Consider the following 54,610-nt stretch of genomic DNA (forward strand, 5'->3'; position numbering starts at 1 on the left):
TGAGTGACGACGGCCTTGGGCAGACTGATCAGGATGCGGGTGCCCTTTCCATCCTGAAGGGGGCTGGCGGCGGCGATGCGCCCGTTCATGGCCTCGACGAAGCCCTTGGCGATGGCCAGCCCCAGACCCGCGCCCTTGGTCCGGTCTGACGGCTCCTCCATGCGGCGAAACTTGTCGAAGACGCGCTCCAGTTCAGCGGTCGGGATGCCCTTGCCCTCGTCCTCGATGGAGATCACGACTGCGCCCCGGTCCTCATAGGCGGCCAGTTCGACCGTCGAACCGTCGGGGCTGTAGGCGATGGCGTTTTCCAGGATGTTCACGAGCGCCTGTTCCAGCAAGCCCTGATCGACCATGACCAGACTGAGCTGGGCCGGGAAGTCGCGGGTCATCCTGCGCTGCCCCAGACGCCGCGCCACCCGCTTGCTCGCCGCGTTCAGCACGTCGCGCACATCGATCCAGTCGGCGCGGATGTTCAGGCCTCCGCCTTCCAGTCGGGTCATGTCCAAGAGGTCGCCGACATAGCGGCTGAGACGCTCGGCCTCCTCGCGGATCGACAACAACAAATCGGCGCGCACGGCGGGCGTCAGCTTGTCGCCGAGGTCGATCAAGGTGGTCGAGGCGCCCAGGACCGTCGATAGCGGCGTCCGCAAGTCATGGCTGACCGAGTTCATCAGCGCGCCCCGGAAACGGTCGGTACGGCGCAGGGTCTCGGTCTCGACCGCCTGGCCGGCCAGGTCGGCGCGCTCGACCGCCACCGCGCCCTGATCCAGCAGGGCCAGGGCCAGCTTCTCTTCGTCAGAACCCGGCGACAGGGCGGCGGCCTCGATCCCCGCCACGCCCGCCCGGTCGCGCACGCCTTGCAGAAGCCGGAAGGTCCAGCGCGCCTGAGGCAGGGTGCCGGTGCCGTGGCCGGCGGGTTCGCCTTTTTCCCAGGCCCAGCGCGCGGCGGCCATGGCTTCGGCGTCCAGTTCGGGCTTGCCGGGCGCTCCGGCGGTCAGGATCAGTTCGCCGTCAACGGGCAGCAGGACGACCGCCCCGGTCCCTGCTGCGGTCGCCGTCTGTTCGGCCAAGATGCGCGCAGCCTCGCTCCGATCACCGATCCCGGTCAGACGCTGGCTGGCGGCCAGAAGAGCGGACACCGCCGAGGCGCGGCGTTGAGCCGCCCTAGCCTGCTCTCGCACCCGCCCCGCCAACGCGCCAGTCGTCAGCGCAACGCCCCAGAAGACGATCAGGGTCAGCACGTCCGTCGGCGACCCGATGGCGAAACTGAACTTCGGCTGCAGGAACAGGAAGTTGTAGGTCAGGAAGGCGACGGTCGCCGCCGCCAGGGCGGGCCGCAATCCATAAAGAGCGCCCGCCGCCAGAACCGCCGTCAGATAGATGACGCCCAGGTCCACCCGTTCAAACGTCCGGTCCAGCAAGAGGGCCAGAGCCGTGGCGGCGACCACGCAAGCCGCGCCGACGGCGTAACCACGCCACCCTCCAGCCAGGTTCAGGCGCGCCTCTTTCGGCGGCTTGGGCGGCGGCTCGACCTCGTCGGTGACGACGTGGATGGCGACGCCGCGCGCCTGGCGCAACAGTTCGCCGGCCAGCGACCGGCCCAGCCACTCCGAAAGGCGGCTGTCTCGACCCTTGGCCAGGACGATCTGGGTGACGTGATTGTTGTGCGCGTGATCCATCACCGCGCGCACCACGTCGTCGCCGCTGAGAACCACGGTGCGCCCGCCCAGTTGCTCGGCCAGTTTCAGCGCATCCGACAGCTTGCCCGCCGAGCCGACGCCGTGGCGCGCGCCAGACGGCCGATCGACATGAGCCACGGTCCAGGGCGCGTCCATCATCATGTCGGACATGCGTCGCCCCGCCCGAACCAAGGGGCCGGCCATGGCGTCGCCGGCCACCAGGACCAGGATGCGCTCGCCCGCCGCCCACGGCCCGGCCGCCCCCTGTTCGCGCAGACGGGCGGTCAGCTGATCGTCCACCGTCTGGGCTGCGCGGCGCAGCGCCAGTTCGCGCAGGGCCGTCAGGTTCTCGACCTTGAAGAAGTTGTCCGAGGCCAGCCGCGCCGTCTCGGGCACATAGACCTTGCCCTCGGCCAGACGCTTGCGCAGCTCCTCGGGGGTGATGTCCACCAGTTCGATGTCGTCGGCGCGCGACAGGGCGCTATCGGGCACGCTCTCGCGTTGGCGCACGCCCGTGATGCGCAGCACCACGTCCGACAGGCTTTCCAGATGCTGGACGTTCAACGTGGTCCAGACGTCGATCCCGGCCTCCAGAATCTCCTCCACGTCCTGCCACCGCTTCGGATGGCGCGAACCGGGCGCGTTGGAGTGGGCGTATTCGTCGACCAGCAGCAGGTCCGGGCGGCGCGCCATCGCCGCGTCGATGTCGAACTCCAGCAGGGTCCGTTCGCGGTAGGCGATGGGCCTGCGGGCCATGACTTCCAGCCCGCGAAGCAGGCTCATCGTCTCCTTGCGGCCGTGGGTCTCGACCACGCCGACGACGACGTCCTCGCCCTCGGCCTTTCGTCTCCGAGCGGCGCGCAGCATCTCATAGGTCTTGCCGACGCCTGGCGACATGCCCAGAAAGACCTTCAGCCGCCCACGCTTGCGCGGGGCGGCCGGGGTCTGGTCCGTCGTGGGAACGGAAGGCGTCATCCGCCCGCGGTCGTGAGAAGGCCGAAGCGGGCGTCCAGCGCGCGATTGGTCAGCAGAACATTGACCCGCGGCTGACCCAGCACGCCGAACGTGCGGCCCTCGACATGCTGTCGGATCACTTCGCGCACCTGCGCCTCCCCTACGCCGCGCGCCTTGGCGATGCGGGCGGCCTGAAGCTCAGCGTAGGCCGGAGAGATATGCGGGTCGAGACCCGATGCGGAGGCTGTCACGGCGTCGGCCGGAATGGCCTTTGCGCCCGTCTCGCTTCGCAAGGCGTCGGCGTTCGTCTTCACCCGCGCGATCAGATCGGGGTTCAACGGGCCGAGGTTGGAGCCGGACGAGGCGGCGGCGTCATAACCGTCACCCGCCGCCGACGGCCGGGGATGCAGATACCCCGGCGCGGCGAACGTCTGGCCGACCAGGGCCGAGCCGACCACCTGCCCCGCCTTGTCGCGAACCAGGCTGCCGTTCGCCTGATCTGAAAAGGCCGCCTGGGCAACCCCCGTCACGGCCAACGGATAGCCGACGCCCAGAACGCCGGTGAACAGGGCGATCATGACGATCGCCGGGCGAATATGGTTCAGCATCAGAAGTTCGCCTTAAGGCTGGCGACGACGCGGCTGTCATAGGCGGTGCCGAAGCCATGCTCGTCAGTGTCGAAATAGCGGACGTCCAGGCCCAGCCGCTGCGTCAGCTGATAGGCCGCGCCCAGGTTCCAGGTCGTGTAGTCGAAGTCCGACGACACCCACTGACGCCCCAACGCCGCCGAGAGCATCCACTTGTCGGCCGGGCTGATCGCCGCATTGACCTCGGCATAGGTCGCCTCGTCCTCGGACGCGCCGAAGAAGTCCGGCGAATAGTAGATCGCCGCGCCCAGCGTCGCCGGGCCGACCGCGCGCGAAGCGGCGGCCTTCAGCTCGACATAGTCATAGTCTGCGCCGTTCGGCTGGCCGGCGTAGAAGTAGCTGACCACGCCGAAGTCCCAGTCGAAGCCGCCGAATGCGGGCCGGACGCCTGCGTAGAGGTCGATCTCGGCGTCGGTGTCGGCGTCTCCGGCGAAGGAGACGTTTCCGGCCCAGGCCCCGGCGTAGAAGACGCCTTGCGTCACATCCACCCCGGCCGAGATCGCCGGATCGCCTTCATTCTGGCTGACGCCCCGGAAGACGTAGTCAGATCCAATGGCGGCGTTGAAGGCGACCTCGGGGCGGGCGCCCTTCGCAACGTCCTGGGCCTTGGCGTCCGTGGGCGCCGTGCACAGGCCAAGGGTGATGACGGCGACCAGACAGGCCCCGCCCAGCAGGGCGTTGTTGAGGTCCGAGCCGTCGAGTTTCTTGCGCTTACGCATGCTGTTTTTTCCTTAGTCCTCAGGCCAGGCCGAGGGCGGAGATGACGATGTCGATGAGCTTGATGCCGGCGAAGGGCGCGATCAGGCCGCCCAGTCCGTAGATCAGCAGGTTGCGGCCCAGCAGCTTGCCCGCCCCCACGGCGCGGTATTTCACCCCGCGCAGCGCCAGCGGGATCAGGGCGACGATGACCAGGGCGTTGAAGATGACCGCCGACAGGATGGCGCTTTCCGGGCTGGACAGCTTCATCACGTTCAGCGCCGCCAGCGACGGCAGGCCGACCACGAACATCGCCGGAATGATGGCGAAATACTTGGCCACGTCGTTGGCGATCGAGAAGGTCGTCAGGGCGCCGCGCGTGATCAGCAGTTGCTTGCCGACCTCGACGATCTCGATGACCTTGGTCGGATCGCTGTCGAGATCGACCATGTTGCCGGCCTCGCGCGCGGCCTGGGCGCCGGTCTGCATGGCCACGCCGACGTCGGCCTGAGCCAAGGCGGGCGCGTCGTTGGCCCCGTCGCCGCACATGGCGACCAGACGGCCCTTGGCCTGCTCCGCCTTGATCAGGCGCATCTTGTCCTCGGGCGTAGCCTCGGACAGGAAGTCGTCGACCCCGGCTTCAGAGGCGATAGCCGCCGCCGTCACCGGGTTGTCGCCGGTGATCATGACAGTGCGCAGGCCCATGCGGCGCAGATCGGCGAAACGCGCCTTGACCCCCGGCTTGACCACGTCTTTCAGGTGGATGACGCCGACCAGGACGTCGTTCTCGACCACGGCCAGGGGCGTGCCGCCCGAGCGGGCGATGCGGTCCACGGCGGCGCGGAACTCGGCGGGGGCCTCAGCCTCGGCCAGACCCAGGGCTTTGAGCACGGCGTCCACCGCCCCCTTGCGCCACGAGCGGCCGTCCGCTTCGAGGCCCGACTGGCGGGTCACGGCGGTGAACGGAATGGTCTTGGCCCCGGCGGGCATATCGCCCGTCACCCCAGCGTTGCGGCCCAGCTCGACGATGGATCGGCCCTCAGGCGTCTCATCGGCCAATGAGGCCATGACCGCCGCGCGCATCGCCGCTTCGGGACGGACGCCCGGCGCGGGGATGACCTCGGTCGCCATGCGGTTGCCGAAGGTGATGGTGCCGGTCTTGTCGAGCAGCAGGGTGTCGACGTCGCCTGCCGCCTCCACCGCGCGGCCCGAAGTGGCCAGAACGTTCACCTTCAGCAACCGGTCCATGCCGGCGATGCCGACGGCGGACAGCAGCCCCCCGATGGTCGTGGGGATCAGAGTGATGAAGAGCGCGCCCAGGACGATGGGGTCCAGCTTGATGCCCGAATAGGCGCCCAGACCCAGCAGGGCCGCGACCGCGATCAGGAAGATCAGGCTCAGACCGGCCAGCAGGACCGACAGGGCCAGTTCGTTCGGCGTCTTGCGACGGTCCGCGCCCTCGACCATGGCGATCATGCGGTCGAGGAAGGTCGCGCCGGGGGCCGAGGTGATGCGCACCTTGATCCAGTCGGAGACGACCGTGGTGCCGCCCGTGACGGCCGAGCGGTCGCCGCCGCTTTCGCGGATGACGGGCGCGCTTTCGCCGGTGATGGCGGCCTCGTTGACCGAGGCGACGCCCTCGATGATTTCGCCGTCCGAGGGGATGACGTCCCCGGCCTCGACCAGGACGATCGCGCCGATCTCCAGCTCATGCGCCGGGGTCGGGACGACCGTGCCCGTCGTGGGGTCGACGATCAGCTTGGCCTTGGTGGTGACGCGAGAGGCGCGAAGGCTGTCGGCCGCCGCCTTGCCGCGCCCCTCGGCGATGCTTTCGGCGACATTGGCGAACAGCACCGTGGCCCACAGCCACAGGGCCAGTTGGACGGCGAAGCTCGCCGCCTGTCCCGTCGCCACGGCGGCGACCGCCGAAACGGTGGCCAGGGCCGCGACGATCCAGGTGGCGAAGATCACCGGGTTGTTGAGAAGCTTGGTCGGGTTCAGCTTGACGACGGCGTCGCCGAGCGCCCGGCCGAGCATGGCCCCGGTCAGCCCGCCCGCGATGGGCGCAGCAGACACTCTTTGGTTGGATGGGGAGCTCGACGGATCGAGCGTGACTTGGGTCATGACGGATATCCGATCAGAACCGGGCCGTGACCTGGAGCATGTCGAAATGCTCCACGATCGGTCCCAGGGAGAGTGCGGGGAAGAACTGCAGGCCGCCGAGGATCAGGATCACCCCGATCAACAGGCCGATGAACAGCGGACCGTGCGTGGGAAGGGTGCCGACCGAGGGCGCCAGGCGGGGCTTGGCGACCAGCGCCCCGGCTACGGCCAGAACCGCGACGGCGGGCACGAACCGGCCTAGCAGCATGGCCAGACCCAGGGTGGTGTTCCACCAGGGCGCGTTGGCGGTCAGGCCCGCGAAGGCCGAGCCGTTGTTCCCCGTCGCCGAGGTATAGGCATAGAGAATCTCGGACAGGCCGTGCGGCCCCTTGTTCAGCAGACCGGCCAGGGCTTCGGGCAGGACGGCGGCGACGGCCGAGAAGCCCAGCACCGACAGGGGCACGACCAGCACCGCCAGCATGGCGAATTGGATCTCACGCGCCTCGATCTTCTTGCCCAGATATTCCGGCGTGCGACCAACCATCAGGCCCGCCACGAAGACCGCCAGCATGGCCATCAGAACCATGACTGCGATCCCCGACCCGATCCCGCCGGGCAGGATCTCGCCCAGCTGCATCAGGAACATCGTCACCGCCCCGCCCAGCGGCATGTAGCTGGCGTGCATGGAGTTGACCGAGCCGTTCGAGGCGCCGGTCGTCTGGGCCGCCCAGGCGACGGACGACGGCACGCCGAAGCGGACCTCCTTGCCCTCCATGTTTCCGGCGGACGTATCGACACCGGCCGCGACCAGAGCAGGCGCCGGCTGGCTTTCAATGACGTAGAGGGCCGAACCCGCCGCGCCCAGCAACAGGACCGCCGCGACCACCAGGGCGCGCACGTCCTTCTTGGCTAGGACGCTGCGGCCGAAGGCGAAGAAGGCCGCCCAACCCATGACGTTGATGCAGATCGCCGTGATCAGAGTGGTCAGCGGCGTGGGGTTCTCCAGTGGATGGGCCGAGTTGACGTTGAACACGCCGCCGCCGTTGATGCCCAACTGCTTGATCGCCAGCTGGCTGGCGGTCGGGAACAGGCTGATCGTCTGCTGACCGCCCTCCAGCGTCGTCGCCTGGGCCGAAGCCGCCAGCGACTGCACCACGCCCAGCCCGGCCAGAACCACGGCCACGATGAAGGCGATGGGCAGCAGGACATAAAGGCTGGTGCGCGTCAGGTCGGCCCAGAAATTGCCCAGCCCCTCGCCGCGATTGGCGATGAAGGCGCGGGCCAGCGCCGCCGCGATCGTCGCGCCCGTGGCCGCCGAGACGAAGTTCTGCACCGTCAGGCCGACCATCTGGGTGAAGGTCGAGACGGTCGTTTCGCCGCCATAGCTCTGCCAGTTGGTGTTGGTGACGAAGCTGACGGCGGTGTTGAAGGCCAGGTGCGGGCTGAGGCCGTCAAACCCCTGCGGATTCATCGGAAGAACGCCCTGCAGTCGCAGCAGGCCGTAGAGCAGCAGGAAGCCCGCCAGGTTGAAGGCCAGCAGAGCGCCGACATAGCCCAGCCAACCCTGGCTGCGCGTGGGGTCAACCCCGGCAGCGCGATAAAACAGGCCCTCGACCGGCATCAGCACCGGGTCCAGCCAGGTCCGCTCGCCGTTCCAGACGCGCGACATATAGACCCCGATCGGCCAGCCGAGCATGATGGCGAGGCCGAGGGTCAGGGCGATCTCCGCCCATCCTTGAATGTTCATGAGAAGGCGGCTCCGTTCAGAACCGCTCGGGCCGCAGCAGGGCCGCGACCATATAGCCGGCGATGACCAGGGCGCCGACGCCCCAAAGGACGTTCAGCCACACAGTCACAACCTCCTCAATACAATGGCGAGGGCGGCGAAGGCCACGAAGGCTCCAACGCCGATCACCACAAAAATCACATCGGCCATGCCGAACACCTCCAGCTCAACTAAAAACCGGAGAAGACCTCTGACGGGCGTAAAGGGGCCATGCGGAAAGCCGGTCGCCGCATAAGGCGCGCATAAGGCCGCGCTTAGGTCGGGATTAGGCAGGAGGACGCACAGGCCACGCCTTTCACGCCTCTCAGTCAGGCCGAACACATCGCCCGCCGCCTACAGAAGCAGGTCGATCGACTGCGAGCCTGGATCATGCGTACAGGTTGGAACCTCAGCCCTGGGCAGCCATCCGCAGTTGACTTGAGCTTTTCCGCCTCTATGGCATGAGCCATGGGGTCGAGGAACGTTGGGATGCAGGGGGAGGCTTCGGCTTCTGGCGAAAAGGTCGCCCAGGCCCATGCGACGTTGCTGAAGGATTCATCGCTTCAGTTCGATCGCGCCAATTTCGACCCTCCGCCCACGCCCGGCTGGCTACGCTGGATCGGTGAAGCCCTGGAGTTCCTGGCGCCTGTTCTGAAGTGGGTGTTCTGGATCGGGCTGGCTCTGCTGGCGGGGCTGATCCTTTACGCCATCGTACGCGAGATCCTGCGGCTGCGGAGACCCGCCGCCAAGCCCGTCAAGCCGGTTGTCCCGATTGAGACTGACTGGCGGCCCGACGCTCAGGCGGCGCGCGACCTGCTGTCCGAGGCCGACGCCCTGGCCGCGCGCGGGCAATACGCCGACGCGGCGCACCTGCTGCTGCTGCGCAGCGTTCAGGACATCGAGAAGCACCAGCCGCGCGCCCTGCGCGTGTCGCTGACCTCGCGCGAGATCGCTCGGTTGAAGGCCCTGCCCGAGGCGGCGCGACCTGCTTTCGAGCGGATCGGCAAGGTGGTGGAGCGCAGCCTGTTCGGCGGGGCCGCCGTGGGCGCCCAGGACTTCGCCGACTGTCGTCAGGCTTATGAGGCCTTCGCCCTGCCCGAAGGCTGGCGCGCATGAGCCGGTCCGCCAGGGCGGTCGGGAACGCCTTCTCGCCCGTGGTCATCATCAGCGTGCTGTTGGTCAGCGTCGTCGCCCTGGCCGGGCTGGGCGTGCTGTCGGCCTATGCGCCTGAACTGAAATCCGGCGATGACGGCGGCGGCCACGCCCTGTCTCGCAGCTCGACCGGCTTCGGCGCCATGCCGGCCCTGCTGCGAAACCTCGGCGTGCCGGTGACGATGAGCCGAGGCCGCCTGACGCCGTCCTCGGACGAAAGCTTGCTGGTCCTGACGCCAACACCGAGCACCCAACCCGAGCAGATCGACGACATCAACCATGCCGGCGCGACTCTGATCGTCCTGCCCAAGTGGAACGCGACGCCCGACCCCAAGCACCCTGGATGGGTTCGCACAATGGGCTTGCTGCCTGCCCAGACCTCACTTGCGCCGCTGAGCGAACACTTGCGTCAGGGCGCCCGTTTGCAATCGCGCGACGGCCGCGTGACCGTTGCTTTGAAACGCCCTGACGGCACGCCCCTCGGCGCGCCAGTGGATGTCGATGCGCTGAAGACCCTGTCCGGCCCTGACTGGGTTCCTGTCGTGACGGACGATCAGGATCGCCCCGTTCTGGCCAGACACGCGACCACGCGAGTCTATGTGCTGGCCGACGCCGACCTGCTCAGCACCCACGGGCTGAAGACGCTGAACGGCGCGCGCACGGCCATCGCCCTGCTAGACGTCGTGCGGGCGAAGGACGCGCCGGTCATCTTCGATCTGACGCTGCACGGGATGCAGCGCACGCGCAGCCTGTTGCGGTTGATGCTGGAGCCGCCGCTGCTGGGTATGACGCTGGTGCTGGCGGCGCTGGCGGCCTTCGCAGGCTATCAGGCCGTGGTGCGTTTCGGCCCGGCGCGCGAGAGCGGCCGCGCCATCGCCCTGGGCAAGCGCGGGCTGGCCGACAATACGGCGGGGCTGGTGCGGCTGGCCCGGCGCGAGCATCACATGGCCGCGCCCTACGCCCTGCTGACCCGCGCCGCCGTCGCTCGCGCCATCGGCGCCCCGCGTCGCCTGAGCGAGGCCGAACTGGACGCCTTCCTCGACCGCGTCAGCCGGACCACCGGCGCGCACTCGACCTATTCCGCCCTGGCCGATCAGGCTCGGGCGGCCAAGACCCCAGGCGACCTGATGCGGGTCGCCGCCGCCCTCTATCGCTGGAACCAGGAGCTGACCCGTGCACGTCAATGAGGTGAAGACGATCGCCGAGCGCATCCGCGCCGAGATCGCCAAGGCCATGGTGGGCCAGGACGGCGCCGTTGATCTGCTGCTGACCGCCCTGTTTGCAGGCGGCCACGTCCTGCTGGAAGGACCGCCCGGCACAGCCAAGACCCTGCTGGCGCAAAGCTTCGCCCGCTCGGTCGGGCTGGACTACGGCCGCATCCAGTTCACGCCGGACCTGATGCCGGGCGACATCTTGGGATCGAACTTGTTCAACTTCCAGACGTCCAGCTTCACCCTGACGCGCGGGCCGATCTTCTGCGAGCTGCTGCTGGCGGACGAGATCAACCGCACTCCCCCCAAGACCCAGGCCGCCCTGCTGGAAGCCATGCAGGAACGCCGCATCACCATCGACGGCCAGACTCATGCGCTGAGCCCGCGTTTCACCGTGGTCGCCACCCAGAACCCGATCGAGCAGCAGGGCACCTATCCGCTGCCCGAGGCGCAGCTGGATCGCTTCCTGTTCAAGCACGTCCTCGACTATCCCGATCTGGAGCAGGAGCGCGCCATCATCGCCGCCCACGGGTCGCGCACAGGCCAGATGGACCCCGTCGCCCTGGGCGTCGAAACCGTGGCCGAAAGCGCCGCCATCGCCGCCGCCGTGGACGCCGTGGCTCAGGTGCGGCTGACGGACGAGGTCGTCGGCTATATCGCCGCCCTGGTGCGGGCCACGCGCGATTCCGCCGATGTGGAGACGGGCGCCTCGCCGCGCGCCGGGGCCATGCTGGCCGTCGCCGCCCGCGCCCGCGCCGCCCTGGACGGTCGCGACTACGTCATTCCCGATGACGTGAAGGAACTGGCGATCCCGGCCCTGCGCCACCGTCTGGTGCTGTCGCCTGCGGCCGAGATCGAAGGCCGTCGCGTCGAGCAGGTGCTGGCCGGCCTGGTGGACCAGGTGGCGGCGCCCCGGTGATCTATCCGACCCGACGTGCGGTGACGGTCCTGGCGGCGGGAGCGCCCGTCGCCCTGCTGGCGGGCGTGCTGACGCCCGTCGGCTGGCTGGCCGGTCCGGTCTGGATCGCCGGCGTGCTGCTGCTGTTCGCGCTGGACGCCCTGCTGAGCGGCTCGCGCTCTAGCCTGACGCTGGACCCGCCCGAGCCGGTGCGCGCCGCCGTCGGACGACCGGGCCTGGTCGGACTGACGGCGCGCTTCGCCGCGCAGGGCCGCGCGCCGCATCAGGTCGAAGCCGCCCTGTCGGGCGAGGCCAAACTGGGCGTGGACAACGCCCCGCGCCAGGCCGGGGTGCGTAGCCATGTCGCCTCCCTCGCCTTCACCTTCACGCCCGAACGACGCGGCGACGCGGCGCTGCATAAGCTTTGGGTGCGCTGGCGCGGACCGATGGGTCTGGCCTGGAAGCAGAAGACGTTCCGCCTGGATCTGTCGGCGCCGGTGCTGACCGACCTGCAGTGGGTGCGTGATCAGGCGGTGCGCCTGTTCGCCCGCGACGCCCTGTTCGGGGCCAAGGCCCAGCTGGACATCGGCGAAGGCGCCGAATTCCAAGCCCTGCGCGACTATCAACCCGGCATGGATCGGCGCGCCATCGACTGGAAGCAGTCGGCCCGCCACGCGGCCCTGCTGGCCAAGGAGTTCCGCACCGAGCGCAACCACAACGTCATCATGGCCCTGGACTGCGGACGCGCCGCCTGCGAGCCGGTCGACGGCATGCCGCGTGTCGACCGTTTCATTCACGCGGCCCTGCTGCTGTCCTACGCCTGCCTACGTTCGGGCGATCGAGCGGGCCTGTTCGCCTTCGATTCCCGCCCGCGCCTATCGACCGGCGCCGTCGGCGGCATGAACGCCTTCCGAACCCTGCAGACGGTCGCCGGTCGCGTCGATTATTCGACCCACGAGACCAACTACACCCTGGCCCTGGCCACGCTGTCAGGACAGCTCCAGCGCCGATCCCTGATCGTGGTTTTCACCGACTTCACCGATTCCACCGCCGCCGAGCTGATGATCGAGTCTCTGGGCCGGTTGCTGAAACGCCATCTGGTGCTGTTCGTCGTCCTGCGCGACGAAGAGTTGGAGGCCCTGGCCGCCGCCGCGCCGGAAACGGCCGAGGACGTGTCGCGCGCTGTCGTCGCCGCCAGCCTGCTGCGCGAGCGCGAAACGGTCATCAGCCGCCTGCGCCGCATGGGCGCCCACATCGTCGACGCCCCCGCCGATCAGGTCGGGCCCGAGGCGGTCAACGCCTATCTGGACCTGAAGCGGAGGGATCTGCTGTGACTGACGCCCCCCTGCTGAAAAGCCAACGCTTCCGCCAGGCCCGTGAAGAGGACTGGCGCCGCCTGGAGCGGTTGATGGACAAGGCCGAAAAGGGTTCGGCGTCCAAACTGACTGATGAAGAGATCCTGGCCGTGCCGGTGCTGTACCGCTCGACCCTGTCGGCCCTGTCGGTGGCGCGCGAGACCTCGCTGGATCAGGGGCTGATCGACTATCTAGAGACGCTGTCGGCGCGGGCCTACTTCTTCGTCTATGGGTCGCGAGCGACGTTGCGAGACCGCACGACCGCCTTCTTCCGCCATGATTGGCCCGCCTCGGTGAAGGGCTTGTGGCGCGAGACCCTGGTGTCCGCCGCCCTGATGCTGCTGGGCGCCGTCGTCGGCGGCTGGTTGGTCATGCACGATCCCGAATGGTTCTACGCCTTCGTGCCGGGCGATCTGGCCGGCGGGCGCGATCCGGGCGCATCGACCGCCACCTTGCGCGCCACCCTGGACGGGACGGACAACGCCGACGGCCTGTCGGTGTTTGCGGCCTTCCTGTTCACCCACAACGCCCAGGTCGCCTTGCTGGCCTTCGCTCTGGGATTCGCCCTGTGCCTGCCGACCGGATTGCTGATCCTCTACAACGGAGCGACGCTGGGCGCCTTCTTCGCCCTGTTCGCCAGCCGAGGCCTGGGCTTCGAACTGGGCGGCTGGTTGCTGATCCACGGCGTGACGGAGCTGTTCGCCGTCATCCTGGCCGGCGCCGCGGGTCTGAGGATCGGCTGGGCCGTCGCCTTCCCCGGACGGGCCCATCGCCTGGACGCCGCCGTCCAGGCCGGGCGGACCGCCGGCGTCGTCATGGGCGGGGTCGTCGTCATGCTGCTGCTGGCTGGGCTTCTGGAGGGTTTCGGGCGGCAGCTGATCGCCGACACCGGTCTGCGCTACGCCGTGGCGGGCCTAACAGCATTGATCTGGGGGCTCTACTTCTATGGCCCAAGACGGGAGATCCCCCGTGTCCGCTGAGGTCGTAAAAGTCGACAAGACCGAACGCCCCTTCGTCACGCCCGAGGGCGTGGACCTGAGGCTGAACATCGGCGACGCCGGACAGCGAGCGGCGGCCTTCCTGCTGGACGCCGGGATCATCATGGGGGTGCTGATCGCCTTCACCTTGGCCCTGATCTTCACCGGCGTAGGCGCCATAGGCGCCGCCGGACGAGCGGGCGCAGAACTGATCGCCGTGCTATGGCTGGTGGTCTTCTTCCTGCTCAGAAACTTCTACTTCACCGCCTTCGAACTGTCGGCCGCAGCCGCCACGCCCGGCAAGCGGGTGATGGGGCTGCGCGTCGCCTCACGCGACGGCGGACGTCTGCGGGCGGAATCGGTGTTCGCGCGCAACGCCATGCGCGAGCTGGAGGTCTTCCTGCCGCTGTCCTTGCTGGTGACCCAGGCGGGCCAGGGCGGGGTCGATAGCTGGATGTATCTTCTGGCCTTCGTCTGGGCGGCGATCTTCGTCTTCTTCCCCCTGTTCAACCGGGATCGGCTGCGCCTGGGCGACCTGGTCGGCGGCACCTGGGTGGTGCGTACGCCGCGCCGCAAACTGACCCGCGACATGGCTGACGACAGATCCGAGCGGATGGCGGGCCACGACTTCACCCTGGCTCAACTGGATGCATATGGAGCCAAGGAGTTGCACGTCCTGGAGTCCGTCCTTCGCACCGGAGAGCGCAAGACCATGCGCGCCGTAGCCGACCGCATCATGACCAAGATCGGATGGGCTCGCGATCAGCATCAGACGGATCGCGACTTCCTCAGCGCCTACTACGCCGCCCTGCGAGGCCGACTGGAACAGAAGCTGCTGATGGGCGTGCGACGCAGGGACAAGCACGACGTCTGACCCCGCCTGATCCGTCCTGGTCAGTCGAAGACGGCGGCCAGAGCCTCAGGCCCGGCTCCTTCCTTGACGGTCCGCAGTTCGTAATAGAGCGCCGCCACGCCGGCCGAAGCGACCACGGACGACAGGATATTGACCAGCACGCCCGAGACTACGTTGACCCAAAGGTTCGGGCTGCCGTCCAGGAAGCTGCCTCCGGTGGCCAGTCCGAGCGCGCCGATCGCCGCCCCGATGATCCACGAAAGAATTACATAGATGACCATCAGACCGAACACGTTCCAGCGATAGCCGCGCGTCAGATCCCGGCTGCGCTGCAAACTCTCGAGCACGCCTCTCTTCTCGACCACCACTGCGGACGATGCGACCGACCACATCACGGAAATGATCACGCCCGGCACGATCAGGGCCAGATAGCCCAACCCAGCGCCCAGAGCGGCGATAATGGCCACGCCTAGCAGGGGCAGGAACATCTTCACGCCCACGTCGAACGCCTGGCCGAAGGATGTCGCCTTGCCGTTGAAACTGTTGACCGCCGCCTTCACCACCATGCCCTGAAGCATGAACATGCCCACCAGATAGAACACCCAGCCCGCGCCCATGGCCAATAGGCCGGTCGGAGAATAGCCGGTCACGAACGACGTCTGGCCAATTCCCATGAGAGTGCTGGGAATACCCACCATAATCGCCGCCGCGCCGAAGAAGATCGCGGCGTTATCACGGATGGTCGAGAAGGTGCGTTGGATCACGCGCCCCAGGTCGAACTGACCGCCCCGATTGACGACCTGCGATGTCCAGGCCGCCGGCGTGGAGGACTGCAAGGCGAAAATCTCGGCCGCCTGCGAATCCGGCATGGGAACGAAATCGACCTTCTGACCGCGCGTCAGCGGCAAGGGCGTCCGAACCTGAGTGACGTTGAACAGGTAACGCGTCGTATCGTCGCCCAGGATGGCCCCCATCCCAGTCGTCTGATCGAATGTCAGAACTTCGCCACGCACGATCACGCCCCCTCTTGCTTCACCTCCGGCCTAACGTTGCAACGCCAGATTGACCAGTCCCTTTTGACGGAACTTCAAGCGTTCACGGTCAGCGCCGATCAGACCATGAGGTTCTCATCAGCGGTTTCGGCGCCTGAAACGCAACCCCGCCCCCAGGGCCGCGGCGGCCAACCCTGCCAACACCAATCCAATCGCCCCATAGGCAAGAAAGCCCGAAGACGACGGATCATGCGAAACTTCAGACGCGGGATTGGCCTTCGGGCTGTCGCCCTGCCCCTTTCAAGAGGCGGCTGTAAACCCGCTGCCGCCCAACCGCAATTGGCGCAGATCCACGTTCATCTCATTACGGAACCGCGTCGTCGCCGCATTCTGCAGACGACGCTGCATCGCCACATCATTGTCCCGCATAGCGTCCTCATAAGCGACGCTCTGGGCAATGAAGTTCAAGATCAATACCTCAGCCATTTCCTGCTTCTGGGCGTTGTTGAGTCCGCTGAACGCAGGATTGCTGCCCATAATGTTTCGAACCTGAGCCTGCACGCCCTGAACCTGAGTCCTGCTCACAGTTCGCACGTCGTTGGCGATCTGCCAGTTCAGCATCCAGTAGGCGGTCATAGCGTCCGCGACGTCGCCGCGACGCAGGCCGTATTGTGCGACGTGTCGCCCCCAACGGGCGAAGAAATCCTGCTGGTCCATCGCCGCCGCAATCCCCGGGCCGTCCCCGCCTGTCGAACGCACGAAGTCCGCGAACTGGCGCTTGACGCGCTGCGTGACCGCCGGCGACGACTGATAGGTGGTGCGGCCCGTCGCGGCCGGGCGACGTTCCGATGCCGCCGCACCCGCAGCGACCCCGCCTCGCGACGGAGAGCGAGCATCAGACGACGACTCCATCATGTTGTCGCGCATGGCGGCGTGCATCTGGTTCATCGCTTCCGCCGTCGCGAAGCCCTGGAAGGCGTAGTCCTGGGCCTGTGTCTGAGACGCGCAGAGCAGCGCCGCTGCGACCGCTCCCGCCAGAAACACCTGCTTGCCGCTCATCTCCGCCTCTCCACTGCAAAAACGCTCATTCCTCAAAAGCACAACGGCGGGCGATGGTTTCGCCCGCCGTTCCACAAATCAGCCCGTTCAGTCCTAGCCTTGCTTGCGAGCCAGGGTCGAAGCGGATTCGCCGATCGACTTCAGCGCGTTGTTCAGCGCCTGGGACACGAAGTCCAACTCCTTGCCGACAGCCGTCATTTCGGCGGACAGGCTGCCCATCTTGGGCTTCTTCTTCTGGCTTTCGGCATCGATCTTCTCGCCGATCTCGGCCATGCGCTCCATCTTGGCGTCCAGGACGCTGCCCAGCGCCAAGGCCAGACGCAGCATGAAGCTCTTGCCGTTCAGGCCGCCGGGGATGGCGTTGCCTTCTTCATCGCGGCCGCCGGTGCGGGCCTTCTCCAGGGTCTTGTCGACCAGATCCTGAACGATGTCGTTCATTTGGCGCTCGATGCCGCCGGCTTCGAAGGCGCCGCCGCCTGTGGCCTGAGCCAGACCCGCGGCGGATTCACCGATGCTCTGGAAGGCGCCTGCCGTATTGCCCGTCGCCGCCGCGAAAGCGCCGATCGACAGATCAATCACCGACTGCGGAAGGCCCAGAGCCTGACCGACCTGCTGCAGAACCTGCTGGCCGATGGACGACACGACCTGGGTCAGAGCCGCCTGAACCAGCGCCGATGTGCCGCCCGTCGCGACCGCCAGGGCCGCCTGGCTGATGAGGCTGCCGATGTTGAAGCCGCCGCCGCCGATGCCGAACATGATCTTTCTCCGAATAAGTGTGCGTTTCCGGTTCGCCGGCCAGGCGCCTCGCCCGGAAACCCCGACGACCTCACGAAAGCACCCGTCCCCTATCCTCGGTAGTCAGGCCGTTCCCCAGCTAGGGACTTCCCTAGCCAACGGCGCAGGCGCGGCGGAACGCGGGCGGAGACGGCCGCCGCCTGAGCCCGCGCAGCCTCGGCGCGGGCCGCGTCCTCGGCGATTTCTTCCGCCGTGCGAGCGCGCCGGTCCAGGACGGTGATCCCCCCCGCCGTGACGCCCAGCAGCAGCACTTCGTCGCGCCAGACCACCACCGTCGCCCGCTCGCGTGTTCCCAGCGGCAGCGAACGGATGAAGCGGATCTCGTCGTCGCTGGGCGCGCCGCTCTGGACCTTCTTCAACATGCGGATCGAGAAGAAGGCTAGGCCCAGCACCAGGGCCAGGGCGACCAGAACGGTCAGGAAGTCCATCAGCAGGGCGAAGGGCGTCATTGCGTCTCCGAGGGGGAAGCCACGCCGTCGTCCGGCATGGCGGGAAAGAGCGGGGCTCGGCGCGCGGCTGCGGCTTCGGGCACGGCGGCGTCGCCTCGGCCTTCGCCTTCAGCTGTCAGATCAACCGGTTCAAGCGTTTCGCCTCGCGCAACCTCGTCGCGCAGGCGGCGCGCCGTCAGGATCACTTCGGCGACGGCGGCGAACATGTCCTCGGGCACCACGGCTTCGACCGGCACCTGTTCATGCAGGGCGCGGGCCAGAGGGACGTTGCGGATGATCGGCACCCCTTCGCGCTCGGCCATGCCGCGCATGGCGCGGGCGATGAGGCCGTCGCCCTTGCCCGCCACCACCGGCACCACGTGCTCGCCGGGATCATAGGCCAGGGACACGGCGATGTGGGTCGGATTGACCACCAGGGCGGCGGCCCCGCGCACGGACCCGACGGCGCTGGACTGCGCCCACTCCTGAGCCAGTTCGCGGCGCCGCGCCTTGACCGTGGGATCGCCCTCCATGTCCTTGGCTTCTTGACGGATGTCGCGACGACTCATCCGCAGCCGCTTCATGAAGCTGAAGCGCTGATAGGCCGAATCCAGGATGGCGACGAAGACGAAGACCACCAGGGTCCAGCCCAGCAGGTGAAAGCCCGCCGCGCCGAACGCGCCCAGCACCTCGCCCGGCTGGGCGGCGGGCAGACGCAGGATGCGGTCGAACTGGCCGAACAGGATCAGCGCCGCCAGCCCCAGTAGCAGGACTGTCTTCACCAGCGATTTCGCCACCTCGAACAGGTTGTCGGTGTTGAACATCCGCTTCAGCCCCTCGCCGGGGTTCAGGTGGTCCAGCTTGGGCGTCATCTTCTCCAGCGTGAAGACCGGCCCGGTCTGCAGGAACTCCATCAGCGACGCGAACAGGGCCACCGGCAACAGCAGCAGCGCCGTCAGATAGACGAACCGCCGCGCCGCCGACCAGGCGACCTGTTCGAAGGCGTCGCCGAACGGCTGGTCCATCACGCGGAACACATCGTCGAACAGGGCGGCGAAATTCGCGAACACCGCCCCCGCCAGCATCAGGCCGACCAGCAGCCAGGCCAGCAGCACGGCGGTGGAGCCGACGTCCTTGCTCTTAGCGACGTCGCCCTTCTTGCGCGCGTCCTGAAGCCGTTTCGGTGTCGGCCGCTCTGTCTTGTCGCCGCCGTCGTTCTTCTCCGCCACGCGCGCTCCGCTTCATCGAACAGGGATGAAAAACATCAAAAACAAGCTTTGCCGAATACAGAAACGGCACAGCTTATGGTCAAGCTTACACTTTATCAGCACCCTGACCGCTTCAGAAAAAAAGCAAGCTAGGGTTAACCCTACTGGCAAAAATTTTCATTACCGATCTCGTTGACAACATTCATGAGCAATAATATCGCTGTCACACAAGATCGAAATTCACATAGCTTCGGGCGAAATACGAAGTGGGACAATTTTGCTCGACAACAGGCACAGTAATACTTATAATTACTGTATGGAATAATTACGCAATTGCGGAAGACTGTAGCGCTACCTCGTCGCAGTTGGTCGCTTCAGCCGCTTCCGTCAGCCAGTTTTCCCTGGCTCTGGGAAGCGGAGCGCTCGGATCAGGGCCTTGCTCGGCACACGCCCAGCGAGAGACGCGGGCGGCGCAGCAACTGCTGATCTACGACAATGAGTCGCCGACCGAGGTGATCAGTTCCTCGGAAACCGTTGTTTTTTACAAACCGCGAAGTTCCACGACCGGCTCAGGACCAGATCGCGGCAGGCCGCCGCACGGCGATCTGATCGCAGCAGCGGCGCGCGAGCACGACATCGATCCCGCCCTGCTGCAGGCGATCATCAGCGTGGAATCCGCCGACAATCCCAACGCCCGCTCGCCCGTCGGCGCGCGCGGCCTGATGCAGGTGATGCCCGCCACCGGCCGCCGCTTCGGCGTCGCCGACGAGATGCGGCTGCACGAGCCGGAAACCAACATTCGCGCCGCCTCGCGCTACCTGAAGACGCTTCAGGGCCTGTTCGGCAACGACCTGCGCCTGGTGCTGGCCGCCTACAACGCGGGCGAAGGCGCCGTGCAGCGTTACGGCCGCAACATCCCCCCCTATCGCGAGACCCAGGACTACGTCCGCAAGGTCATGGCTCGCTACGACCAGCTCCTCACCGCCCGCCGTTCCTCCTTCCGATAGTTCTCACCGATCTCCCGCTCGGCCTGATCCGCCGGCAGCCACAAGGCGCGTCCATGTCCTTCGCCAGCCCGCTGAAACTGCTGGGCCTGCGCCACAACGGCGGAGGCGTCGGCCGCTATTCGGACCTGTTCCTGGTGGCGGGCGTGGCGGCGATCATCGCCATGATGATCATGCCCCTGCCGTCGCTGGCGATCGACGCCCTGGTGGCCATCAACATCAGCGCGGGCGTGGTGATGCTGCTGGTGTCGATCTACATCGCCTCGATCGTCGACATCTCGGTCTTCCCCAGCCTGCTGCTGATCACGACCCTGTTCCGGCTGGCGCTGTCGATCGCGACGACGCGGATGATCCTGCTGGAAGGCCACGCCGGGGCGATCATCAACACCTTCGGCAACATGGTGGCGGGCGGCAATCTGGTCGTCGGCCTGGTGGTCTTCCTGATCATCACCGTCGTGCAGTTCATCGTCATCGCCAAGGGCGCCGAACGGGTGGCCGAGGTCGCCGCCCGCTTCAGCCTGGACGCCATGCCGGGCAAGCAGCTGTCGATCGATTCCGACCTGCGCTCGGGCCTGATCGACAAGGACGAGGCCAAGCGCCGCCGCCGCCTGCTCGAGATGGAGAGCAAGCTGAACGGCAATCTCGACGGCGCGATGAAGTTCGTGAAGGGCGACGCCATCGCCGGGATCATCATCGTGGTGATCAACCTGCTGGGCGGCCTGGCCGTGGGCATGCTGCAGAACGGCATGGACTTCGGCGCGGCAGTCCAGAAATACTCCATCCTGACCATCGGCGACGGCATGGTGATGCAGATCCCGGCCCTGCTGGCGGCCATGTCGGCGGGCCTGCTGGTGACGCGCGGCGGCGATTCCGAGACCGACGCCCACCTGGGCGCCTCGATGCACCGCCAACTGTCGGCCCAGCCCAAGGTCTTCCTGGTCGCGGGCGGGATGTGCTGGCTTCTGGCCCTGGTGCCGGGCTTTCCGACCGTGGTCTTCCTGCTGCTGGGCGCGGTCGCCATGACCGCCTCCATCATGATCGAGCCGCGCTGGCGCAAGTCGGCCGGGCGCAAGGTGAGGGCTCTGACCGGCCGCTCGTCCGCAGAGACCGAAGGACCGATCGCCTCGACCCAGACACGGCCGACCGAAGGCGCCGCCATGACGCCTCTGCTGCTGGAGATCGACGGCCGCGCCCTGCGCGCGACCGATCCGGAGCGCCTGACCGCCGCCCTGGAGACCCTGCTGGACGAGTTCGAGGCCTCTCTGGGCGTGGCCCTGCCGCGCGTGACGGTGCGCTACGGCCCGGCCGAGGCGACGGACCGCTGGCGGCTGATGGCGTTCGAGGCGCCCCTGGGCGCGGGCGATCCCGGCCCGGCCGAGGACGCGCTGGAGGCGACCCTGGCCGGCGTGCGCGGCCTGCTGCGCCGCAACGCGGGGATGTTCATCGGCATCCAGGAGGCCTCGACCCTGCTGAACCGCGCGGGCGAGAGCTATCCCGAGGTGGTCAAGGAGGTGGCGCGCGCCCTGCCCCTGGCCCGCATCGCCGAGATCATGCGCCGCCTGGCCGAGGAAGAGGTGCCGCTGCGCAACCTGCGCGACATCCTGGAATCCCTGGCCGACGCCGGTCAGCGCGAGAAGGATCCGCTGGCCCTGACCGAGTTCGCCCGCGTGGCCCTGCGTCGCCAGATCAGCCACCGCTACGCCCCCGACGGCGTGCTGAAGGCCGCCGTGCTGGAGCCTGCGCTGGAGAAGCACCTGCGCGAATCCATCCGCGTCGGCGGCGCCGGTCAGCAGCTGGCGCTGGAGCCGGACATGGCCCGCCAGATCATCGAGGCCGTGCAGAAGACGGTGCGCGACACTGACGCCGACGCCGTGCTGGCCGCCATCGACCTGCGCCGTCACATCCGCAAGCTGGTCGAGCCCCAGCTGTTCGACACGCCCGCCCTGTCGTTCCACGAGCTGCTGCCCAGCCTGAAGCTCGAGATCGTCGGCCGGGTCGCCCTGCCCGACCTCGACGCGGCGACGCCGGCGGCTGTTCCCGCCCCCTCCGCTCCCCCCGCCTCCACGGCCGCTGCGGCCTGAAACGACGGACCCTGCATGACGATCAAGACGCCGACCGCCCGCAAGAGCTTCAAGACCGCCCTCCTGGCCATGGCCTCCGCGGCCACGCTGCTCGGCCTGTCCGCGCCCGCTGCGGCGGGCGACCCGCCGATCGGCAACCAGACCCTGCAGATCGCCCCGCGCGAGCAGCCGGTGGGTCAGTTCCTGCAGAGCTTCTTCGGCCAGTTGGGCGTGCCGGTCATCATCAGCCCCAACCTGCGCGGCACGGTGAACGGCGCCTTCAGCGGCCCGGCCTCGACCATCTTCAGCCAGGTGGCGGACGCCTTCGACCTGGTGGCCTATTACGACGGCGGGGCGGTCTACATCTATCAGACCTCCGAACTGACCAGCCAGTCCATCCCCGCCTCGCCGCAGATGCTGCGCCGCGTGCGCGCCACGGCGCAGGAAATGGGCCTGCTGGACAGCCGCAACACCCTGCAGCCCGCCGGGCAGATGCTGGTCGCCAACGGCACCCGCCGTTTCATCCAGCAGATCGACGAGATCGCCCGCGCCGGGCCCGGCGCTCGGGCCGAAGCCGCCCAGCCGACCTATGAATACCGCGTCTTCACCCTGCGCTACGCCTGGGCCGATGACGTGACCTTCGAGACGGCCCAGAGCGAAGTCACCATTCCGGGCGTCGCCTCCATCCTGCGCGCCATGGTCAGCAACGACCCGAACGGCGCCGTCGCCCGGCGCATCGAAACGCGCCGCTCGCCGCGCGTCGGGGGCCTGCGCGGTCAGGGCCTGGCGTCGCAAGGCGCGGCGCAGAACGGCCTGATGGACGCCAGCTATGTCGACGGCGGCTTCACCCCGACGCCGGACACGCTGGGCCTGGCCCTGGCCGACGAACAGATGGCGGGCGGCGCGCCGGTCCAGCATGCGCGCATCCAGGCCGACACGCGCCTGAACGCCGTCATCGTGCGCGACACGGCCGAGCGCATGGGGGCCTATGAGGCGCTGATCGCCGCCCTGGACAAGGAGCCTCAGCTCCTCGAAATCCAGGCCACCATCATCGACATCGACACGACCCGTGCGCGTCAGCTGGGCATCAGCTGGCGTTTCGACGACGGTCGCGGCGGCATCCTGTTCGGCGACGGCACGCGCAACGACGACCGCCTGCGCCGGGGCCAGGACATCACCCCGCGCAACAACGGCCTGGCCATCTCGACCATCATCGGCAACGGCGACTACTTCGTCTCGCGCATCACGGCGATGGAGGATGAAGGCGTCGCCCGTATCGTCTCGCGGCCGCAGATCGTCACCCTGTCGAACGTCCAGGCCCTGTTCGAGAACACCCGCAGCTTCTACGTCGGCCTGGAAGGCGAGCGGGACGTCGACCTCTACAATGTCACCGCCGGGACCACGCTGAAGGTCACGCCGCACGTCCTGCGCGACCAGAACCAGACCCGTATCCGGATGCAGATCCAGATCGAGGACGGCTCCCTGACCGACGCCGACGTCGACGACATCCCGGTCGTGCAGCGCGCGGCCCTGAACACCCAGGCCATGATCCTGGAAGGCCAGAGCCTGCTGCTGGGCGGCATGGTGGTGCAGCAGGACGTCAACGCCGTGACCAAGGTGCCGGTGCTGGGCGACATCCCGGCGGTGGGCCTGCTGTTCCGCCGTTCGGAGCGTTCGACGGGCCGGATCGAGCGCCTGTTCCTGATCACGCCGCGCCTGGCCTCCATCGGCGAGGAATCGCCTGCGCCGCGCCTGGACTTCGGCGCCATTCCCGGCTCGCCCGAGACCCAGCCCCTGCCCGCCGCCCCGGCCCTGCCCAAGGGCGGATCGCGCATGGGCTTCAATCAGGGGTCGGCGCCGAACGACCCTCTGCCCGCCCCGGCCGCCACGCCGATCGTCGCCGTGCGCGAAGCGCCGCCGCCCGGCTTCACCCCCTATGAACCGGCCAAGGACTGATCCGCCATGCCTGCCGACGCCGTCGCCGCACCCGAGATCGAAAGCCTGGTCCTTCGCGTCCTGGCCGGGCGCGTGCGCGGCGCCTCGGCGCCGTTGGAGCGCGGCCGCGTCATCGCCGTCGGCCATGACCTCGACGCCGACATCGTCCTGCGCGACGCCAGCGCCGAGGGGGTGCGGCTGACGCTGAAGGCGCGAGCGGACGCCGCCGATCTGGAGCTGACGTCCGGCGCCGTGACCTTGCTGGGGCACGAGCTGACCGCCCCGGCCCAGGCCATCCTGCCCCTCTATCTGCCGCTGCTGATCGGCGACAACGCCGTCGCCATCGGCGAGGCCGAGAGCCCGCGCTGGAGCGAGGCCGAACGCATCCTGGCCGCCGCCCGCCCCTTGCCGGACGATGACGGCGAAGAGGACGACGCCCCGGCTGGCGACGGCCGCAACTGGCAATATCTGCTGAACAACACCAACGCCCTGGTGTCGCGCTCGGCCAAGTTCGTTCCGGTTTTGCTGATCGCCGTCATCACCGTCTCGGCCCTGTTCGCCGTCAGCACGGGCGTCCCGGCCTGGCCCAAGTCGCAGCCCAAGCCCGCCAAGGTCCAGGCCGTCCTGTCGGAGGAAGGCTTCGACAAGCTGGTCGTCACCAAGACCGAGGCGGGCGATCTGCGCATTGAGGGAATGCTGGCCTCGGACGCCGAGCGCGTGCGTCTGCAACGCATCCTGGCCGCCCGCGAATGGCGCCCCCGCCTGGAGCTTCAGACCCACGACGGCATCGCCCGTCAGGTGGAGGAGCTCTACCTCGCCAACGGCGTGAAGGCGGCCGCGCGCTCGGTCGGCGCGGGCATGGTGCGGCTGGACGTCACCGGCAGCGACCCGGACGAGGCCGCCCGCCTGGAGCGTCTGGCGATGGGCGAGATCAAGGGCCTGCGCCGCATCGACGTCAGCATGCTGCCCGGCGCCGACGAGGGCGGCCGCTTCGAAGACATTCAGCAGGGCGGCGGCAAGCGCGTGGTGTCGGTGATCGGCGGCGAGCGCGGCCACGTCACCACCGCCGACGGCGCCCGCTACTTCCCCGGCGCCGTCCTGCCGACCGGCCACCGCATCGTCTCGATCGAGGACACCCGCGTCCTGGTCGAGCGCAACGGCTCCCGCTCCGAACTCAACTTCTGACCCCAGCCCAAAAGGAGAATACCCATGTCATCCCAAAGTCTGAACGGCCTCGGCATGCTGGCCGTCTCGCCCGGCCTGAACAGCGAGCGCGACAAGGCCCGCCCCGGCTCCTGGTTCGAGGCCATGGCCCATTCGTGGGGTCAAACCCTGGACGCCCAGGCCGGCCGCATCGTCGAACTGTCCGAGCAGATCGGACCGGGCGGCGAGGACAAGCCCTCGACCATGGCCATGCTGACCGCCGAGTCGATGCGCATGAACTTCATGGCCAACTCCTCCTCCACCTCGACCGACTCCGTCGGCAAGGCGCTGGAGACCATGGCTCGCAAGAACTGAGCCCTTCATTCCAACAGGAGGGGCCCATGTCCTTCGAAGCCTCGGCCGCCGCAGCGGCCATGCCGCCCGAAATGCTGCAACCCCAGACGCAGCAGATCGACGTCGCCTACAACGCCACCCTCAGTCAGGCGGTGCAGTTCCAGAACCTGCTGCACGTCACGCCCCTGTCGGCCCCGGCCGCCCCGACCGAGCCCAACGGCGTCATGAAGACCATGATGGGCGCCCTGGAGCAGGTGAACGGTCAGGCCTCGGACCTCGCCGCCCTGGCCCAGGCTGCCGAAGGCAAGGCCGGCGGCATGACGCCGGGCGAGATGGTCATGATGACCGTCCGCGCGCACGAGTTCATGTTCAACTGCCAGCTCACCTCCAACATGGCCAACCGCACCTCGGACGGCCTGCAGCAGCTGTTCCGGCAACAGTCCTGAGGGAGGCGGTCATGCGAATCCGATCGCTCGCCGCCCTCGCGGGCGCGGCCCTTCTGCTCGCCGCCTGCGGCCAGCAGGAGCTTTACGGCGGCCTGACGGAACGCGACGCCAATGAGATGGTCGCCGTGCTCAAGGCTCAGGGGCTGGACGCCTCCAAGACCCGCGACGGCGACAACTGGGTGCTGAAGGCCGATCGCGGCGACTTCTCCCGCGCCGTCGCCCTGCTGCACGACCGGGGCTATCCGCGCCAGAACTTCGCCAGCATGGGCGAGGTCTTCCAGAAGGAGGGCTTCGTCTCCTCGCCGATGGAGCAGCGCATGCGCATGATGTACGCGCTGCAGCAGGAGCTGGGCCAGACCATCTCCTCCATCGACGGGGTGGTGCAGGCGCGCGTCCACATCGCCGTGCCGGAAAGCGATCCCCTGGCGCAGGAGAAGCCGCCCTCCTCCGCCTCGGTCTTCATCAAACATCGACCCGACTACGACATCTCGACCCAGACCGGTTCGATCAAGGCCCTGGTGGTCAACTCGATCGAGGGCCTGCCTTACGACAAGGTCACGGTCGTCGCCTTCCCGGCGTCCGAAGTCCTGACCCAGCCGCAGGCGCCGGCCGTCACCCAGCTCAGCCTGCCGTTGGGCGTGCTGATCCTGGGCGCGGCGGGACTGGGCATCTACGGCCTCTATCGGCGACCCAAGCCACGCGCCAAGGCAGACGCCAAGCGAGGCGAGGCTTGACGCCGGACGCCGCCAGGACCGAACGCGCCGCCCTCTGGCGCCGGGCCCGCGCCCTCGACGGCGCGGGTGACGTCGCGCGCTCGCCGCGCGCCCGCATCCTGGCTCGCCGACTGACGCCGCCGCGCGCGCCGGTGGACTACGCCGCCATCCTGAAGGCGCCCGCCTGGTCCGCCCTGCCGCTGAACGAGCGTCGCCGGCTGGCCGCCACCTGCGGCGCCGTGCTGCTGGCCGAGCGGCTGGCGGCCAGCATCGACGGACGGATGCTCGGCGTCGTCGGACGCAGCATCGGCGAGGGCGCGCTGGACGCAGTCCTGGCTCTGCCGCCCGCCCAGCGGCCCGAGACGCCGCCGGTCGGCGCGCTGGACGCCGAGGCGCTGGAAGGCCTGGGCGCCGCCGCCCTTCTGGCCGGTCTGTCGGGCGAGACGGCCCGGCGGCTGGCCGACGGCCTGGCCCCGCCCCTGTTGCGCCTCGACGCCGACCAGGCCCAGGCCGCGCGTCGTCTGGCCCTGACCCTTTGCGGGATCGCCGCATGAGTTTTCACCTGATCGCCGCCGCGCCCGACGCAGCCCTGATGACCGACCGCCCCGTCATTCGCCGCGAGGAGCGCGCCGTCGTCGAAACGGCCGTCGAACTTCTGGCGCAGGCCCAGGCGCGGCTGGCCGAGGTCGAGGCCCATCGCGCCGCTGAAGCCGAGGCGGGCCGCGCCGACGGCTACGCCGCCGGCTATGAGGCCGGGCTGACCGCCGCCGCGCGCGACGTCGCCGAACGCGCCGCCCGCCTGCACCGCGAGATGGAGGCCGAACGCGAGCGCCTGCGTGAGACCGCCGGCCGTCTGGCGCTGGACGTAGTGCGCCGCATCGCCGCCGAACTGGCGCCCGAGGCCGTGTTGGCGGCCCTGGCCGAGCGGGCGGTGAAGGATGTCCTGCCCGAGGCGCCGGTCGTGGTTCACGTCGCATCCGACGGCGTCGGCGCCGTCTCGACCCGGCTGTGGCCCATCGGCGCGGCAATCGAGGTGCGCCCTGACGACGCCCTGGCCCCCGGCGACTGCGTCATCGAAACCGCCGCCGGACGCAGCCACGCCGGACTTGAAGTCCAGCTCGCCGCCCTAGAGCGCGCCTTTGAGCGGGAGCGCGCCGCATGAGCCACGACGCCGTCGAACTGCGCCTGCACGACGCCCTGCGCCGCGCCCGCACCCTGGACCGGCGCGGTCGGGTCGTTCAGGCCTTCGGCACCACCGTGCGCGCCACCGGGCTGAACGCCCGCATCGGCCAGCAGGTCGAGATCCGCGACCCCGCCGGCGGTCCCGTGGTCAAGGCCGAGGTCGTGGGCCTGAGCGACGGCGCGGCCATACTGACGCCCCTGACCAGCCTGAACGGCCTCGGCCCCGAAGCCGAGGTCATCGCCGCCGACGATCGGACCGAAGTCCCCAGCGGCCCCGGTCTGCTGGGCCGGGTCATCAACGCCTTCGGCCGCCCGCTGGACGGCCTGGGCCCCATCGCGGGGCCGGTCGCCCTGCGCGACGTCTATGCCGACGCGCCCAATCCGCTGGCCCGACCGCCGATCAGCGCCCTGTTCCCGACCGGCGTGCGCGCGGTCGATACGCTGCTGAGCGTCGGCGTGGGCCAGAGGGTCGGCGTCTTCGCCATGGCGGGCGGCGGCAAGTCGACCCTGATGGGGATGTTCGCCCGCCACTGCGCCGCCGACGTCAACGTCATCGCCCTGATCGGCGAGCGCGGGCGCGAGGTGCGCGAGTTTCTGGACGACAGCCTGGGGCCGGAAGGTCTGGCCCGCTCGGTCGTGGTGGTGGCCACCTCAGACCGCCCGGCGATGGAGCGCGTTCGCGCCGCCCACGCCGCCACCGCCATTGCCGAAGGTTTCCGCGCCCAGGGCCTGCGCGTCATGCTGCAGATGGACTCCGTCACCCGCTTCGCCCGCGCGCTGCGCGAGATCGGCCTGTCGGTCGGCGAACCGGCTGTGCGGCGCGGCTTTCCGCCGTCGGTCTTCGCCGAACTGCCCCGGCTGTTCGAGCGGGCGGGCGCGATCGAGGGCGGCTCCATCACCGCCTTCTACACCGTGCTGATCGAGGACGAGGAAGGCGGCGACCCCATCGGCGAGGAGGTCCGCTCCATCCTGGACGGCCACGTCTATCTGTCGCGCAAGCTGGCGCAGGCGAACCACTATCCGGCCATCGACCCGCTGACGAGCCTGAGCCGCGTCTTCCCCCGCGTGACCTCGCCCGAGCATCAGGCGGCGGCGGGCAAGGTCCGAGCCTGGCTGGCCAAATACGCCGAGATCGAGTTCCTGCTGCAGATCGGCGAATACAAGCCCGGCGGCGATCCCCTGGCCGACGAGGCCGTGCAGCGAATGCCCGCCCTTCGCGCCCTGTTGCAGCAGGGCGCGCATGAAGGCGTGGGGGCCGAGGCGGCCCTGGCCCAGCTGGCCGAGGCCGCGTCATGAGCGGGCGCGACCGCATCACCCTGCTGCGGCGCCTGGCCCGGCTGCGGGCGCAGAGGGTCGAGGCCGCGCGCCGCCTGGTCGCCGTCGCCCAGGACGCCCTGGCCCGAGCGCAGGCGGTGCTCATGGCGCGCGAGGAGTCCATCGCCGCCCTGGGCCGCCACATCGAGACCCTGGACGAATGGTTCGCCTCGGGCGCGGGCGGCGACGCGCGCCTGATCGAAGGCGCCCTGTCGCGACGCGGCCTGATCGCCGACCGTCGCGAGGCCGAAACAGAGGCTCGCGCCGAAGATCAGCGGGCGGTCGAGGCCGCCCAGGCTGAACGGGACCAGGCTCTGCGGGCCCTGATGCGCGCCACAGCGCGCCACGACGCCGTCGACGGCCAACTGCGCCGCGCCGTGGCCCAGCGCGCCGGGCGTCGCGAGGACCAGGAACAGCTCGATTTCGAGGAACGGGGCCGCCCCCGCCTGCAACTGCTTATGGGAGGCCGCGCCTGATGGCCGACGCCGTGAACAACTCCGCCCCCGCCCGGCCCGCGCCCGCGCCCGCCGCGCGGTCCGCCGGCCCCGCCCCCTCGGCCTGGAGCGGCGGCGCCTTCGAGGCCGCCCTGGACCAAGCCGCTGCGCGCCGCCATGCGCTCGAAGCCGGCGAGCGCCAGCCCCGCTTCGCCCGCCGCGACGAAGACGCCGACCCCGTCCGCGACCGCCCCGACGACGCGCCGCGCGAAGAGGCCAAGGCCGACGACAAGGCGGACAAGGCCGAGGGCCAGTTGAACATCGCGGGGGCGACCGGCCTGAACGCCGTCCAGGGCGGTCCCGCCGCAGCGGCGGGCTTTACCGGCGACGTCGAAGCCATGGCGTCGATGATGGAGAAGGCCTGGCTGGCGGCCCAGGCCGACGCCGCCAAGGGCATGCAGGTGCAGTTCACCGACCGGACCCTGGCTCTGGCCGGGTTCGGGGTGATGCGGCTGGCCGACGGCGGCCTGACGCTGCAACTGGCGGCCCACCAGCGACCGACGCCCGAGTTGGAGCGCGCGCTGGAGCTGATGCGCCGTCGGCTGGAGGCGCGCGGCGTGGCCGTGTCCGAGGTGCGCGTCGCCCCCGCCGATCCCGACAGCGAGCATCGCCCGCCGGACGGGGTGCGGTGAGCCATGATCTCAGCGCGGCGTGAAATCCCAGCGGCCCTGGTCGCGATCGGCGCGGGCGGCGTCCAGCACGGCGCGCGCCGTCTCGGCCGGAGCGCGGCCAGCCGCCAGCCCTTCGGCGGTCAGCCGCACCAGACGGCGGCTCTGGCGATTATGCAATCCCTCAGTCGGGCTGTCGGCGTCCGCCGCCAGCTTTCCGGCATAGAGGCGCGCCGCCTCGGGCGAGGCCTGGATCAGGGTCAGGACCAGGGCGGCCGCGCGCTCGAACGCCTCGTCCTCCAGCGGCTGGCCCACCACGTCGCGGGTCAACCAGACGCACAGGAACTCCAGAGGCCCCACGCTGCGGGCGTTGGTCATCAGCCCCCCGCCGGGGCCGGACAGGCCCGAAAAGGCAGCCGCGCCCCAGGCCGGCAGGCGCGTGGCGGGCAGGCGATCGGTCGTCAGGGCGCGGGCCAGGGCGTCGGCGGCCAGCCTCCGCGCCTCCTCGTCGCCGAAGCGCGCCACGGCGGCCAGCAGCTTGACGAAGCCGGGATAGAGCGCCTCGCCCAGTCCGTCGCAGACGCGCTGCAACACGGTGACGCGCGCATCGGGCGTCGACTGGCCATTCAGCCCGTCGATCAGAGCTTGAGCCGCACCGGCCCAGTCGGGTTCAGCCTTGAGAACGAGATCGGTCACGATGACCGAGGCATAGCCTCAGCCGAAGCCGTTGTCGCGGGTTTCGGTCAGATGATCGGCGATGGCGCGGGCGGCCGCGTCCATATCCAGCCGATCCGACACCCGCACGCGCACGTCATCGCCCGCAAAGGCGGTGAAGTCGCCGAAGGCCTGGCCGCCGCGACCGTGAGCTCGCGCCTCGGCGCCCAGCGGCGTCGAGGCCGACAGATCGCGCGACCAGACGCCGGACAGGGGCGCGTTGTCGGTGCGGATCGTGGTCATGGCGGTCTCCTCGACGTGGAACGCTCCACGCTAGGCCGCCAATCTAGGCGCATCGGCGCGCCCTCGCCATGCGGGACTTCCCTAGCCGCCTGCGGCCCGGAGGCGCGCCGATGACCGCCGCCCTTCGCCCGCGCGACGCGCCGCAATGGACCGACACCGCCCTGTCGGCGCTGAACATCTGCGCCGCCGCCTTCGACGCGCGCGGCCTGACATGGCGTTCCTCCGCCTTCGCCGCCGCCTTCCCCGAATGGCGCGAGGGCGAGACCCTGTCGGTCGTCGAGGCCCGCCTGCCCGGCCTGACCGAGGCGATCGCGGCGGCGCGGCGCGAGGGCGCCTCGGACGCCTTGATCGTCCAGCCGGGCGGCCGCCGGGTGCATGACGCGCGCCTGGCCCTGTCCGACGGCCTGGTCTTCCTGGAGCTGTCCGACGCCGCAGAGCGTCAGGAGGCCCAGCAGCGCCACCTGGCCGACCGCGAAGAGCTGCTGACCACCTCGCGCGTGCTGTCGGTGGGCGAAATGGCCACCATGATCGCCCATGAGCTGAACCAGCCGATCGGCTCCATCGCCAACCTCCTGCGCGGGCTGAAGGCGCGGCTGCAACGCGGCGCCCTGACGCTCGAGACCGGCGCCGAGGCCCTGGACCGCGCCACCGAGCAGGCGCTCTACGCCTCGGGCGTCATCCAGCGCGTCCGCACCTTCGTCGATCAGCGCCAGCCCCAGGTGCAGCGGCTGGATCTGGCGCGGCTGGCCCGCAACACCCTGGATCTGCTGGACTGGGAGATCACCCGCGACCGGGTGACGGCCCGCGCCGCCACGCCGCCGGACCTGCCCGCCGTTCTGGGCGATCCGGTCATGATCCAGCAGGTGCTGGTCAATCTGGCGCGCAACGCCCTGGACGCCATGCGCGGCGTCGACCTGCCCCGGCGCGAACTGACCATAGAGGCGCGTCACAGCCTGGACGCGCGCCAGATCGAACTGACCATGACCGACACCGGGCCGGGCGTGCCGGAAGAGGCGTCCGCCCGCGTCTTCTCGCCCTTCTTCAGCACCCGCAGCGGCGGCATGGGCGTCGGCCTGGGCATCTGCCGCTCAATCATCGAACTGCATCGCGGCCGCCTGTGGTTCACGCCCGGCGAGACGGGCGGCAGCGTCTTTCACATCGCCCTGCCGCTGGCCGCGGCCGAAACCCCGACCGAGGAGGCCCGCCCATGAGCGCCGTCGCAACGCCGGCAGAAGGACCGTCCGGCCGCATCTGCCTGGTCGACGACCACGCCGAGTTCCGCCAGTCCGCCGCCTGGTGGCTGGAAAGCCTGGGCTATGAGGTCGAGTGCTGGGAAGAACCCGTCGCCTTCCTGGAGGCCATGATCGAGCGCCCGGCCGAACCCGCCTGCTTCCTGTTGGACGTGCGAATGCCGGGGATGTCGGGGCTAGAGCTGATGGAGGCGGCGCGCGAGCGCGGGCTGGATCAGCCGGTGATCTTCATGACCGGCCACGGCGACGTGCCCCTGGCGGTCGAGGCCATGCGGCGCGGCGCCGTCACCTTCCTGGAGAAGCCTTTTCAGGAGAAGGCGCTGGAAGAGGCCATCGCCCTGGCCTTCCGCACTACGCCATCAGAAACAGAAGATGAAACAACCACTTCTCCGCTGTCCCTCGCCTATCAGGAAAGGCTGGCTCGCCTGACCGCGCGCGAGCGCGAGGTCATGGATCTGGTCGTGGCCGGTTCCTACAACAAGGTCATCGCCTATGACCTGGGCATCAGCCCCAAGACGGTCGAACTGCACCGCGCCCGCATCATGACCAAGATGGAGGCGCCGACCCTGACCCATCTGGTCCGCATGGCGGTGTCCGGCCAGATCGAGGAGGCGTGAGCGTGGCCCTGGACGCCCTGCCCCCCTCGCTCGCGCCCGCGCGCCCGCCCCGGCTGGACGAGCCGACCGTGCGCGCCCGCGCCGCCGCCGTCGCTGCTCTGGACGGCCTGATGCTGAACGGACTGCGCGTCAGCGTTCTGATCCCCGATCAGGACGAGGCCATCGTCGGCGAGCAGGTCGCCTTCGCCACGCCGCACGGCCTCGTCCGTGTCGCGCCTCTGACGATCGACGGCGCGGCCTTCGAGAACGGCGACCACGCTGCCCTGCTGGCCGCCGTCTCGACGCTAGAGCCGCTGCTGGCGGCGCTGGAAGACGCAGGCGCCGAGGCGCTGACGCCCGTTGGCGTGCGTTCCGACACGATCGATGCGGCGCACGTCGAGGTCCGCCTCAGCAACGGCGAGCGTACGTTGCATGAGGCGCGTCTGTCCTTACCGCCCGGCGTGGCCTTGCGCCTGCGCCGCGCCGGAGACGGAACGTCGGGACTGAACCTGCCCCTGCCCGCCCGACTGTTCGTCGAAGGGCCGCGCCTGTCGCCCGACGATCTGTCGAGCCTGCGCGCAGGCGACCTGCTGCTGATCCCCGCTCTGGCCGGAGCCTGGTCTGCGCGTCTGTCGGTTCCCGGCGGGACGGCCGCCGGCCTGTTCGCCTCCGCATCCCGAAACTTCACCCATCAACGCAAGGAAAGCCGCATGACCGAGGCCGCCGCCCCGCCTGCCGAAGACGCGCACGGACTGACGCCGGGGGCCGATACGCCGATCGCCGTGACGGTCGATCTGGGCGAGACCGCCGTGCCGCTGAAGACCCTGACCGAGCTGCGCCCCGGCGCCGTCCTGCCTCTGACCGGACTGGACGCCGAAATGCGCGTCACCCTGCGCAGCGCCGGCCAGGCCTTCGCGCGCGGCCGCCTGGTGTCCCTGGGCGAGGCCTACGCCGTGTTGATCGACGCCGTAGCCGACCCGAAGGAGGCCGTCTGACATGGACCTGTCCCAGTTCTCGCCGGGTTCGGCGCTCGTCACCGTCATCCTGCTGGCGCTCGCGCCCTTCGTGGCGGTGATGGTGACGTCCTTCACCAAGATCGTGGTGGTGCTGTCCCTGCTTCGCAACGCCCTGGGCCTGCAACAGGTGCCGCCGAACATCGTGCTGAACGGCATGGCGCTGATCCTGACGCTCTACGTCATGTTCCCGGTCGGCCAGCGCATGGCCGAAGCCACCAACCACATGCCGCCCACCGCCGCCCTCAGCGACACCCAGCAATTGTTCGCCTATGCCGACAGCGCCAAGGAGCCCTTGCGCGACTTCCTGATCAAGCACTCGTCCGAGCGCGAGCGCGCCTTCTTCCTGCGCACCGCCCAGCGCATCTCGACGCCTGAAAAACGCGCCGAGATCACCGCGCGCGACTTCCTGGTCGTCGTGCCCGCCTTCACCGTGTCGGAGCTGGCGACGGCGTTTCAGATCGGCTTCCTGATCTTCCTGCCCTTCCTGATCATAGACCTGGTGGTGTCCAACATATTGCTGGCGATGGGGATGATGATGCTGTCGCCGACCACCGTCTCCCTGCCGTTCAAACTGTTGCTGTTCGTGCTGATCGACGGGTGGGTGAAGCTGTCCCACGGCCTTGTGCTCAGTTACGTCTAGGAGAACGCCCCATGATGAACGCCCAGGCCATCGAGCTCGTCAATCAGGCCCTCTGGCTCGTCCTGTTCCTGTCGGCCCCGCCGATCATCGCCGCCTCCATCGTCGGCCTGATCGTGGCGGTGATCCAGTCGGCGACGCAGCTTCAGGAACAGACCCTGCAATATACGGCCAAATTCTTCGCCATCGTGCTGACCCTGTTCGCCACGGCGGCGCTGATCGGCGGCTCGCTGTATCAGTTCAGCGACCGCATCTTCACCGAGTTCCCGGCCCTGGTGCGCCGCTAGGTGTTCGAGGGTCTGGACACTCTGTTCGACAACGCCATCCTGGTGGCGGTGTCGACCACGCGGGTGGCGACGACCTTCCTGCTGATGCCGCTGCTGTCGCCGCAGACCGTGCCGGCGATGGTCCGCAACTCCATCTTCCTGGTGTTCGGCCTGGCCGTACTGACCATGCAGCCGCAGGTGACCCAGATGACCCTGCCGACAGTCCAGTGGATCCTGCTGTTCGGCAAGGAGGCCCTGGTCGGAGTGGTCATCGGCTTCTTCTTCGCCACCATGCTGTGGGCGTTCGAGGCCGCCGGCCAGATCATCGACACCAAGGTCGGCGCCACCATGGCCCAGGTGGTGGACCCGCTCAGCGGGCATCAGACCTCGCTGAACGGCGAGTTCCTGGGGCGACTGGCCAACTTCGTCTTCATGTTCTCGGGCGGCCTGCTGCTGCTGGTCGGCACCATCCTGGACAGTTTCGTCATCTGGCCCATCGGCAGCCTGACGCCGGTGCTGACCATGAACAGCCTCAGCCTGTTCGAGGGCGAGTTCACGCGGCTGATGACCCTGGCCGTGCTGTTCGCCTCGCCGGTTCTGGTGGTGCTGTTCGTCACCGACGGCGCCCTGGGCCTGGTCAACCGCTATGCGCCGCAGCTGAACGTCTTCTCACTGTCGCTGTCGATCAAGGCGTGGCTGGCGACCCTGATCATCCTGATCATGATGACCGGCCTGGTGCAGACCCTGCTGAACGAGATCATGGGCCGCCACGACACGGTTCTGGAGGTGCTGAAGGCGATGGGTCGGCGCTCAAGCTAAAAAGCTAGGGTCGTCCCTGATGGGGACCGTCCCGACTGTGAAGCCCCGCCTCAGCGTGGTCCGATGCCGGTCAGCAAGATCAACCTCGGGGCTGCACGATGACCAGCATCAACACCGCCTTTTCCAACGCCGTCGGAACTCTCGTGCTCGGCGCGGTCGCCGACCGCATGGCCACGGCGGCCAACTTCGCCCAGATGGGCTTCCAGCTGGGCGTGATGCTCAACGGCGCCTTCCAGCCCGCCGCCCCCGCCTTCTCGGCCTCCATGCCCCAGGACGGCAAGGCCACGGTGGACCTGGGCGACGGCTATACGCTGGAGATCAACGAGGCCAACTCCGAGTTCGTGGTGCGCGACGCCGACGGCAACGTCACCCAGATCTGGGGCGATCCGCACTTCAACTACAACGGCCGGCACGTCGGCGACTTCTGGGACACCATGACCCTGGAGCTCGAGAACGGCACCAAGATCACCGTCAACACCGAGCCCTTCGGCAACAATCCCAACGCCACCGTCACCAGCCAGTTGGTCATCACGCGCGGCGACCAGGCCATGATCATCGACGGCGTCAGCCAGAACCGGCTGGGCGACCTGAACATCAGCATGAGCAACAACGGCTACGCCCTCGACGCCGCCTATCGCGACGGCCTGACCATCCGCGAGGACGACGCCGCCGGATCGGGCTGGACCAGCGGCATCACCGGCGACGCCGTCAGCCAGGAAGACTTCAACCTGACCAAGATCGGCAACGCCGGCCTGCCCGAGGCGCTTCAGGCCTTCAGCGACGCCCTGCGCGGCGTGCTGGGCGCCTGGCTGCTGACCGGCGTGTTGAACGGATTGGCTGAAGCCCTGGGCGGCGCCTCTGAAACCAGCGAGCCCGGCAGCCCGCGCATCGCCCTCGGCCCAACGCCGACGCGCTGAACTTCACCTGCGGTTCAGCGCGAAACCCCGCGGACTTCGGTCCGCGGGGTTTGTTTTGTGTCACAGCAAGGGATCGCGCTCAGCGTCTGTCCAATGAAGCGGTCGCAGCGTCCACCATGCGGGCGAACTGTTCGACGGCGCTGTCGCGGGCGGCGGCGGGGCCTTCCTCGCGCGCCAGACCCGCCGCCAGGGCGCGCAGCATCGGCTCGACCACGGCGGGCGCGGTCAGGTGCGGCGTCGCGCGAGCATGATCCTGAACCGCGCGCACGAAGTCGGTCAGGGCGCGGTCGATGCGGCCCGTCTCGATCGGAGAGACGGCGCTCAGCCGCGCGGCGACCGCCTGGCCGGTCTGGGCGGCCAGCACGCGCATGTCGCCGCCGACCACCGCCCCGCCCTGCTGCCCCTGCTCGGCCCAGACCTGGGACAGGGCCACGCCGCGATCCACACTGTCCGCCGGATCGGGCCGGACCGCGCCGGCCAGCTCGGCCATCGCCTGAACGGCGGCGCCGACGGCCAATGCGCGGCTGTCGACAGAAGACGCCCCGGCGGAGACCGCCGAGGCGCCGTTCGCGCGGGAGATGGCGCTGGATTCAGTCATGCATTCAGCGGCCGTCCAGCATGTTCAGGGCGTCGCGGCGCTCGTCCTCGAACCGCTGGGCCACGCCCGCCTGAACATCGGCGCGCGAGCTGGAGAAGTAGGCCAGTTCGCCGTTGCCGTCGCGGCGGCCGCGCTCGTCATAGACGGCGTTGATCAGCGCGCGATCATAGTCGGGGCTGGAGGCGTCGATCCCCTGGCGCTCGACCGCCGCCATGGCGCGGGTGACGACCGCCGTGTTCGGACCATGATGGACCGAGGTCGACCACACCACGTCCTGAAGCGCATGCGAGCGGTTGGAGACGTCCAGACCCGCATTCTCGATCCGGGCGGACTGCACATCGTAGTGGGTGCGCTCGATGAAGGCGTGCTGAGCGGCCTGGAAGGCTTCCGGCTCGCGCGCGGCGATGGCGCGCCAGGTGTCGGAGAAGGCGCGCGTGCCCGCCGCCGCCCCGCCGAACTCATCGGCCCAGCGCGCGCCGTCGGCGGCCAGGAACTCCTGCGGCCGGTTGCGGTTCACCGCCAGCTGATAGGAGCCGTAGGACACCCCGCCGGGATCGCCCGAGCCGGACGACACCGTGCCGGGCCCGCGCCCGCCCGTCTCATAACGCGCCGACAGGGCGCCCAGGTCCGGATTGACGCCGTCTTGCGCCGTCGCGGGCGTCGCTTCAGCGGCGGGTTCGGACACCGGCGTCGCCGTCTCGGGCGCCGCGCCGTTCAGACGGATCTGCTGACCGACCTGAATCAGCGACGGATTGGCGATGCCGTTGTCCGCCGCCAGCTCGCGCCAACTCATCCCGTATTGCTGGGCGATGCCCGACAGGGTGTCGCCCCCGCGCACCGTATGAACGACCGCCGTCTCGACCTGCGCCGCGCCTTGCCCCTGTCCCGCGCCGACCGGCAGCGTCACGGTCTGGCCGGGATGGATCAGGTTCGGATTGGTGATCTGCCGGTTCGCCGCCAGCAGGTCGCCCACGCTGACGCCATAGCGTTCGGCTATCCCGGACAGGGTCTCGCCCGCCCGGACGGTGTGGGCGGGCGCGGCGTCGCGCGCCCCGACGGCGGCGGACAGGCTGGTGGCGGAGGAAGCGGCGAAAGACATGGGTCGGCTCCAGAAGACGCGGTGATCCGTCAGGCCAGTCTGGCCTCTCTTCGCGCGTCTGAAATCTGGGGCTTTCCCTAGCGGCGCTGTTCGCAGGCGCCCCGGTATAGGGGACGTCCCTAGCTAAGGACGCCCCCAGCTTATGCCGCCGCCGTCCCGACCATAGGCTCGCTCCAATATCCGTCCGCATCGTGCAGGAGCCGGTCATGACCGTCACGCCTCTTTCGCCGTCCATCGACACCCGCGTCCTGGCCTCGCCCGCCAGCGGCCCTGTCGCTGGATCGCCCTCGACCAGCCGGGTCGATCAGGCGCTGGACACGATCCGCGACCGCCTGGACGAAGGCTTCTTCAACGACGTCTCCCAGGGCGACCTTCGGGACATCAACGCCACGCTGAACGGCCTGACGGCGCAGGAGCGCAACGCCGTCGTCTCCGAACTGTCCGACGACGAGCTGAACAAGTGGACGGACGAGCTCGACAACTCCGGCTTCCTCGGCATGGGCGGCGGGCTGAACGTGGACGAGCGCCGCGACCTGCATACGACGCTGGGCGGCTCGCTGGACGCCACCCAGCTGGAGCGCGTCTACAACGCCTATGACAACCGCGAGCAGAAGATCGAGCTGGCGCAGGGCGTCGCCGCCCACGCGACGTCTGACGTAAAGACCGGCTTCATCGCCGCCCTGGCGCCCCAGACGACCGAGGCCGACGGCATGGGCGGCGTGATGATCTCTGATCAAGGCGACACCGAAGGCCTGGCCGTGGCCCATGTGCTGGGCAGCCTGGGCGGCAACGCCTCGGCGCTGAGCACCGCTTATGGATCGTTGAGCGACGCCCAGCTGTCGGCCGTCTTCGAGGCCGGAACCCAGCAGACCATGTACGCGAACATGCAAGGCGGCGTGCCGGCCTACAGCTATGACGCCGGACCGCTGGCCGCAGCCGTCGACGCCGCCGCCACCAGCCCCGACGCCGAGCTGAAGGCGCGGGTGTTCGAACTGGCGGGGCGCCAGATGGCCAGCGTCTCGAGCGCTAACGGCGTGCTGACGCCCTCGCTCGGGACCGGCGACGCCGCCGACGAAATCCGCGCCGGCATGGAGGGCTTGCTGAAATCCGACGTCAACGGCGTGGTCGATGCGCTGGAGCAGGACTATCAGGCCGGCAAGGGCATGACCGCCTTCCTGCAGGAGACCCTGGGTCAGGACGGCGGCGCCGACACCATCCGCGGCCTGGTCGACCAGCTGGCGCGCGGCAATGATCTGAAGGGCGACATGCTGCAACGCTTCACCGCCCCGACGCAGCAGGACGGCGGCGTCTTCTATCCGGCCGCCGAGCGCATGGGCTATTTCTCCGGCGCCCTGCATGAAGCCTTCGAGGGCGTGAACAAGGGCGCGGCCGAGAACGTCGAGACGCTGAAGACCATCTTCGGCTTCGCCACCGGCAAGCTGCCCGGGCCGGGCGTCAGCGACGCGACCGGCTGGCTGAGCGACCAGGTCTTCGACACGGCCCTGAGCCAGTATCAGAGCGGCCAGGCGGACCTGTTCGAGAGCATCGTGGCCCTGACGACCCCGACCGGCGCAGACGGCCGCCGCCCCTATGACGGCCCGGCCGAAGTCAGCTACAACGAGGGTTGGGAGTCCGTGACGCGGATCCCGCTGAACTGATCCTCAGAGTCTGGCCGCGCCCGGACGGAAAGGACGCGGCCTTGCCTGCCCCCCGTTGGCTTCCAATCCTGGCGACCCTGACCATGCTGACCGCCTGCGACTCCTCCCCCGAGACGCTCCCTTCCGTCGCCGTCACGACCGAGAGCTTCATCACCGCCGCCGCCCGGATCGATGCGACGTCCCTACTCGCCCTGTCCGCCGCCGTGGACGCCGACCCTCAGGGCGTGGCGAACCAGCTTCAGAGCGGCCTCGGCGGTCGCCGCGCCTTGCAGGCCTACGCCGCCGCCATGCTGGAGAACGGCGAGGCGGCGCATCTGGGGCGGCAATGGGCGGCGCTGACGGCCGATGTCCCCGCCCTGTCCGCCTCCGAACAGAAGGACGGCGGCGTCTGGCATCCTCGCGCCGAGGACGCCGGCTTCTTCACCGGCGGGGTCGCCGCCGCGCTGTCGCAAAAGCCCAAGGCCCTGCCCGACTTCGCTCAAGGCGCAGGCGTCGCCCCGCCCGCTCCCGGCCAGGACGTCGCCGAATGGCTGTCAGCGCGCGTCGACGCCTTGCCTCGCCCCGCCCGCGCAGCCTTCGACCAGGCATTGCACGCGAGCGCCGCGAGCTAGGCGACGCCTCCAAGGCGTCAGGTGTTCGAGCCGAGCATCCCGTTCCTAAAAACCAAGCATCTGCTTTAGCCGATCCGCATCAGTCGAGTTCTTCATACGAAGCCGCTGAAAGCTCTCGACGCCCGTAACGGCGCCGCGGACCAATGCGTCAAGCCTGGCGAAGGCTGGCTCGCTCATCTCCTTCCCTCTCTTCTCGCACACACGAGCTACCGCACCGATATCAAATAACTTTACTCGACCACCAACGTTTGGTCAATTTGAATTGCAGGCTAGCCTTCAAGAAAAGAAGAGGTTGTAATGCACAGGATTATTGCCAGTGCTGCATACTCATTTTTTCGTTAGCCAGCGCTGCTGCTTCCGCGCAGTAAGTAAAAGAATTATCTCGCAGACTGCTAGATTCCATACTCGGCCGTGCACCATAGTGACTTTGCAAAGCGTTTCCAGTGCGCGTCATCATGCTGCGGTTGCTAGGTAAACGATGGTTCCGATGAAATCTAATTTTATGCACCCCGCCATCTTCATGGCGTTTTTCATTTTGACAGGGTGTAGTCAATCGGAGCCTGAAGGCGCTGGCGCGGAGGTGTCTGCGGCCACGTCAAGCGAACAACTCACCTCCGCGTCGGCATTCTATCGCGCTCAGCATTGCGATGCCGCCATTGCCAGTGATCCCCCTAGAGCGGGGCGCGTCTTTCACTATACGATGTCCAGCAGCGACGAAAATCAGCCGCTCATGACGCGCGCCCAGACCATTCGCAACGTCTCTGGAGACATGGTAAATTATGACGAGGTTCTGGGTATGGGCGAAATGTCGTCCCCACCGGAATCGCGGCAGGCGCGTCTCGGTCTTCTTCTGACCGCCTCGACCGGCCGATCAATCCGATATGACGGCGCCGAGGACGCCATAAAGGGCTTGCAACCAGGCCACACCGTTAAAATCCCGATGACTGAAACGCTGTCCGATTCTGATGCAGCGCCTGCCCAAGGCGAAGCCGCCGTGACGTTCGTCGGTTGCGGCGTAACGCACCCGACCGTCACGGGCGCGCCCGGTGAGCCTGTGCGGCTTTATCGCCTGAAAATGCCGCACGCCGCGCCTCAGGCCCCCGGACAAATGACTGAGGTCACGGAGTTGGAGATACTGCTGTCTCAACGCTATGGCTGGCCGGTCGTCGAAAGCGTGTCGGGCGGCACGATGGTGCTGACCTCCGTGTCGAACTAGCGCCATGCCGACGGAAGGCGGGTGGCGACGTTTTCTGCTGGCGGTGGCTGTTCTGTTCGCGGCCGCCTGTTCCGAGTCGGCCGGCGACGGCGCTTATGAAACGTCGGCGGTCGAGATCGGTGATGTGCGCGACATCGTACCGGCGACCGGCACGCTGCTCGCTGCCGGCATGGCCGAAGTCAGGGCGCCACGCGCGGGCGTTGTGGCTGCGGTCTATGTCAAGGAAGGCGACACGGTGCGCGCCGGCCAGGTTCTGGCCACACTGTCGGCGCCGACGCGGGCGCCCGCGGGAGATATGGCCGATGCGGGCGCAGCCGCCTCGGAAGCCGCTATTCGCGAAGCCCAGATCGCCATCCGGCAAGCCGAGGAGCAGTTGTCGCGCAGCCGCACGCTGCAAGATCGGGGGTTCGTGAGCGCGGCTGCTACGGCTCAGGTTCAGGCCCAGGTGGACTGCGCCCGCGCCACGGTAGATCGTCTGACGGCGGAACGGACAGCGGCTCTTGCGCGGGCCAGGCTGGCCCAGGCCGAAGGCGTTGGTTCGGATATTCTCGCGCCGCTGGACGGGGTTGTGACCTTGGTCGACGCCCGCGTCGGACAGCGTGTCACGCCAGAGGATGCGCGCCCCCTGTTCCAGACTGTACAGGATGAAAAGGCCATGACGCTGGAAATCATGGTGTCCGAAGCCGATCTGAACCGTGTCAGCCTGGACAGTCAGGTGCTGTTCACCGTCGACTCATCGCCGGGCGTATTGGAGCAGGCGCGCCTTGTCAGCCTTGGTCGCGCGCCGATACGGGAGGGTCGGTTCGTGTCCTATCGCGCGCTTGCAGAATACGACAATTCGTTTGGCGTCCTGCGTCCTGGCTTGTCCGCCTCGGTTCAGCTTGTTCGGGCCAACGCCCGAAACGTTCTGCGGATTCCAGCCCAGGCGACCTTCTACAAGCCAAACGGTTACGTGCCGCCCCTGCCTCCGGGCAAGCTCGAAGAGTTGCTGGCTCAACATAAGGGCGACATGGGCATGGTTCGGGCTTCAGCCGACGGTCTGGAAATCGGTCGAATGCTGCGCACGGGCAAGCGCGTGGTCTTCGTGCTGGTCAACGGGTCGCCACAGCGCCGAGAGGTGCTTATCGGCGGCGAGACGGATGACTTCATAGAAATCACGGAAGGTCTGAGAGAAGGCGAACAGGTCATTCTCAAGAACCGTACAGATTCACGCGGCGCCGTATGAGCGATGGCGTCCAGACTTGGGGGCTGGGTCGAAACTATTCTTCTCGCGAAGGAGACGTGTCGGCGTTATCCGATGTGGACCTGAGCCTGACATGGGGACAATTCGTGGTCGTCCAGGGGCCGTCGGGGTGCGGCAAGTCGACGTTGCTGAACCTGTTGGGTCTTCTCGATACGCCGTCGGTCGGCTGTCTGAGTATCGCCGGCGTCCCGGTGCATGAGTTGAGCGAGCGCGAGCGCGCCGGATTACGCCGATCCGAAATTGGTTATCTGTTTCAGGATGCGGGCCTGATTGAGCGAATGCGGGCCGTCGATAATGTAGAGATACCGCTGGCCTATCGCGGCGTCCCGCGAAGCCAAAGACGCGCCAGAGCAGAGGCCGCTCTTAGAGAGCTTGGTCTATCGCATCGGCTGAAGGCGCTGACAGCCACCTTGTCGGGCGGTGAGCGCCAAAGGGTCGGATTGGCGCGAATTCTGGCGCAACGTCCGCGTCTGATCGTCTGTGACGAACCCACAGCTTCACTGGACGAGGTCAATAGCCGCCTTCTCGTCGACCGCTTGATGCAACTGGCGGCTGAAGGCGCGCTGGTGGTCTGCGCCAGCCATGACCCTATTGTCATCGAGTCGGCCCACAGGCGGATTGAGCTGTCCCACGGTCGAATGACGGCCATCACGAGCGGGGCGTCATGAACGTGCTGCGCTTCGCCGTATGGGGCGCAACCGCTCACCCATTGCGCACTCTGTCCCTGATCCTGTCGCTAGCGTCGGCTGTGGCCTGCGTTGTCTTTTCCGCTTCAGTATTGGGCGGCTTTTCGGAACGACTAGAACGTTTGGCCTTTGGAGATTACGCCACGACCCTGGTAATCCGAGCCAACGGTCTGGTTCCTTCCCGCCGAGGTCCGCCCTCACTCGATGACCAGGCGCGCCTTCTGCAGGAATTGGACAATGTCGAGAGCTCGGCAGCATGGGTCGAGACCTCGGCGCCGTTGCAGGGACGAAACGAGACCCGTGCTGTGCGCGTATTTGGCGCCTATGGGGACTATCGGCGGGAGTTGGACGCCGATCTGGTCGCTGGCCGTTGGTTGACGACTGAAGAACTGGGAGGACTGACGCGGGTGTGTCTCGTCGGCGCGACTCTCGCCGATTTTCTCGGTGAAGAGCGCGGACAAGCCGCTCGCCTTGTAGGGGATGAGCTCTCCCTAGGAGGACCACGCTGTGAAGTGGTCGGGGTTCTGGACTATGCCAACACGCGACCAGCTGGACGTTTCAACGACGCCATCATCGCCCCCTTCCTTTCAGCGCGTCGTTTCTTCGACGCACGACCGGAGTCTGACAACCCGTCGATCGGTCCGCGAGAAGCCAGTTGGCTCAGCTTCTTCATGGCGCCCGAGGTCGACATGCAGGACGTCCGATTCCAAGCGGACCGACTGATGCGACGCATGGCCGGCGTGCCGATGTCGCGCGCCAGTCCTTACAGTTACGACGACCCAGGGGCCGATATCCTGGAGCAGGTCAGGCAGCGGCGCGCCCTCTCTCGTCTGTTGTGGACGATTACCGGGGCGGCGCTCGTCGCCAGCCTGATCGGATATGGCGGCATCGCGCTGGCGGCCACCGTTCAGAGGCGCCGCGAGATTGCGCTGCGTCTTGCGATGGGTGCGGATATGCGCGGCATCTTGGCCCAAATCACGGTCGAGCACGCCTTGGTCGGAGCCGTCGCCTCAGCGATCGGACTTTCCGCCGGCATCGGCGCAGCGGCGATGGCCTCTCGACTATGGGACTGGCCGGTCAAGCTTGATCTATCGGCAGGGCTGCTCGCTGTGAGCGCAGGTTGGGGCCTTGGGATTGCGATTGGGATCATCGCTGCATGGCGCGCCGCCAACACTCCGCCTTCGATAGCGGCCAAAGGTTAGGCTCCGAGTTCATAATCATAAGTCTAGGGAAGACCCTAGCAGCGCGGTTCGGCGGGCAGCGATAGGGTCACTGCATAGGATCGGGAGGCGACCATGCAGATCGACCGGATCGGCGCGACATCGTTTCAACCTCAGACGACGCCCGCGGCGACGCGCTTCGACGACGATCCGCGCGTCGCCCTGGACTGGGCGTCGCCGCCCGCCGCGCCGGTTCCGGCTCAAACCGTGGCCGCCCCCGCCCGTTCGGACAATGTCGTCGACCTGGACGCCGCACGCACGCATCTGGCGCTGTCAGCCGACGTCTACAACGATACCCCCTCGCCGCCCGACGGCTGGCGCGTGGCCGGACCGGACGACCTGGACCGCTTGCGACTGGCGCCTGACCTGCTGGAGCGCGCCGATTCCGAATTCCGCGCCCGCGTCTATGTCAGCGACGAGGGAGGCCAGACCCGCTACGTCGTCGCCTTCCGCGGCTCCCAGGCGGGCGAGGACTGGCTCAACAACGGCCAGCAGGCGCTGGGCCTGTCCTCCGAACACTATGACAAGGCCCTGCGCATCGGCCAGAGGCTGGCCGCCGTCGAGGCGGACGTCACCCTGACCGGCCATTCGCTGGGCGGCGGCATGGCCTCGGCCGCGTCCCTGGCGTCGGGCCATGACGCGGACACCTTCAACGCCTCCGGCCTGCACGCCTCGACGATCGAGGCCGCCCAGGCGGGCGGGCGCCCGACTCCCGACATCGACGCCTTCTACCTCAAAGGCGATCCGCTCAGCCTACTGCAGGACGGCGGCGACCGCATCATCCTCGGAGGCCTGGGAGCGGTTCTGCTCGGCCCGCTCGGCGGCGTGGCCGCCGGATGGGCGGGCGACGCGCCCGAGGCTGTCGGCGACCGCATCCCCGTGTCCCCCACCCCGCCCGAGGACCAGTCCTGGTGGAATTGGACGCCCGGCGCCCTGCACGGCGTCGAATGGTTCCAGTCCAGCCTGGACGCCATGCGATAAGGAGGCGGAACGGCCTCGACCCACAGTCCGTTCAACGCCAAGATGCGCCTCTTCACGCCGATCCTTCTCGCTGGAGTTCTGATGAGCGGTTGCGACGCTCGCGCCGACGGTTTTGTCGTCGGCACCGTCCTGCCCTCCCCGACCAGCGTGGCCGCGCTGGGCCGGGACGGCCATTCCACCCGCGACATGGTCGAGGCGGTCCGCGACGGCGACCTGGCGAAGGCCCGCCGCCTGCTGGACGCCGATCCCGCCCTGGCCCGCATCGGCGACGGCCGGAATCTGGATCTTCTGACCCTGGCCGTCGCGCGCGACGACCGGGCCATGGTCAGCCTGCTGCTGGAAAAGGGCGCCCCGCCCGACGGCCCGAACGGCGAGACCTCGCTCAGCCTGGCCCTGCGCGCCCGCGAGCCCTGGCACGCCCAGGCCCTGCTTCAGGCAGGCGCCTCGCCTGATCCGGTCGCGCCCGACGCCTTCTGGCCGCTGGACGAGGCTATCGCCCTGAACTCGCTCGGCGCCGTGCGACTGCTGCTGGATCACGGAGCCGACGTGAACCGGGCCGACCGCACCGGCGGCACGCCGCTGGAAACCGCCGTCGCCATGCGCAACTACCGGATCGCCGAACTTCTGCTGGAACGCGGCGCCGATCCCTGGGCGGTCGGCGTCAACGGCGACACCATCGCCGCCGCCCTGAACGCCCCCGTCCGCCCTGCCGAACCCGTCGAGATCCAGGCCGAAGCGCGCGTCAAAGCCCGCATGACCGCCGCCGGCTGGCGCTTCCCCCCGCCCTCGGCCCAGGCCGTGCGCGCCGACGTCCTGGCCGGCCGCTGGCCGCCCGCCGGCGCAGAAGGCGGTCGCCCTCCCTCGCCCGAACTGGTGCGACGGATGCGAGAACTTTGGCCGAGCGAAAGCTCACGATAATCAGCTATCAAGGAAGCGTCCGCGGACTGGCGCGGACGCCGGAGTCAAGGAACTGCGGACGATCAGTCCAGGTCAGCAGCTTGACCAGCGTTCCTCCCGGTCTGGAGAACGCCTCGCACTCAGCCGGCTCCGGCGGAGCATGGTCAGACGCCGCCTGCGCGCCATCGCGCAACCCTTCCCAATAGATCTCGAAAGCGTCCTTCTGTTCTTCGAGCAGAAGGACGCGCCCGGCGTTCATGTCCTGACGTCCATTGGCAACGATCAGGCGCGCATCGTCTTCGGACAGCAGTTTGCAGAGGACGCCTGTCGCTACGAGTCTCTCGATCCTTACAGAAAGGGCGGCCTGCGACTTCACCAGCCTGAACTGAACCTCGGCGAATTCGGGATCCGTCCGCATCAGATGCTGCAGGACTTCCCGCGCTGCCTCCTCATCGGCGCTCGACACAATTTGAGCCGGCGCCGGTCCCGCCATTGTCAGAACCACGACCAAGGCCAACACGCCGATCATCCGTCGTCCGATCATCAAGAACTCCCGCCATGCGACATGGATCGTCGCACCGGAGCGGATTATCCAATAATTCTGATCATCGCTCAATAATTTTACGGGGCGTCGCTCCCGCATGGACCAGGGTTTCCCACACCCGCTCCAGAGCCAGGGCGACGGGCCGATCCAGCCCCATGAGAGCGAAGCTGCCGTTCAAATCGAACACGCAATGTCCATGGACGACGGCGATAAGAGAACGGGCCAGTCGCGGCGCGCCCGCATGGGCGTCGGACGGCAGGACAGCCGCCACCTCTTCAACGATGATCTGCGTCAGCTCGCCGCGCAGCGCGTTCTGCGCATCGGACAAGGTTACGTCCGGCGGCAGATGATGGTCGTAGATGGCGTTCCAGCTGTGCTCATTGGCTGTGGCGAAGTCGAAATAGGCCTGAACCAGACAGCCGATGCGGTCATCCGGCGCCGTGACCAGTCGTTCGCGCACATGGTCGGCCCAGAGCTGGAATGTGCGGGTGTTTATCGCGATCAGCAGCTGATCCAGCGTACCGAAGACGTTGTACAGGGTACCGATCGAATAGCCGACGCGCTTGGCCACCTCGCGCGCTGAAAAACGCGCAAAGCCGACCTCGGCCATATGCTTGTGGCCCTCAACTACGAACAGATGCTCGAGTTCCTGCCGTGTATGATCCGATCGCCTGCCCATAGCTCGACATAGCAGGCGAACAACGCGGATCGAAGGTCAAAGATTAACCACGCCCGCCTCGCCCGACCTGCCCTTTGGCGCCGCCTCAGCCTGGGATGGGACCAATCGGCCAATTGCTGAGCGTCTCCATATCCCCTTCCTCGGCCGGGCACGGCGCATAGAGGGTGAAGGCCTGGTCGCCTTCGAAATACCAGTCCGCGCCCTGTTCGTATTTCACGATGCCGGTGGAGTAGCAGACTGCGGCCTTGCTACCGTCCGGAATCATCAGGATGGCCCAGTTGGTGGAGCCCGCCCCTACCGGATCATAGCCATGAAGCAACAACCGCCCGCGCGTCTCGGTCACGACGCCGACGACATTGCCGTCAAAGAAGACGGCCTTCTGGATATCGCGATCCACGCCGGAAGCGTCGATGGCGGCGCGCACGTCTGGGTGCTGGAAGAAGGTAACGCCCTGAACAGGCTCCGTCGGATGTTTGCCGACATAGGCCGAAAGCGGCGGCGCCTCGCCGTCCCGCGCCGACGCAACAGCCACGGCCGGCGCGCTCGTTTCGGCCTGAGCCGTTGTGGCCGGCGCCTCGGCGCGGGCATCATCTTCGGCTTGAGAACAGGCGGCGAGCATTGCGGCCAAGGTGAATGCGCCGAGGGCGGCGCAGACGGTCCTGCGGGTCATGAAAATTCCTGCAATGTACAAGCTCGTGAGACCCCTATTGCTCGACCGCGAGCATCTCGATCGTCAGAGGATCATCTTCGGTCCCGCGCCCGAAGAGGCTGGCGACGATCGTCTGTCCCTGCGCCGTGGACTGCGGCGCGCTCTTCATCGAACGACCGCCGTCAAGCTCGTCTTCAAAGACCGTGAAGCTGGAGCAAGTCGCTTGGCCCAGGCGATCGGCGAAGGCCTGGTCGATCTCGCCGCGCCAGCCCGGGAGGCTCACCGGGGCGGACATTTCGACCTTCTTGCCGACGATCCGTCCGTCACGGCCCCATCTATAGTTCACCCCGTCCTGCGCCTGAGCCCAGCACCCCGTGCGACCGCAATGCAGCGTTCCAAGGGGCGCCGCCGCCATAAGCTGCTGCTGTTGCGCCTGCGTCAGCACCTGACCGATGTACAGGTTTCCCTTGTCCAGCGACGCACAAGCGTCCTGCGCCAGTGCTCCTGTCGCCGCCAGTGATACGGCGACGGACAATCCAATCATGAGTATGCGCATTCAGATATCCATATGTCTCTGCATCGCCGTTCATGACGGCGGAATCCTCAAGATAAGAGCGGTCTCTAGCAGGCGGGAACCCGGCTCGGCCCGTCCAGCTTGAATTGGCCGTCGGCGCCACGCCTGTAGGTCTCGCTGAAACGAACGGACCCGCTGTAGGACACCGTGAAGCTACGGCCCTGCTCAGCAGACGTGATCACGCCGTCGACGCCCGCGTCGCCATCATCGGCGCTGGCGTCCGAAAAGGACGTCTGGAAGCGCGCGATATCTACGGGGCCGGAAGGCGTCAACTCGGTCAGGACGGCATATCCGCAAGCCCGCCCCTGCCACACGCCGCCGCCCTCGGTGAAAAGAACGGGATTGTCCGCGATCGCCTTGGTCCAACCCCATCGCGCTGCAGGATTGCCGACCACGCCTGTGGCGCCGACATCGAGCCATTCGCCCTGCAGCGTATAGGGATAGCGAGGCGCCCCTGTCGGATGATCCAGATAGTGCACGGCATTGAGACCCGAACAGGCCTGGCCTGTGCAATCGTTGGCCCCAGTGCTCACCAATGCGACCCGGGTGTCGGTCAGCGGGATGAACGCCAGCGGTACGAAGGCGTAGACGTCCTCACCTCCCACCTGACGCCGAGCCTCGTTCCGATCCGCATTGGGGAAGGCCACGTAGAAGGCTGCAGGCGTGCCCGTCGGGACTGCGTCTCGATCAACATCAGCGATTTCAATCAGCGACGCGCCAGGTTCCGCCTGGACGGTGACCGGAGCCGCAACAACCGTTGCAAGCCCGCAAACAAGGGTGATCCCGTAACGCTTCATCAGTTTTTCCGCCTCAATCGCTTCGCCGTCAAAGACGGCGCTCATCCACAAATTAAACACCGCTCATATCCATGCGCAATAGGGATTCTCCCTAAATTATACATTGATCATTTAACTTGTGCCCCGCGGCCGCGCCGTGCCTCTGTCATCCGCAGTCCTTCTTGCGCTCCCCCCTCGCTCCAACATCAATAAAATGAACCGAAACGCCGCCCCGGCTCCATCACCAGGATCGGTGCGCGCGCCTTCACCGCTAGGCTCGTCGTCAAACACAAGGAAATCCCTGCTCATGCCGACTCTCTACTTCGCGCCCGGAGCCTGTTCGTTGGCGCCGCATATCGTTCTGGAGTGGATCGGCGCGCCGTATGTGGCGACGAAGGTCGGCTATGGCTCACCAGAACTTCTGGCCGTGAACCCGGCCGGGGCGGTGCCGACCCTGATCGAAGGCGACGGTTGGCTGTTGACCCAAGCCGGGGCGATCCTGGACTATCTGGCCGCAAAGCACCCCGAAGCCGACGCCTGGTGATCGAAACAGGAATCTGACGCAGGACGCCGCCACCCGTGCGAGCCACATGATCTATCGCTCGATCACTGGAGAGCCGCCTTTGGCATAGCGGCTGTTCCGGGCCTCATTCTCCACCCTGTCGAACACGGTCGGGCACGCTACGAGCGGCATGTCGTCGTGGGCGAAACACCGTCCGATCAGACTGTCGTCCGGGGCGGGGTTAACCCGGATGGCCAGGTCGAAGCCTTCCTCGACCAGTTCGACCTCGAAGACCGGATCGGGGGATATGGACGACATCGGGACGAGCGGCCCAGAAGCCACCCGCGATCATCAAGGGCGCCGCATGCAGAAGCAACGACGCCGCCCTGGCCGGAACCAAAGGCCCACGTAAGGCCGCTTCAATCCTTCTTGTAAGCGTCCTGCGGACCGACCATTCGATCCAGAAACGGCTTGGCCGTCAGGGCGGCGACAGCCGCGCGTAGGACGGGCTCCAGCTCAAAGGACAGATCCTCGTCCAGCGACGCGGCGGCGCGCGCTGTCGCCGCCCAGCAGCGCTCAAGGTCCGGCGTCATAGCCAGGGCGCGCGGCGTCAGGCCGACCAGGCGTTCACGACGATCGCGCCCCATTTCGATTTGAACCAGATCCTCCCGGGTCATCTGCGCGATCGTCTGGCTCGCTGCGGAGTGAGTGACGCAGGCCAGGTTCGCAACATCCTTGATGCTCAAAGCGCCCTCCCTGAGGAGCGCCCGGAATATCGGCGTGTATCGCGGACGAAAGTTCAGGCCGGCCCGGCGGTAGGCCGTCTCGACGTCGCCGTCGAGCAATTCGAGGAGACGCCGCAATTGGGCGCCGAGAGTGATGCTGTTAGCCATGTTCGACTCAATATATTAGCGCTGTCACATTATCAACACAACCGCGCACGCCGCCTGACCGCCCCAACAAGAACAAAAGAATATCGCCTCGTCGAACCCTGACGGCTTTCCGCACCGCCTTGCCGCTCCTGTCGCCGGTCGCAGCGCAAGCACAAGACCACAGCGCACAGACCGAAGCCTCGCGCGCCTGCGTCGCGGCGCCTTCAGCACGGTTGACGATCTGGAACGGTTCTTCTCCGCGCTTCAGTCCGGCCGTCTCGTCAAACCGGAAACAGCCCGCCTGCTTCAGCAGAAATAGATCGTGTCGGGCCCCGCCCGCGGAAACCTTCCAGACCTGGGTTACGGCTTCTGCTTCAGTACCGGCAGCTTCAAGGAGCATCCCTGGTTTGGCCACAGCGGCGGCACGCTCGGGGTCAATTCCGAAGCGGTCGCCTTCCCTCATTATGACGCCGTCGTGGTCGTGGCCGTGCTCGCGAACCGCGACCCGCCCATGGCCGCCGAACTCCTTAGGATCGAACTCACAAACCTGTCCGGGCCTGCGACAGCGCTGAGCCCGCAACACTCGGTTCCCGCAACAGCATCACCAGTCCGCGCGGCGTGATTGGAAATGGATGAAAGAGCCTGCGCTCGGCTGACTCTCCAGGTAAGCGGCCCAACCCATCCGTACAGAACCAAGCGCGGCTTTCAGTCTCGCTCACGCAAATAGAGGTAGAGCGGCAGCGCCAGCGACAGCCCCACGAAGGCGCTGGCGGGAAGCACCAGCCACCATCGCGCCACCCCTTGCTTGGCGGCGTCTCGCCATGACCACATCAAGAACACCAGGATGGAAATCAGCACATCGGCCGAAAAGCCGCCTGCCGCTCCATTCACAAACAACGAGCGCAGAAAGAGCGGAACATCAATTCCGTTCAACGCAAAGAAAGATCCAAACAGCGCCCAGGGAATGATCGTCCCGATCAGCGCCATCAGCAAATAGAAGGTCTTCATTTTCAGCCACGCTTACCTTCCGCCACCCCAAACAGCCCTTTGAGCTGAGATCGTAATCTCATGCGCCACCTGCTTTGAAGCCCTCAAAGATGAAGCCCCGCCAACTGATCGTAAATGGAGGCCTGCTCACCTGCTGGCTCTACACGCGGCGTCAGGCCTCGTCAGGTCATCCGACGTCGGGAAGCTTCAGAACGGATCGTCCCGGCGGCATGGCTCGGGCCTGTCGCTCAAAGAATGGGGGCGATGAGGGGTTGGCGCCTCATTCAGATCGGACCGCCTGGACCAGACGACTGGACGCCAGACGCGCCCGCCGAAACTGCTTCTGATCGTCCATCAGGGCGGCCACATTGGCCGATGCCCAATGGGCGATGAGCTCGAAAGCAACCTGATCGACCTCGACGCCGCGTCGTATCGCCCCCTCGCTAAGCGCATCGTTCAACAGCGCGATCATGTCCCCGCACCTGACGCCTGCGCTGACGTTGCGCATTTCGTCCGCTCAACGGATCAGATAGTCATCGACCGGCGCTCGTTCACTCGAAAATCGGAGAACCGATTTTGACATATGCCGTCGTGGCGTCGATTTTTGATATCGGTTTCGGTCTCTTTCACTTGATGTTCTGGCGGCTGTTCGGCTGGCCATCGACGCTTGCGTCATCCGGCAAGATCAACACCGCCGTCACTCAAACGCTCAATGTGATGCTGACCTATTGCTTCTTCGCCTATGGCGCCGCTCTGTTCTGGTTGAAAACAGACGAGAACATGGGCGTGCTGGCCTTGGCGGGCGCGGGCTTCTGGTTGCTCAGGGCCGTCCTGCAACCCGTCCTGTTTTCCGCCAGGAACCGCGTGTCCATCGTGTTGGCCATAGCCTTCCTTGTCGGCGCCGCCTTGCACGCGACGGCGGGCCTGGCTCATCCATAAGCTCGCGCCATCAGGCGCACAGCGCGTTCACGCCTCGGTCCGTCAGGAGCCGTCTTGGGCGCATTGAAGCGACTCATTGCCGACATCAGCGAGAAGATGCTGATCCAGCAATTGCGCGAGATGGAGGCCGACAGCCTGGCCCGCCCGCTGCGCCCTGGAGAGAGGCTGCCTGAAGCTTCGCCGGCGCAGCGACGAAGATATGCTTCAGACGCCCGGCAGGACGCGCCGCATCCACGGCGTGGCACTATGCGAATAGTCCTTATGCCCAAGCATAAATGGACGTTTTTGCAGGTACAGGGCCAAACGAGGCGCCGGAAGCCATACCAAGCCAAAAACCAGCCCCGCGGCGGGTTCAACCATCTGGCCGTTGCCGCCTAAGACAGGCGGCGCCAGCAGGCGCTGTCAGCTTGACCGGGCGCCGAATTCGTGGCGAAGCGTGGTTCGGCGCCGGGGACATCGCATGGATGATCATCGCTGGTCGCGCCGTCCATGGGAGATCGCCTAGTGAAACAATTTACGCTGATCCTCTCTGCGGCGCTCGCCGTGACGGCCTGCGCCTCTGCACCCCCGCCCGCGCCTGTGCTCGCGGCGGCGACGAAGCCGGAGGCCCGCTCCTATCATGTGAGCGACGATGCGTCGGCCGACGTGGATCTCGCGCTGGCGCGCGCCAGGCAATCAGGAAAGCGGGTTCTACTGGTGATGGGCGCCAACTGGTGCAGCGACAGCCGCGCGCTTGCCGGTTGGCTGGAGACCAGCCGTTTCGCCGATCTCATCGAACGCAAATACGAACTGGTCTTTGTGAACATCGGGATGCCGCGTAGCGGTGACGGCCACAATCTGCGCATCGCGCGCCGTTTCGGGCTGCCGGAGTTACCCGGCCTGCCGAACGTCCTGGTGCTCACGAGCGACGGAGTTCTGGTGAACCCCACGACAGCAACCAGTTGGCGAAATGCCGAAAGCCGGACAGGCGATGCGATCTACGATGAGTTGTCGAGTCTGGCGGATCTTCCCGCCTGAGCCGACCAGACCCATCAACACGGCGACGACTTCCTATTCTCGAGTACTGTCCCTGCGCTCATTCCACCGAAACATGCTGATAGACGATCTACGTCTGCGGCTCGAGCAGCCAGTCCTCTTTCCAGAGCAAGGCCCGCAGTGTCCCAGACAGCAGAAAGTCCCGGGGCGTTGGCCGTCGGGGCTTTGTAAGCTTGGGTGCGGGAGCTGGATTTGGGCGATTCCTCACACTTAACTTCATCGCCTGAGCTTCGCCGACAGACTCTAAAACTGGGCCGATGCGGCCGCGAGGTCCGCCAGGAATCTGGCCCGTTCGCTATCCCTCCTAGCCGGATCAGGCAGGCGCAGCAGATAGGCGGGATGCACCGTAAGAAGCACACGC

At 67.6% G+C, this 54,610-nt stretch carries 64 protein-coding genes (2 of these 64 running past the window's edge); 37 read left to right on the forward strand and 27 right to left on the reverse strand.

The genetic code is table 11. The features are described from left to right. From EGK63_RS11665 to EGK63_RS11695, 7 genes are all read right to left on the reverse strand, one after another. Nucleotides 1-2,654, reverse strand: partial view of a sensor histidine kinase KdpD gene (locus EGK63_RS11665; RefSeq protein ID WP_125901617.1) — the 5' portion only. It extends 16 nt beyond the left edge of the window; only the first 2,654 of its 2,670 coding nucleotides appear in the window; its start codon is at nucleotides 2,652-2,654; its stop codon lies beyond the left edge, outside the window. Continuing rightward, nucleotides 2,651-3,241, reverse strand: a complete 591-nt coding sequence (kdpC, locus tag EGK63_RS11670; protein WP_125901618.1) for a potassium-transporting ATPase subunit KdpC — start codon at nucleotides 3,239-3,241, stop codon at nucleotides 2,651-2,653. The genes EGK63_RS11665 and kdpC overlap by 4 nt, the downstream gene beginning before the upstream one ends. Further along, on the reverse strand, nucleotides 3,241-3,999 hold the full coding sequence (locus EGK63_RS11675; protein ID WP_125901619.1) for a TorF family putative porin: 759 nt from the start codon (nucleotides 3,997-3,999) through the stop codon (nucleotides 3,241-3,243). The genes kdpC and EGK63_RS11675 overlap by 1 nt, the downstream gene beginning before the upstream one ends. 19 nt (nucleotides 4,000-4,018) lie before the next feature. Next, nucleotides 4,019-6,013, reverse strand: a complete 1,995-nt coding sequence (gene kdpB, locus EGK63_RS11680) for a potassium-transporting ATPase subunit KdpB (protein WP_243637677.1) — start codon at nucleotides 6,011-6,013, stop codon at nucleotides 4,019-4,021. Between the two features lie 100 nt (nucleotides 6,014-6,113). Beyond that, a complete protein-coding gene (gene kdpA / locus EGK63_RS11685; protein ID WP_125901621.1) occupies nucleotides 6,114-7,826 on the reverse strand; it encodes a potassium-transporting ATPase subunit KdpA in 1,713 nt (570 codons plus the stop codon). Between the two features lie 16 nt (nucleotides 7,827-7,842). Beyond that, nucleotides 7,843-7,935, reverse strand: coding sequence for a potassium-transporting ATPase subunit F (locus tag EGK63_RS11690; protein ID WP_157677928.1), 93 nt, complete (start codon nucleotides 7,933-7,935; stop codon nucleotides 7,843-7,845). After that, the gene (locus EGK63_RS11695) at nucleotides 7,932-8,186 is read right to left on the reverse strand and encodes a hypothetical protein (RefSeq protein WP_125901623.1); all 255 of its coding nucleotides are present in this window, start codon (nucleotides 8,184-8,186) and stop codon (nucleotides 7,932-7,934) included. The genes EGK63_RS11690 and EGK63_RS11695 overlap by 4 nt, the downstream gene beginning before the upstream one ends. A gap of 147 nt (nucleotides 8,187-8,333) precedes the next feature. Between EGK63_RS11695 and EGK63_RS11700 the strand changes: the two genes are divergently transcribed. The 6 genes from EGK63_RS11700 to EGK63_RS11725 are packed head-to-tail and all read left to right on the forward strand — an operon-like array spanning nucleotide 8,334 to nucleotide 14,311. Continuing rightward, on the forward strand, nucleotides 8,334-8,960 hold the full coding sequence (locus tag EGK63_RS11700; protein WP_125901624.1) for a DUF4129 domain-containing protein: 627 nt from the start codon (nucleotides 8,334-8,336) through the stop codon (nucleotides 8,958-8,960). Beyond that, nucleotides 8,957-10,183, forward strand: coding sequence for a DUF4350 domain-containing protein (locus EGK63_RS11705; protein WP_125901625.1), 1,227 nt, complete (start codon nucleotides 8,957-8,959; stop codon nucleotides 10,181-10,183). The genes EGK63_RS11700 and EGK63_RS11705 overlap by 4 nt, the downstream gene beginning before the upstream one ends. Continuing rightward, complete coding sequence (locus EGK63_RS11710) at nucleotides 10,170-11,126, forward strand: MoxR family ATPase (RefSeq protein WP_256375788.1); 957 nt, start codon at nucleotides 10,170-10,172, stop codon at nucleotides 11,124-11,126. Before EGK63_RS11705 ends, EGK63_RS11710 begins: the two co-directional genes overlap by 14 nt. After that, nucleotides 11,123-12,439 (forward strand): DUF58 domain-containing protein, encoded by a 1,317-nt coding sequence (locus EGK63_RS11715; protein WP_125901626.1) that lies wholly within the window; start codon nucleotides 11,123-11,125, stop codon nucleotides 12,437-12,439. Before EGK63_RS11710 ends, EGK63_RS11715 begins: the two co-directional genes overlap by 4 nt. Beyond that, a complete protein-coding gene (locus tag EGK63_RS11720; protein ID WP_243637671.1) occupies nucleotides 12,436-13,440 on the forward strand; it encodes a stage II sporulation protein M in 1,005 nt (334 codons plus the stop codon). Before EGK63_RS11715 ends, EGK63_RS11720 begins: the two co-directional genes overlap by 4 nt. Beyond that, nucleotides 13,430-14,311 carry an RDD family protein gene (locus EGK63_RS11725; protein ID WP_243637672.1) on the forward strand — a complete coding sequence of 294 codons (882 nt, stop codon included), beginning with the start codon at nucleotides 13,430-13,432 and terminating at the stop codon, nucleotides 14,309-14,311. Before EGK63_RS11720 ends, EGK63_RS11725 begins: the two co-directional genes overlap by 11 nt. Nucleotides 14,312-14,331: 20 nt before the next feature. Here EGK63_RS11725 and EGK63_RS11730 read toward each other — a convergent pair whose 3' ends face one another. The 5 genes from EGK63_RS11730 to EGK63_RS11750 form a co-directional block, all read right to left on the reverse strand. Continuing rightward, the gene (locus EGK63_RS11730) at nucleotides 14,332-15,303 is read right to left on the reverse strand and encodes a hypothetical protein (RefSeq protein WP_125901628.1); all 972 of its coding nucleotides are present in this window, start codon (nucleotides 15,301-15,303) and stop codon (nucleotides 14,332-14,334) included. Between the two features lie 279 nt (nucleotides 15,304-15,582). After that, complete coding sequence (locus tag EGK63_RS11735; RefSeq protein ID WP_125901629.1) at nucleotides 15,583-16,341, reverse strand: DUF6683 family protein; 759 nt, start codon at nucleotides 16,339-16,341, stop codon at nucleotides 15,583-15,585. A gap of 93 nt (nucleotides 16,342-16,434) precedes the next feature. Beyond that, nucleotides 16,435-17,097 (reverse strand): hypothetical protein, encoded by a 663-nt coding sequence (locus tag EGK63_RS11740; protein WP_125901630.1) that lies wholly within the window; start codon nucleotides 17,095-17,097, stop codon nucleotides 16,435-16,437. An 89-nt stretch (nucleotides 17,098-17,186) separates the two neighbouring features. Beyond that, the gene (locus tag EGK63_RS11745) at nucleotides 17,187-17,585 is read right to left on the reverse strand and encodes a flagellar biosynthetic protein FliO (protein WP_125901631.1); all 399 of its coding nucleotides are present in this window, start codon (nucleotides 17,583-17,585) and stop codon (nucleotides 17,187-17,189) included. Next, complete coding sequence (locus EGK63_RS11750) at nucleotides 17,582-18,793, reverse strand: flagellar biosynthesis protein FlhB (protein ID WP_125901632.1); 1,212 nt, start codon at nucleotides 18,791-18,793, stop codon at nucleotides 17,582-17,584. Before EGK63_RS11750 ends, EGK63_RS11745 begins: the two co-directional genes overlap by 4 nt. Nucleotides 18,794-19,284: 491 nt before the next feature. Here EGK63_RS11750 and EGK63_RS11755 point away from each other — a divergent pair, with 491 nt between their 5' ends. From EGK63_RS11755 to EGK63_RS11810, 12 genes are read left to right on the forward strand one after another with little or no spacing between them, the layout of a single operon-like run. Continuing rightward, nucleotides 19,285-19,779: a lytic transglycosylase domain-containing protein gene (locus EGK63_RS11755; protein WP_125901697.1), complete on the forward strand. Its 495-nt coding sequence runs from the start codon at nucleotides 19,285-19,287 to the stop codon at nucleotides 19,777-19,779. 53 nt (nucleotides 19,780-19,832) lie between these two features. After that, complete coding sequence (locus tag EGK63_RS11760) at nucleotides 19,833-21,857, forward strand: flagellar biosynthesis protein FlhA (RefSeq protein WP_125901633.1); 2,025 nt, start codon at nucleotides 19,833-19,835, stop codon at nucleotides 21,855-21,857. A gap of 15 nt (nucleotides 21,858-21,872) precedes the next feature. Next, nucleotides 21,873-23,792, forward strand: a complete 1,920-nt coding sequence (gene sctC / locus EGK63_RS11765; RefSeq protein WP_125901634.1) for a type III secretion system outer membrane ring subunit SctC — start codon at nucleotides 21,873-21,875, stop codon at nucleotides 23,790-23,792. A 6-nt stretch (nucleotides 23,793-23,798) separates the two neighbouring features. Then, entirely contained in the window at nucleotides 23,799-24,956 is a 1,158-nt protein-coding gene (locus tag EGK63_RS11770; protein WP_125901635.1) for an FHA domain-containing protein, read from the forward strand. A 24-nt stretch (nucleotides 24,957-24,980) separates the two neighbouring features. Next, the gene (locus tag EGK63_RS11775; RefSeq protein WP_112999251.1) at nucleotides 24,981-25,289 is read left to right on the forward strand and encodes a hypothetical protein; all 309 of its coding nucleotides are present in this window, start codon (nucleotides 24,981-24,983) and stop codon (nucleotides 25,287-25,289) included. Nucleotides 25,290-25,315: 26 nt separating this feature from the next. After that, on the forward strand, nucleotides 25,316-25,714 hold the full coding sequence (locus tag EGK63_RS11780) for a hypothetical protein (RefSeq protein WP_088411497.1): 399 nt from the start codon (nucleotides 25,316-25,318) through the stop codon (nucleotides 25,712-25,714). An 11-nt stretch (nucleotides 25,715-25,725) separates the two neighbouring features. Next, complete coding sequence (gene sctJ, locus EGK63_RS11785) at nucleotides 25,726-26,448, forward strand: type III secretion system inner membrane ring lipoprotein SctJ (RefSeq protein WP_125901636.1); 723 nt, start codon at nucleotides 25,726-25,728, stop codon at nucleotides 26,446-26,448. Next, entirely contained in the window at nucleotides 26,445-26,981 is a 537-nt protein-coding gene (locus EGK63_RS11790) for a hypothetical protein (protein ID WP_125901637.1), read from the forward strand. Before sctJ ends, EGK63_RS11790 begins: the two co-directional genes overlap by 4 nt. Next, a complete protein-coding gene (locus tag EGK63_RS11795) occupies nucleotides 26,978-27,589 on the forward strand; it encodes a FliH/SctL family protein (protein WP_125901638.1) in 612 nt (203 codons plus the stop codon). Before EGK63_RS11790 ends, EGK63_RS11795 begins: the two co-directional genes overlap by 4 nt. After that, nucleotides 27,586-28,905, forward strand: coding sequence for a FliI/YscN family ATPase (locus EGK63_RS11800; RefSeq protein WP_125901639.1), 1,320 nt, complete (start codon nucleotides 27,586-27,588; stop codon nucleotides 28,903-28,905). Before EGK63_RS11795 ends, EGK63_RS11800 begins: the two co-directional genes overlap by 4 nt. Then, a complete protein-coding gene (locus EGK63_RS11805; RefSeq protein WP_165906593.1) occupies nucleotides 28,902-29,399 on the forward strand; it encodes a hypothetical protein in 498 nt (165 codons plus the stop codon). Before EGK63_RS11800 ends, EGK63_RS11805 begins: the two co-directional genes overlap by 4 nt. Further along, nucleotides 29,399-30,049, forward strand: a complete 651-nt coding sequence (locus EGK63_RS11810) for a hypothetical protein (RefSeq protein ID WP_125901641.1) — start codon at nucleotides 29,399-29,401, stop codon at nucleotides 30,047-30,049. Before EGK63_RS11805 ends, EGK63_RS11810 begins: the two co-directional genes overlap by 1 nt. A gap of 9 nt (nucleotides 30,050-30,058) precedes the next feature. On the opposite strand, the gene EGK63_RS11815 is transcribed toward EGK63_RS11810, so the two are convergent. Together EGK63_RS11815 and EGK63_RS11820 are read right to left on the reverse strand one after the other, a co-directional pair. Beyond that, nucleotides 30,059-30,721 (reverse strand): hypothetical protein, encoded by a 663-nt coding sequence (locus EGK63_RS11815; protein WP_125901642.1) that lies wholly within the window; start codon nucleotides 30,719-30,721, stop codon nucleotides 30,059-30,061. An 18-nt stretch (nucleotides 30,722-30,739) separates the two neighbouring features. After that, nucleotides 30,740-30,982, reverse strand: a complete 243-nt coding sequence (locus EGK63_RS11820) for a hypothetical protein (RefSeq protein ID WP_125901643.1) — start codon at nucleotides 30,980-30,982, stop codon at nucleotides 30,740-30,742. Between the two features lie 110 nt (nucleotides 30,983-31,092). Between EGK63_RS11820 and EGK63_RS11825 the strand changes: the two genes are divergently transcribed. From EGK63_RS11825 to EGK63_RS11855, 7 genes are all read left to right on the forward strand, one after another. Continuing rightward, nucleotides 31,093-32,193: a sensor histidine kinase gene (locus tag EGK63_RS11825; RefSeq protein WP_125901644.1), complete on the forward strand. Its 1,101-nt coding sequence runs from the start codon at nucleotides 31,093-31,095 to the stop codon at nucleotides 32,191-32,193. After that, nucleotides 32,190-32,849 carry a response regulator transcription factor gene (locus EGK63_RS11830; protein WP_125901645.1) on the forward strand — a complete coding sequence of 220 codons (660 nt, stop codon included), beginning with the start codon at nucleotides 32,190-32,192 and terminating at the stop codon, nucleotides 32,847-32,849. The genes EGK63_RS11825 and EGK63_RS11830 overlap by 4 nt, the downstream gene beginning before the upstream one ends. A gap of 2 nt (nucleotides 32,850-32,851) precedes the next feature. After that, nucleotides 32,852-33,823, forward strand: coding sequence for a FliM/FliN family flagellar motor switch protein (locus tag EGK63_RS11835; RefSeq protein ID WP_165906594.1), 972 nt, complete (start codon nucleotides 32,852-32,854; stop codon nucleotides 33,821-33,823). A gap of 1 nt (nucleotide 33,824) precedes the next feature. Further along, a complete protein-coding gene (gene sctR / locus EGK63_RS11840; protein ID WP_003164548.1) occupies nucleotides 33,825-34,484 on the forward strand; it encodes a type III secretion system export apparatus subunit SctR in 660 nt (219 codons plus the stop codon). An 11-nt stretch (nucleotides 34,485-34,495) separates the two neighbouring features. Next, a complete protein-coding gene (gene sctS, locus EGK63_RS11845) occupies nucleotides 34,496-34,768 on the forward strand; it encodes a type III secretion system export apparatus subunit SctS (RefSeq protein ID WP_003164547.1) in 273 nt (90 codons plus the stop codon). Beyond that, on the forward strand, nucleotides 34,769-35,566 hold the full coding sequence (sctT, locus tag EGK63_RS11850; RefSeq protein ID WP_125901647.1) for a type III secretion system export apparatus subunit SctT: 798 nt from the start codon (nucleotides 34,769-34,771) through the stop codon (nucleotides 35,564-35,566). A 98-nt stretch (nucleotides 35,567-35,664) separates the two neighbouring features. Next, nucleotides 35,665-36,483, forward strand: a complete 819-nt coding sequence (locus tag EGK63_RS11855) for a DUF1521 domain-containing protein (protein WP_125901648.1) — start codon at nucleotides 35,665-35,667, stop codon at nucleotides 36,481-36,483. A gap of 79 nt (nucleotides 36,484-36,562) precedes the next feature. Here the strand turns inward: EGK63_RS11855 and EGK63_RS11860 are convergent, their stop codons facing one another. After that, nucleotides 36,563-37,081 (reverse strand): hypothetical protein, encoded by a 519-nt coding sequence (locus tag EGK63_RS11860; protein ID WP_125901649.1) that lies wholly within the window; start codon nucleotides 37,079-37,081, stop codon nucleotides 36,563-36,565. A 4-nt stretch (nucleotides 37,082-37,085) separates the two neighbouring features. Further along, nucleotides 37,086-38,180, reverse strand: a complete 1,095-nt coding sequence (locus EGK63_RS11865) for a LysM domain-containing protein (protein WP_125901650.1) — start codon at nucleotides 38,178-38,180, stop codon at nucleotides 37,086-37,088. 206 nt (nucleotides 38,181-38,386) lie between these two features. On the opposite strand from EGK63_RS11865, the gene EGK63_RS11870 reads away from it, so the two are divergent. The 8 genes from EGK63_RS11870 to EGK63_RS11905 all read left to right on the forward strand — a co-directional run bounded on the left by EGK63_RS11870 (nucleotide 38,387) and on the right by EGK63_RS11905 (nucleotide 46,713). After that, nucleotides 38,387-39,838, forward strand: a complete 1,452-nt coding sequence (locus EGK63_RS11870; RefSeq protein WP_125901651.1) for a hypothetical protein — start codon at nucleotides 38,387-38,389, stop codon at nucleotides 39,836-39,838. Nucleotides 39,839-39,879: 41 nt separating this feature from the next. Further along, a complete protein-coding gene (locus EGK63_RS11875; RefSeq protein WP_125901652.1) occupies nucleotides 39,880-40,449 on the forward strand; it encodes a hypothetical protein in 570 nt (189 codons plus the stop codon). A gap of 502 nt (nucleotides 40,450-40,951) precedes the next feature. Beyond that, the gene (locus tag EGK63_RS11880) at nucleotides 40,952-41,665 is read left to right on the forward strand and encodes a hypothetical protein (RefSeq protein ID WP_125901653.1); all 714 of its coding nucleotides are present in this window, start codon (nucleotides 40,952-40,954) and stop codon (nucleotides 41,663-41,665) included. A 4-nt stretch (nucleotides 41,666-41,669) separates the two neighbouring features. Then, complete coding sequence (locus EGK63_RS11885) at nucleotides 41,670-42,890, forward strand: efflux RND transporter periplasmic adaptor subunit (protein ID WP_125901654.1); 1,221 nt, start codon at nucleotides 41,670-41,672, stop codon at nucleotides 42,888-42,890. Continuing rightward, nucleotides 42,887-43,576, forward strand: coding sequence for an ABC transporter ATP-binding protein (locus EGK63_RS11890; protein WP_125901655.1), 690 nt, complete (start codon nucleotides 42,887-42,889; stop codon nucleotides 43,574-43,576). Before EGK63_RS11885 ends, EGK63_RS11890 begins: the two co-directional genes overlap by 4 nt. Beyond that, a complete protein-coding gene (locus EGK63_RS11895; protein ID WP_125901656.1) occupies nucleotides 43,573-44,796 on the forward strand; it encodes an ABC transporter permease in 1,224 nt (407 codons plus the stop codon). The genes EGK63_RS11890 and EGK63_RS11895 overlap by 4 nt, the downstream gene beginning before the upstream one ends. A 93-nt stretch (nucleotides 44,797-44,889) precedes the next feature. Then, nucleotides 44,890-45,795, forward strand: a complete 906-nt coding sequence (locus tag EGK63_RS11900; protein WP_125901657.1) for a DUF2974 domain-containing protein — start codon at nucleotides 44,890-44,892, stop codon at nucleotides 45,793-45,795. Nucleotides 45,796-45,876: 81 nt separating this feature from the next. After that, a complete protein-coding gene (locus EGK63_RS11905; RefSeq protein ID WP_165906595.1) occupies nucleotides 45,877-46,713 on the forward strand; it encodes an ankyrin repeat domain-containing protein in 837 nt (278 codons plus the stop codon). Nucleotides 46,714-46,720: 7 nt separating this feature from the next. Here EGK63_RS11905 and EGK63_RS11910 read toward each other — a convergent pair whose 3' ends face one another. From EGK63_RS11910 to EGK63_RS11930, 5 genes are all read right to left on the reverse strand, one after another. After that, complete coding sequence (locus EGK63_RS11910; protein ID WP_125901659.1) at nucleotides 46,721-47,308, reverse strand: hypothetical protein; 588 nt, start codon at nucleotides 47,306-47,308, stop codon at nucleotides 46,721-46,723. Then, nucleotides 47,298-47,846, reverse strand: a complete 549-nt coding sequence (locus EGK63_RS11915; RefSeq protein ID WP_200167884.1) for a TetR/AcrR family transcriptional regulator — start codon at nucleotides 47,844-47,846, stop codon at nucleotides 47,298-47,300. Before EGK63_RS11915 ends, EGK63_RS11910 begins: the two co-directional genes overlap by 11 nt. Before the next feature lie 154 nt (nucleotides 47,847-48,000). Next, entirely contained in the window at nucleotides 48,001-48,585 is a 585-nt protein-coding gene (locus tag EGK63_RS11920) for a hypothetical protein (protein WP_125901661.1), read from the reverse strand. 34 nt (nucleotides 48,586-48,619) lie between these two features. Continuing rightward, nucleotides 48,620-49,108: a hypothetical protein gene (locus EGK63_RS11925; protein WP_165906597.1), complete on the reverse strand. Its 489-nt coding sequence runs from the start codon at nucleotides 49,106-49,108 to the stop codon at nucleotides 48,620-48,622. A 77-nt stretch (nucleotides 49,109-49,185) separates the two neighbouring features. After that, nucleotides 49,186-49,980, reverse strand: coding sequence for a hypothetical protein (locus tag EGK63_RS11930; protein WP_200167816.1), 795 nt, complete (start codon nucleotides 49,978-49,980; stop codon nucleotides 49,186-49,188). 241 nt (nucleotides 49,981-50,221) lie between these two features. Here EGK63_RS11930 and EGK63_RS11935 point away from each other — a divergent pair, with 241 nt between their 5' ends. Next, nucleotides 50,222-50,458 carry a glutathione S-transferase N-terminal domain-containing protein gene (locus tag EGK63_RS11935; protein WP_207896371.1) on the forward strand — a complete coding sequence of 79 codons (237 nt, stop codon included), beginning with the start codon at nucleotides 50,222-50,224 and terminating at the stop codon, nucleotides 50,456-50,458. A gap of 51 nt (nucleotides 50,459-50,509) precedes the next feature. Here EGK63_RS11935 and EGK63_RS11940 read toward each other — a convergent pair whose 3' ends face one another. From EGK63_RS11940 to EGK63_RS11960, 5 genes are all read right to left on the reverse strand, one after another. Continuing rightward, nucleotides 50,510-50,734 (reverse strand): hypothetical protein, encoded by a 225-nt coding sequence (locus EGK63_RS11940; RefSeq protein WP_125901663.1) that lies wholly within the window; start codon nucleotides 50,732-50,734, stop codon nucleotides 50,510-50,512. A gap of 101 nt (nucleotides 50,735-50,835) precedes the next feature. Beyond that, nucleotides 50,836-51,093, reverse strand: coding sequence for a hypothetical protein (locus EGK63_RS17010; protein WP_371412977.1), 258 nt, complete (start codon nucleotides 51,091-51,093; stop codon nucleotides 50,836-50,838). 223 nt (nucleotides 51,094-51,316) lie between these two features. After that, nucleotides 51,317-51,868 (reverse strand): hypothetical protein, encoded by a 552-nt coding sequence (locus EGK63_RS11950; RefSeq protein ID WP_165906598.1) that lies wholly within the window; start codon nucleotides 51,866-51,868, stop codon nucleotides 51,317-51,319. 125 nt (nucleotides 51,869-51,993) lie between these two features. Next, nucleotides 51,994-52,296 (reverse strand): DUF2834 domain-containing protein, encoded by a 303-nt coding sequence (locus EGK63_RS11955; protein ID WP_125901666.1) that lies wholly within the window; start codon nucleotides 52,294-52,296, stop codon nucleotides 51,994-51,996. Between the two features lie 259 nt (nucleotides 52,297-52,555). Next, a complete protein-coding gene (locus EGK63_RS11960; RefSeq protein ID WP_125901667.1) occupies nucleotides 52,556-52,747 on the reverse strand; it encodes a TetR family transcriptional regulator C-terminal domain-containing protein in 192 nt (63 codons plus the stop codon). 104 nt (nucleotides 52,748-52,851) lie between these two features. On the opposite strand from EGK63_RS11960, the gene EGK63_RS11965 reads away from it, so the two are divergent. The 3 genes from EGK63_RS11965 (at nucleotide 52,852) to EGK63_RS11975 (ending at nucleotide 54,231) form a co-directional block, all read left to right on the forward strand. Further along, nucleotides 52,852-53,214, forward strand: a complete 363-nt coding sequence (locus tag EGK63_RS11965; protein ID WP_165906599.1) for a hypothetical protein — start codon at nucleotides 52,852-52,854, stop codon at nucleotides 53,212-53,214. A gap of 54 nt (nucleotides 53,215-53,268) precedes the next feature. Next, nucleotides 53,269-53,592 carry a hypothetical protein gene (locus EGK63_RS16610; protein WP_207896372.1) on the forward strand — a complete coding sequence of 108 codons (324 nt, stop codon included), beginning with the start codon at nucleotides 53,269-53,271 and terminating at the stop codon, nucleotides 53,590-53,592. A gap of 126 nt (nucleotides 53,593-53,718) precedes the next feature. Next, nucleotides 53,719-54,231 (forward strand): thioredoxin family protein, encoded by a 513-nt coding sequence (locus EGK63_RS11975; protein WP_207896373.1) that lies wholly within the window; start codon nucleotides 53,719-53,721, stop codon nucleotides 54,229-54,231. Between the two features lie 261 nt (nucleotides 54,232-54,492). Here EGK63_RS11975 and EGK63_RS11980 read toward each other — a convergent pair whose 3' ends face one another. Then, nucleotides 54,493-54,610, reverse strand: the 3' portion of a protein-coding gene (locus EGK63_RS11980; RefSeq protein WP_125901670.1) for a UdgX family uracil-DNA binding protein. The gene runs 1,310 nt beyond the window's last position; the window shows 118 of its 1,428 coding nt (coding positions 1,311-1,428); its start codon lies off the right edge, out of view; the stop codon is at nucleotides 54,493-54,495.

The organism is Brevundimonas sp. 357, from assembly GCF_003938605.1.
Taxonomy (GTDB): Bacteria; Pseudomonadota; Alphaproteobacteria; order Caulobacterales; family Caulobacteraceae; genus Brevundimonas.

Bases quoted from the DNA above. Each gene is read 5' to 3' on its own strand.
- kdpC (WP_125901618.1), bottom strand. From the start codon at position 3,241: ATGCTGAACCATATTCGCCCGGCGATCGTCATGATCGCCCTGTTCACC.
- EGK63_RS11675 (WP_125901619.1), bottom strand. From the start codon at position 3,999: ATGCGTAAGCGCAAGAAACTCGACGGCTCGGACCTCAACAACGCCCTG.
- kdpB (WP_243637677.1), bottom strand. From the start codon at position 6,013: ATGCTCGGCCGGGCGCTCGGCGACGCCGTCGTCAAGCTGAACCCGACC.
- kdpA (WP_125901621.1), bottom strand. From the start codon at position 7,826: ATGAACATTCAAGGATGGGCGGAGATCGCCCTGACCCTCGGCCTCGCC.
- EGK63_RS11700 (WP_125901624.1), top strand. From the start codon at position 8,334: ATGCAGGGGGAGGCTTCGGCTTCTGGCGAAAAGGTCGCCCAGGCCCAT.
- EGK63_RS11705 (WP_125901625.1), top strand. From the start codon at position 8,957: ATGAGCCGGTCCGCCAGGGCGGTCGGGAACGCCTTCTCGCCCGTGGTC.
- EGK63_RS11735 (WP_125901629.1), bottom strand. From the start codon at position 16,341: ATGAGCGGCAAGCAGGTGTTTCTGGCGGGAGCGGTCGCAGCGGCGCTG.
- EGK63_RS11740 (WP_125901630.1), bottom strand. From the start codon at position 17,097: ATGTTCGGCATCGGCGGCGGCGGCTTCAACATCGGCAGCCTCATCAGC.
- EGK63_RS11745 (WP_125901631.1), bottom strand. From the start codon at position 17,585: ATGACGCCCTTCGCCCTGCTGATGGACTTCCTGACCGTTCTGGTCGCC.
- EGK63_RS11760 (WP_125901633.1), top strand. From the start codon at position 19,833: ATGTCCTTCGCCAGCCCGCTGAAACTGCTGGGCCTGCGCCACAACGGC.
- sctC (WP_125901634.1), top strand. From the start codon at position 21,873: ATGACGATCAAGACGCCGACCGCCCGCAAGAGCTTCAAGACCGCCCTC.
- EGK63_RS11770 (WP_125901635.1), top strand. From the start codon at position 23,799: ATGCCTGCCGACGCCGTCGCCGCACCCGAGATCGAAAGCCTGGTCCTT.
- EGK63_RS11775 (WP_112999251.1), top strand. From the start codon at position 24,981: ATGTCATCCCAAAGTCTGAACGGCCTCGGCATGCTGGCCGTCTCGCCC.
- EGK63_RS11780 (WP_088411497.1), top strand. From the start codon at position 25,316: ATGTCCTTCGAAGCCTCGGCCGCCGCAGCGGCCATGCCGCCCGAAATG.
- sctJ (WP_125901636.1), top strand. From the start codon at position 25,726: ATGCGAATCCGATCGCTCGCCGCCCTCGCGGGCGCGGCCCTTCTGCTC.
- EGK63_RS11795 (WP_125901638.1), top strand. From the start codon at position 26,978: ATGAGTTTTCACCTGATCGCCGCCGCGCCCGACGCAGCCCTGATGACC.
- EGK63_RS11800 (WP_125901639.1), top strand. From the start codon at position 27,586: ATGAGCCACGACGCCGTCGAACTGCGCCTGCACGACGCCCTGCGCCGC.
- EGK63_RS11805 (WP_165906593.1), top strand. From the start codon at position 28,902: ATGAGCGGGCGCGACCGCATCACCCTGCTGCGGCGCCTGGCCCGGCTG.
- EGK63_RS11810 (WP_125901641.1), top strand. From the start codon at position 29,399: ATGGCCGACGCCGTGAACAACTCCGCCCCCGCCCGGCCCGCGCCCGCG.
- EGK63_RS11820 (WP_125901643.1), bottom strand. From the start codon at position 30,982: ATGACCACGATCCGCACCGACAACGCGCCCCTGTCCGGCGTCTGGTCG.
- EGK63_RS11825 (WP_125901644.1), top strand. From the start codon at position 31,093: ATGACCGCCGCCCTTCGCCCGCGCGACGCGCCGCAATGGACCGACACC.
- EGK63_RS11830 (WP_125901645.1), top strand. From the start codon at position 32,190: ATGAGCGCCGTCGCAACGCCGGCAGAAGGACCGTCCGGCCGCATCTGC.
- sctR (WP_003164548.1), top strand. From the start codon at position 33,825: ATGGACCTGTCCCAGTTCTCGCCGGGTTCGGCGCTCGTCACCGTCATC.
- sctS (WP_003164547.1), top strand. From the start codon at position 34,496: ATGATGAACGCCCAGGCCATCGAGCTCGTCAATCAGGCCCTCTGGCTC.
- EGK63_RS11855 (WP_125901648.1), top strand. From the start codon at position 35,665: ATGACCAGCATCAACACCGCCTTTTCCAACGCCGTCGGAACTCTCGTG.
- EGK63_RS11860 (WP_125901649.1), bottom strand. From the start codon at position 37,081: ATGACTGAATCCAGCGCCATCTCCCGCGCGAACGGCGCCTCGGCGGTC.
- EGK63_RS11865 (WP_125901650.1), bottom strand. From the start codon at position 38,180: ATGTCTTTCGCCGCTTCCTCCGCCACCAGCCTGTCCGCCGCCGTCGGG.
- EGK63_RS11870 (WP_125901651.1), top strand. From the start codon at position 38,387: ATGACCGTCACGCCTCTTTCGCCGTCCATCGACACCCGCGTCCTGGCC.
- EGK63_RS11880 (WP_125901653.1), top strand. From the start codon at position 40,952: ATGCACCCCGCCATCTTCATGGCGTTTTTCATTTTGACAGGGTGTAGT.
- EGK63_RS11885 (WP_125901654.1), top strand. From the start codon at position 41,670: ATGCCGACGGAAGGCGGGTGGCGACGTTTTCTGCTGGCGGTGGCTGTT.
- EGK63_RS11890 (WP_125901655.1), top strand. From the start codon at position 42,887: ATGAGCGATGGCGTCCAGACTTGGGGGCTGGGTCGAAACTATTCTTCT.
- EGK63_RS11895 (WP_125901656.1), top strand. From the start codon at position 43,573: ATGAACGTGCTGCGCTTCGCCGTATGGGGCGCAACCGCTCACCCATTG.
- EGK63_RS11900 (WP_125901657.1), top strand. From the start codon at position 44,890: ATGCAGATCGACCGGATCGGCGCGACATCGTTTCAACCTCAGACGACG.
- EGK63_RS11905 (WP_165906595.1), top strand. From the start codon at position 45,877: ATGAGCGGTTGCGACGCTCGCGCCGACGGTTTTGTCGTCGGCACCGTC.
- EGK63_RS11915 (WP_200167884.1), bottom strand. From the start codon at position 47,846: ATGGCCGAGGTCGGCTTTGCGCGTTTTTCAGCGCGCGAGGTGGCCAAG.
- EGK63_RS11920 (WP_125901661.1), bottom strand. From the start codon at position 48,585: ATGACCCGCAGGACCGTCTGCGCCGCCCTCGGCGCATTCACCTTGGCC.
- EGK63_RS11925 (WP_165906597.1), bottom strand. From the start codon at position 49,108: ATGATTGGATTGTCCGTCGCCGTATCACTGGCGGCGACAGGAGCACTG.
- EGK63_RS11930 (WP_200167816.1), bottom strand. From the start codon at position 49,980: ATGAGCGCCGTCTTTGACGGCGAAGCGATTGAGGCGGAAAAACTGATG.
- EGK63_RS11935 (WP_207896371.1), top strand. From the start codon at position 50,222: ATGCCGACTCTCTACTTCGCGCCCGGAGCCTGTTCGTTGGCGCCGCAT.
- EGK63_RS11940 (WP_125901663.1), bottom strand. From the start codon at position 50,734: ATGTCGTCCATATCCCCCGATCCGGTCTTCGAGGTCGAACTGGTCGAG.
- EGK63_RS17010 (WP_371412977.1), bottom strand. From the start codon at position 51,093: ATGACCCGGGAGGATCTGGTTCAAATCGAAATGGGGCGCGATCGTCGT.
- EGK63_RS11955 (WP_125901666.1), bottom strand. From the start codon at position 52,296: ATGAAGACCTTCTATTTGCTGATGGCGCTGATCGGGACGATCATTCCC.
- EGK63_RS11960 (WP_125901667.1), bottom strand. From the start codon at position 52,747: ATGATCGCGCTGTTGAACGATGCGCTTAGCGAGGGGGCGATACGACGC.